Origin of the sequence: Streptomyces sp. NPDC059695 (genome assembly GCF_042733785.1) — a bacterium.
Classification (GTDB): Bacteria; Actinomycetota; Actinomycetes; order Streptomycetales; family Streptomycetaceae; genus Streptomyces.
The window spans coordinates 14,796-71,813 of the sequence record NZ_JBHWFF010000003.1; the positions used below are offsets into that span (position 1 = coordinate 14,796).

Below are 57,018 nucleotides of genomic sequence, written 5' to 3' on the forward strand. Positions count from 1 at the left end.
GGGCCCCCTCCCCCGCTCCGGCCGCGCCCGGGTGGGGGGGGCCGGGGCCCCCGGGCGGCCCCCCCGGGGCGGGGGGGGGGGGGGCCCCGGCGGGGGCGCCCGCGGCCCTCGTCCTCGCGTACGCGCTCGGCCGCCGGGCGGGACGTCGGTCGGCCCGGCGCGGACTCGGACCGATGGCCCTGTTTCTCGAACGCCACTTCTGAGCGTCCCGCTCATCCCTTTCCTTTCGTACCCGTCCCGTCCGGAGGTCGAGGCACATGCTTCCCCTGCTCGTCGTTCTTCTTCTGATCCTGCTGCTCTTCGGTGTGGGCTTCGCGGTCAAGGCGCTCTGGTGGATCGCCGTGATCCTGCTCGTCCTGTGGCTGCTGGGCTTCGTGGCCCGTCCGAAGGGCGGGTCGGGTCGCTGGTACCGCTGGTAGGCCGTCCCGCCCCGCCCCCCGTACTCCCCTCGCGGGGTGCGATGGAGCCCGGCACCCTCCGACCGGAGGGTGCCGGGCTCGTCCGTGTGCCCACACGGAGGTGCCGAGCGTCTCGTACCCCCTGAAACAAGGGCCGACGGCGGGTTCCGGCCGTATGACCTGGCACCGCCCTCCTCCTCTAGATCACGGAGCGGTAGTGTCGTCATCATTGCCGTACGGCAACGATCGCGGTCGGAGGCACCCTGGGGGAGGGTGCCGGCCCGGCTCGTGACCGCACGCGAACGGTCCGTAAGCGGATTGCTTTTTGGGAACGAGGATGGGGCATGTCTGAGACGACGACCGAGGAGTCCTCGACCCGGGTCCGGCCGGGTCCGGCCGCGGTGGGCGAGCCGGAGCTCCGGCAGCTCCTGGCCGGGCTCACGGCGGTGCGGGACGGTGACTTCGGCACCAGGCTGCCCGACGAGGCGGACGGCCTGATGGGCGAGATCTCCCAGGTGTTCAACGGGATGGTCGACCAGCTCTCCCTCTTCACCTCCGAGGTGACGCGGGTGGCCCGTGAGGTCGGCACGGAAGGCACCCTGGGCGGGCAGGCCGAGGTGCCCGGTGTCTCCGGGACGTGGGCCGACCTCACCGACTCGGTGAACGCGATGGCCGGCAACCTCACCACCCAGGTCCGTGACATCGCCCAGGTGGCCACCGCGGTCGCCAAGGGCGACCTGTCGCAGAAGATCGACGTGGACGCCCGCGGCGAGATCCTGGAGCTGAAGAACACCATCAACACGATGGTCGACCAGCTCTCCTCCTTCGCCGACGAGGTCACGCGCATGGCCCGTGACGTGGGCACGGAGGGCATCCTCGGCGGACAGGCCGACGTGAAGGGCGTCTCCGGCACCTGGCGCGACCTGACCGACTCGGTGAACTCCATGGCGGGGAACCTCACCGCCCAGGTGCGGGCGATCGCCCATGTCGCCACCGCGGTCGCCACCGGTGACCTGTCCAAGAAGGTCGACGTGGACGCCCGGGGCGAGATCCTGGAGCTGAAGACGACCATCAACACGATGGTGGACCAGCTCTCGGCGTTCGCCGCCGAGGTGACCCGCGTGGCCCGCGAGGTCGGTACGGAGGGCAACCTCGGCGGCCAGGCCACGGTCCGGGGCGCCTCGGGCACGTGGAAGGACCTGACGGACAACGTCAACGTGATGGCGTCCAACCTCACCGGGCAGGTGCGGTCGATCGCCCAGGTCGCCACCGCCGTGGCCCGGGGCGACCTCTCGCGCCGGATCACCGTGGAGGCGAAGGGCGAGGTCGCGGCCCTCGCCGACACCATCAACACCATGGTGGACACCCTGTCCGCCTTCGCCGACGAGGTGACCCGCGTCGCCCGTGAGGTCGGCACCGAGGGCCGGCTCGGCGGCCAGGCCCGGGTGCCGAACGTGGCCGGCACCTGGAAGGACCTCACCGACAACGTCAACTCCATGGCGAACAACCTGACCGGTCAGGTCCGGAACATCGCGCAGGTCACCACCGCCGTCGCCAACGGCGACCTCTCCAAGAAGATCGACGTGGACGCCCGGGGCGAGATCCTGGAGCTGAAGACGACCATCAACACGATGGTCGACCAGCTGTCCTCGTTCGCCGCCGAGGTGACCCGCGTGGCCCGCGAGGTCGGCAGCGCGGGCCGGCTCGGCGGACAGGCGGAGGTCGAGGGTGTCTCCGGGACCTGGAAGCGCCTGACCGAGAACGTCAACGAGCTGGCCGGGAACCTCACCCGCCAGGTTCGCGCCATCGCCGAGGTCGCGAGCGCGGTCGCCGAGGGCGACCTGACCCGCTCGATCACCGTCGAGGCCTCGGGCGAGGTGGCCGAACTCAAGGACAACATCAACGCGATGGTCGGCTCCCTGCGCGAGACGACGCGGGCCAACCAGGAGCAGGACTGGCTGAAGTCCAGCCTCGCCCGCATCTCCGCGCTGATGCAGGGCCACCGCGGGATGGACGTCGTCGCCGAGCTCGTCATGGACGAGCTGACGCCCCTCGTCGCCGCCCAGTACGGCGCGTTCTACCTGGCGGAGGACGGAGCGGACGGCGTCGAGCTCGGCCTCGTCGGCTCCTACGGCCGGCCGGCGGGGGAGGGCCGGGACCGCTTCCGGCTCGGCGAGTCGCTCGTGGGCCAGGCTGCCCGCAGCCGCCGCACCATCGCGGCCGAGAACGTCCCCGCCGACTACGTCACCATCTCCTCGGGGCTCGGCAGCACGGCCCGGGGCAGCATCGTGGTCCTGCCGATCGTCGTCGAGGACCAGGTGCTCGGCGTCATCGAGCTCATGTCCTTCAGCCCCTTCACCTCGGTGCACCGGGACTTCCTGGCGCAGCTCATGGAGACGGTCGGCGTCAACCTCAGCACCATCGTCGCCAACGCCCGCACCGACGAACTGCTCGACGAGTCCCAGCGCCTCGCCGGCGAACTGCGCTCGCGCACCGAGGAACTCCAGGTGCAGCAGGAGGAGCTGCAGCGCTCCAACGCGGAACTGGAGGAGAAGGCGGCCCTGCTCGTCACGCAGAACCGCGACATCGAGGCCAAGAACCTCCAGATCGAGCAGGCCCGGCAGGAGCTGGAGGACCGCGCCCAGCAGCTCGCGCTGGCCTCGACGTACAAGTCCGAGTTCCTGGCGAACATGAGCCACGAACTGCGCACCCCGCTCAACAGCCTCCTGATTCTGGCCCAGCTGCTGGCCCAGAACCCGACCCGCAACCTCACGGCCAAGCAGGTCGAGTACGCCGGCATCATCCACTCCGCCGGGTCCGACCTGCTGCAGCTGATCAACGACATCCTCGACCTGTCCAAGGTCGAGGCCGGGAAGATGGACCTCAACCCGGAGCGCGTGCTCCTGCGCAGGCTCCTCGACTACGTCGAGGCCACCTTCCGCCCGCTCACCTCCCAGAAGAGCCTCGCCTTCTCGGTCTCCACGGCCGCCGGCGTCCCCGTCGACCTCGTCACCGACGACACCCGGCTCCGGCAGGTGCTGCGCAACCTGCTGTCGAACGCCGTCAAGTTCACCGAGCACGGCGACGTCGAGCTCCGCATCGAACCGGCGTCCGACGACGAGCTCCCCGTGTCGGTCCACCGCGGCGGCCCCGTCGTCGCCTTCCGCGTGAAGGACACCGGCATCGGCATCGCCGCCGAGAACCTGGAGGCCATCTTCGGCGCCTTCCAGCAGGCCGACGGGACGACCAACCGGAAGTACGGCGGCACCGGACTCGGCCTGTCCATCAGCCGCGAGATCGCGTACCTGCTCGGCGGTGCCCTCACGGTCACCAGCATCCCCGGCGAGGGCAGCACCTTCACCCTCTACCTGCCCGTCACCCGCACCGACTTCAGGGAGAAGCCGTCCGCCGACCCGGAGGGTGAGGCCGTCGCGCTCCCGGCGCCGCCCCAGGGCGCCACGCCCGCCCTGCCCGCCGGCCCCACCGGACCCGGCGTGTCGACCGCCCGGTCGCCACGGCGCCTCCTCGTGATCGAGGACCGCCCCCGCGGACTCCTCACCGTCGTCGCGGAGAACGCCGTCACGCAGCTCGCCGCCGACGGCGGGCACGCCGAGCGGGCCGACATCGAACTGATCGCGGTCGTCGGCCCGCAGGAGGCGGCCACCGCGCTGGCCACCCAGCCGTTCCACTGCGTCGTGCTGGACGTCGACATGCCGGACGGCGACGCCCTGCGCTTCCTCGACGCCATGGACGGCGACGAGGCCCTGCGCACCGTCCCGGTCCTCGCCCACAACAACCGCCGCCTCCCCGTCGACGAGGAGGGGGCCCTGCAGGAGCTCGCCCACCGCCGCCCGCTGGAGCTCCTCTCCAGCCTCGACGAACTGCGCGAGCGGATCGCCCTGCACCTGTCCGCCGAGCAGCCCGGCGACGTCGTGCCCCTGGTCCGCGGGGACCACCGGGCCCCGGCGCCCCAGGCCATCGACACCACGCTGCACGGCCGGACCGTCCTCGTGGTCGACGACGACGCGCGCAACCTCTACGCCCTCAGCGGCATCCTGGAGCTGCACGGCATCACCGTGCTGCACGCGGAGAACGGCCGGAAGGGCATCGAGGCGCTCCAGGCGAACCCGTCCGTCTCCCTCGTCCTGATGGACGTGATGATGCCGGAGATGGACGGCTACACGGCGACGGCGCGGATCAGGGAGCTGCCCGAGTACGCGGAGCTGCCGGTGATCGCGGTCACTGCGAAGGCCATGCCGGGCGACCGCGAGAAGAGTCTCGCCTCGGGCGCCAGCGACTACGTGACCAAGCCCGTCGACGCCGACGAGCTGATCGCGTGCGTCGGCCGCTGGCTGAACGGCCGGTAGACCCGTGACCCCCACCCCCGGACCGGCGCGCGCCCCGCGCCGGACCCCGCGCCGATACGGTGACCCCCGTCCCCGTCCGTACGGCGGCCCCGAGGCCGTCCTGACCGAGGAGTCGCCGACGTGAGTGACCCCCGCCCCCAGGACGACGCCCCGTCCGCCGACATCGCCGGGGACGTCGGTACGACGCCCGTGCCGCCGACCGGTGTCCCGGTCCCGGCCTCCACCGCCGTGCGGATTCCGCCTCCCGCCGGTGTCCGGGACGCACCGTCCCCCGTCGTACCCGCCCCGCCCTCCGGCGAGGACGAGCCGCGGCTGCTCACGGCCGAACCGGGCCCGCCCTCCGCGGAGGACGCGCGCCAGGCGGCCCGCGACGACGCCGACGGCCGGCTGGCGGCCACGGTGGAACGGCTGCGGGGCGAGGTGCGCGCCGCACACGCCGCGGCCGAGGGACGCGCCCTGATCGAGCTCGCCAAGGGAGTGATCGTCGAGCGTCTCGGCTGCGGTCCGGCGCAGGCGGCCCGGCAGCTCGCCGAGCTCGCCGACCGGGCCGGGCTCTCCCGCCTCGAACTGGCCGCGGACATCATCAACCAGGCCGCCCGGGACCAGGTCGCCGAGGTGACCGGGGAGTTCGTGCGCACCGCCATAGGCGAGCCCGGAACGGCCGGGCCCGCCGCCTCGGTCGCCGTGCGGCTCCGCACGGCGGAGAGCGCGGCGCTCGGCGCGGGCGACACCCAGGCCGTCGCCGAGTCGCTGCTCGCGCACGCCCTCGAACCCCTGGGCGCCGTCGCCGTGGCCATCTGGACCACCGGCCCGGACGGCTCGCTGAGCCTGCGGGGTCACGCCGGGTTCGGCGCCGAGGAGGCCGACCGCTGGCACTACGTACCCCCCGGCGTGACCACGGCGGCCCGGCAGGCACTGTCCGGCCGCAACACCGTCCGGTATCCCTCCCTCGCGGCGGCGGGCATCCCGTCGATCGGCCGCACGCGGCACCCCGACGGCGGCCGCGTGGTCGTCCCCGCCGGGACCGGCGGACGCATCCACGGCGTCCTGGAGATCTGCTGGCCCCGCCCTCTGGAACCCCAGCCGCAGGCCGTGGACCGCCAGATCGAGGCCCTCGCGGAGCTCTGCGCACACACCCTGGAGGCCCTTCCCGACCAGGAGGGTCCGGCGGGACGCCTCGTCCCGGCCGTGGACGGGGCGCGGGAGCTGGCCGAGCTCTCCGACGGGCTCTACGACCCCGCGCTCGTCCTGACCCCTCATCTCGACGAGGCGGGCGGGCTCGTCGACTTCCGCATCCGGCACGCCAACGCACACTTCCAGGATCCGGCCGGCCGGCCCCGCGCCGCCGTCGACGGGGCGCTGCTCCTGGAGGCGTACCCCGCGACGGCCGGCGGGAGCGAGCTCTTCGAACGCATCGAGCGGGTCTACGCCACGGGCGAGCCGTTCCGCGCCCGCCGGGCCCGGCTCACCGCCCTGGTGGACCAGGTGCCGCTCACCTCGCTCGCGGACATCAGCATCAGCCGGTACGGAGCGGGCGTCCTCCTCATCTGGCGCGTCGAGGACGAGTCGGCGCGCCTCGCCAGCCTGCTCCAGCACGCCCAGCGCCTGGGCCGGGTCGGGGCGTTCGAGGAGGACGTCCTCACCGGCGAGATCACCTGGCACGGACAGCTCTTCGAGCTCTTCGGCCGCCGCCCGACGGAGCCGCCGGTCGCCCTGCGCGACCTGGCCGCCCACGCCCACCCCGACGACGCCGTGACCATCCGGCGCTTCCTCCAGTCGGTACTGCACCAGCGGCAGGTGGGCACCGCGGCCTTCCGCATGCTGCGGCACGACGGGGTCACGCGGCACATCCGGGTGACCGCCGAACCCGCCCTGGGCGTCGACGGCGGGCTCCAGGCGGTCCGGGGCGCCTACCAGGACATCTCGGCGCAGCACTGGACCGAGGTCGCCCTCTCCGCCACCCGCGACCGGCTCGCCGCCACGGAGGAGGCGGCCGAGGAGCGCAACCGGCTCACCCTCCAGCTCCAGCACGCCATCATGCCGCCGGCCAGGCCGCCGCTCGACGCGCCGACCTTGAGCATCGCCGTGCGCTACCGTCCCGCCGAGTCCGACTCGCTGGTCGGCGGTGACTGGTACGACACCGTCGTGCTGCCGTCCAAGAAGGTGCTCCTGTGCGTCGGGGACGTCGCGGGCCACGGGGTGGAGGCGGCCACCGGGATGGTGGTCCTGCGCAACGCCCTCCGCGGCCTCGCGGTCACGGGCGCGGGGCCGGGCCAGCTGCTGTCCTGGCTGAACAGCGTCGCCCACCACCTCACGGCGCACGTCACGGCCACGGCGGTCTGCGGCATCTACGACCCCGACACCCGGACGCTGCGCTGGGCCAGGGCGGGGCACCTGCCGCCCGTACTGGTACGCGGCGACGACGCGGCCGACCTGCCCCTGCTGCGCGGCATCCTGCTGGGGGCGCTCGCCGAGGCCGAGTACGAGGAGGCGGAGGTCCGGCTCGAACCCGACGACGTCGTCCTGATGTACACCGACGGGCTCGTCGAGCGGCGGGACACCGCCGTCCACGATTCCGTCGCCCAGCTGCTCACCGTCGCCCGGCAGCCGTCCGACAGCCTGGAACGACGGCTGGACGAGCTGCTGGCGCGCAGCAAGTCGGACACGGACGACGACACCTGTGTGGTCGGCGTCCAGGTGTCGTGATCGCCTGCGTCCTCCCCCCGACCTTCCCCCACACCGAAAGCAGGGAACATGCCCGACCAGGAACAGAATCTGGATGTCGACGTCGAGGTCCGCGACGCCCGCACGGCCGTCCTGGCCATCGGGGGTGAGCTGGACATGGAGACGGCGGGCCGGCTCGACCACCACCTGAGCGAGCAGTTCGGGCAGGGGCGGCACCATCTGGTCCTCGACCTGTCCGCCCTCGGCTTCATGGACTCGTCGGGCCTCAACGTCCTGATCAGGTCGGTCCACCGGGCGCGGGAGCACGGCGGGGACCTGTACCTCGCCGCGCCGACGTCGGCGGTGCGACGCATCCTGGAGATCACCGGAGTGACGATGACGATCCCGCCGCACGACGGCGTGGCGGAGGCGCTCGCCGCGGCGGGCGGCGAGAGATAACGGAAGGGCGGCGCGGTCCCCGGGCAGGGGGCCGGGCCCAGGAGAGAAGGAAGAGCACGACTGTGGACGAGATCGCCGACGTCGAGCATGCGCTCCGCCGGACGGCTCCCGACCGTCTCGTGAGCGTCGTCGAGGAAGCTCTGCGGAAGCGCTGCGGCGCTCTGCGGGTGCGGCTGCGCCTCGCCGACTACGGACTGCGGACGCTCCAGCTCGTCGAGCGCACCCCCGGAGAGGACCCTTCGGTCCCGATCGGGAACAGCCCGCAGGGGCGCGCCTTCGGCGCCCAGGAGCCGTACGTCGTCCGGGGGACCGCCTCCGACCTGGTCCATCTTCCCGTGACCGTCCGGGGCGACCGACTGGGCGTCCTGACCGTCGAACTGCCCCAGCACGCCGACCTGCGTCCGCTGCTCCCCGGCCTGGTCCAGCTCTGCGAGGCCCTGGGGCACGAGATCCTGGTGGCGGAGCGGGACACGGACCTCTACGTCCTGGCACGGCGGGCGACGCGGCTCACGCTCGCGGCGGAGATGCAGTGGCAGCTGCTGCCCGGCCGTTCGTGCGCTCGCCCCGAGTTCGCCCTGGCCGCCCATCTGGAGCCCGCCTACGCCATATTCGGCGACAACTACGACTGGTCGGTGTCCGACGGCCGTCTGACCCTCACCGTCACCAACGGCATGGGCGAGGGCATCGAGGCCGCCCTGCTGACGAACCTCGCGATCAACGCGCTCCGCAACGCCCGTCGGGCCGGTCTGGGACTCGCGGACCAGGCCGCCCTCGCCGACCAGGCCGTGTACGCGCAGTACCGGGGCGAGGCCTTCATCGCGGTCCTCCTGCTCTCCTTCGACCTGGCCACGGGCGAGGTCGAGGCCGTGGACGCCGGCTCACCCCGTCTCTGGCGGCTGCGCGGCCAGTCCGTCGAGTCGATCGGATTCGAGGCGCAGTTGCCCCTCGGCATGTTCGAGGAGACCGCCTACGTGCCCGAGCGGTTCAGCGTGCTGCCGGGGGACCGTCTGCTGTTCGGCAGCGACGGCGTGTACTCCGCGGTGTCGCCCGCGGGGGAGAGCTACGGGGACAGGGCACTGGCCCGCGCGCTCAGGGGGACGCGTCTGCTGCCGCCCACGCAGGTGCCGCAGGCGATGCTCCGGGAGCTGTCCCTCCACCACGGCGGCAGCCCGCTGGACGACGACGCCCTCGTGGTCTGTCTCGACTGGAACGGCGCCGTGTAAACAATTGCCGTGTGGCAACTGTATCCTTGGGGCAACATTCGGCGTGCGTCGACGGACCGCATCAAGGACGACCAGAGGTGGCGATGGGGACATGGGGGGTTCGCCGGGCCTGTTCCGGTGCCGGTGCCGGATGCGGAGCCCGAGCCGGCACCGGAGCCGGCTGTGGAGCCCGAGCCCGGGCCGGCACCGGAGCTGACTGCCGAGCCCGAGCCCGAGCCGGAGCTGACTGCCGAGCCCCAGCCGGCACCGGAGCCGTATCGGGCCCCGACGCCGTGACGGACGCCGGCGTCGCTCCGGCATCAGGCCGAGCTGACGTCCTTCAGCGGCGTGCGAGGGCGTGACGAGGCGGTCGGACCGCTGTCCCCCAGGGCCTCCTGGAAGCCGGTCAGCCCCCGCAGCAGGGCCTTGCGGCTCGTCGCCGACATGTCGGCGATCACCCCGAGCAGAGCCTCCTCGCGCTGGACCCGCAGATCCCGCAGGTACGCCTTGCCGTGGGCCGTCAGGTGCAGCTCCACCTGCCTCCGGCTGACGGGGCTGGGCAGCCGCCGGACGAACCCCAGCGCCTCCAGCCGGTCGCACATGCGGCTCACCGAGGGCGGCGCGGACCCGAGCAGGTCGCCGAGGGTGCGCAGGCTGATGCCCTCCTCGCGGTCCAGGCTGTACAGCACGCGCAGCTGACTCGCCGAGACCGGTGTCGCCGACACCATGTCCCGGCCGCGCTCCCACAGCACCTCCAGCAGCTCGATGAGCTCCCTGGCGGCCTCGGCCGTCTGCTGCGGTTCCCCCGGCGGCGGGGCGGGCTCGGTGCTCATGACTGCCGACACTCCTCGGGCGTCCGGGACCGAGGACGTCGGCCTTGCGACGGACCGGTCATCTCCACAACTCTCCAGAAGGCGGTACTCATCCGGTGGATCGACACGTGACAGTGGAAAGCGCACTGCGCGGGGCGGCACCACACCTCCTCCTGGACTCCCTCCGTACCAGTCTCGCGCGGTCGTACGACGCGACCTCCGCCGACCTGTTGCTCATCGACTACGGATTCACGTCCCTCAGCCCCGTGGAGCCCGTACAGGCCCCTACCGGAGTGCGGCAGGTGCCCGTGGACGCCGGCCCCGCGGGTCGGGTCCTCCGCACCCAGCAACCATATCTTTTCCGTGATGGCGGGCCCACGGCGACCGTTTACCTGCCCGTCACGGTCCGCGGTGACCGCTTCGGCGTCCTCGTGGTCGGCCTGCCCGCGGACCGCTGCGCCCCGGACACGACCGCGCGCCTCGGCCGGGTCGCCGAGACGCTCGGACACGCCCTGCGCGTCGCCGACCGCCACACCGACCGCTACCACAGCGCCCGGAGGACCCACGCCCTCACCGTCGGCGGCGAGATGCAGTGGGACACCCTGCCGGGCCGGGCCTGCGCGGGGCCCGCGTTCGACCTCCACGCCCACTGGGAACCCGCCTACACCTCGGGAGGACACCTCCTGGACTGGAGCGTGACCGAGGACCAACTCCTGCTGGTCGTCGCGGACGGAACCGGCCCCGGCACCCCGGCCGCCCTGGTGAGCGCACTCGCCCTGACGGCCGTGCGCAACGCTCGCCGGGCCGGACTCGACCTGGTGGGACAGGCCAGCCTCACCGACCAGGCGCTCTACGGGCAGTACAGGGGACGGAGTCCGCTCGCCGCCCTGTTGCTCCGTCTCGATCTGGGCACCGGCGCGGTCGAGGTGGTCGACGCCGGGTCGCCGACGCTCTGGCGGATCCGCGATGCCGCGGGGGAACGCATCGAACTCGACCGGCAGCTGCCCCTCGGCATGTTCGAGGACACCGTCTACGCCACCCAGAGACTGCGCCTCCTGCCCGGCGACCGGCTGGTCTTCGTCGCCCACGGCACCGGCGGAACCGGCACGGAGGAGGAGTGCGAGACGCCGGACGGCCCGGTCGCCCGGGCCCTGGACCATGTCCGGGGGGCGAACGGCGCGGACGCTCCACGGGCCGTCGTGAAGGCCCTCCGCGCGTCATCCCGTGGCGCGCAGGACGCCGTCCTCGTAGTGTGTCTCGACTGGCACGGCCACGGAACCGGATCACCGGGCGCGGCGTCGGGCCGGCAACCCGCTCCGCCCGTGCCGGACGCGCCTGAGGTGTGATGTCCGTTGTGGGCGGTGTGGGAACCATGAACGGGGGAAAGGCGGTGTACGGAGGTGCCCCGCAGCACCCGCCCGACCGGAAGAAGGGATAACCAGCGCCATGACCGACGCGATCACCGCGGAGCGTGCGGCATCGGAGACCCTGCTGTCCGCGAGCGTCGTCTACGACAACGCCGCCGACGGCGGCGCGATCGCCTCCGCCCGCGCCTTCACGGCCGACTTCCTCGCCGCCGCCCCGCCCGTACGCGACGCCCCCGTCGCCCGTGAGCGCGTCGAGCTGGCGCAGCTGGTGGTCAGTGAGCTGGTGACCAACGCGGTGCGGCACGCCTCCGGGCCCTGCCGGGTGCTGCTCGAACTGCGCCGCGACGTTCTGGAGATCTCGGTCTTCGACCGCGAGACGGCCGCCCCCGTGCCGCGCGGACACGACCCCCGCCGCATCGGGCAGCACGGCGTGGAGATCGTCGTCGCCGTCTGCGAGAGCCTCAGCGTGGAGCCGGACCCGGACGGGAAGCGGGTCCGGGCCTGCCTCTCTCTGGTGCCGGAGCACGCCGACCGGACGGGCCGGCGCGACCGCTGACACCGGGGGCCGCCGGCCGACGGCGCGGCACGGGTCCGGGCGCGCCGTCACGGCCGCTGGGCCGCCGCGCGGCGCGACCGGCGCCGCAGCGCGGTCCGCTCGGTCTCGGTGAGGCCGCCCCACACGCCCGACGGAGGCTGGGACTCCTCCATGGCCCAGCGCAGGCACTCCTCCCGCACCGGGCAGATCCCGCAGACCTCCTTGGCCTCCTCGGCCTGGGCGAGCGCGGCGGGACCGATGCCCACCGGGAAGAACAGGTCGGGGTCGAACTCCTGACAAGCCGCGGCCGTCCGCCAGCCGTCCATGTGAGCCTCCTGGTACGTGTGTCGGGATTCGTCTCCTGTCCGCCTGACCGCTCGTCCGGCCCCGAAACCCGGGGGAATGGTCCGGCGCGGACGGGGCATCCGGAGGGTCGACCGAGAGGAGCGAGTCGACGTGACCACCACACGGGCCCACGTGGCCGGAACGAGGAGTGCGGCCCCCGGCGAGGCCGTCCGGGCGGGCGCCCGGGCCGGTTTCGCGGCGCGGGGCCTGCTGTACCTGCTCATCGGAGCCCTGGCCGTACGCATCGGCCTGACCGGATCGGGCGACCAGGCCGACCGGGGAGGGGCCCTCGCCCAGATCGCCGCCACGCCGTTCGGCGCCGTCCTGCTCTGGACGCTCGGTGTCGGCCTGGCGGGGATGGCGCTGTGGAGGCTGTCGGAGGCCGTCTTCGGCGCGGCCGGACCCAAGGGGGACAAGGCGCACAAGCGGGCGCTGTCCGCCGTCCGCTGCGTCTTCTACGCCGGCTCCGCCTTCCTCGTCCTCTCCTTCGCGGCGGGGGAGCGGGGCAGCGGCGAGGGCTCGACCGACCGCCAGAGCCGGGACGTCACCAGCCGCCTCCTGGACCTGCCCGGCGGGCGCTGGTGGGTCGGCGCGGTGGCCGTGGGCGTTGTGGCGGCCGGGCTCTGGATCGCCGGCCGCGCGGTGCTGCGGAAGTACCGCGACCGTCTCACGTGGGGGCGCATGAACGCCCACCAGCGCCGCTTCATGGACGTGACGGGCGTCGCCGGCGGCGTCGGACGCGGCCTCGTCCTCGGCGCGGTCGGGGTCTCCGGGGTCAGGGCCGCGGCGGCGTTCGATCCGAGCGAGGCCAAGGGCATGGACGACGCGATCCGCTCCTTCGCGCAGACTCCGGCCGGCCCCTGGCTCCTGCTGGCGGTGGCCGTCGCCCTGGTGCTCTTCGGACTCTTCTCGTTCGGCCAGGCGAAGTGGCGGGAGGTCTGACCGCACCGGGACGACCGCAGGAAGCCCGGCCCCCGGACACCGGGGGCCGGGCTCATCGGTTCGGACGGGCGCCGGGGCTCAGCTCACCTGGAGCGAGACGTCGTCCAGGACGAACGAGGTCTGCAGGGACTGGTCCTCCACCGAGGTGAAGTCGAGGGTCACGGTCTGGCCGGCGAAGGACGAGAGGTCGTACGACTTCTCGACGTAGCCCGCGGCCGCGTCCAGGTTGGAGTAGGACGCCAGCTGCCGGCCGCCCACGCTGACCTTGGCCACGTCATAGGCGACGCTCTCGGTCTCGTCCGTGTCGATGTGGACGAAGAACGAGAGCCGGTACGAGGCGCAGCCCGAGGGGATGGACACGGACTGCGCGGCGTTCTCGGTGTAGCTGGAACCCCTTCCGCCCAGCCACGCCTTGTAGCTGCCTCCGTGCGCGGCCTGCCGCGAGTCGTTGGTGATCACGCCCGCGCTCGCGCTCCACGGGCTGCTGCCGGACTCGAAGCCGCCGTTGACCACGAGTTGCCGCGGCGTGCAGGAGCCGCCGCCGCCCGTGACGGTCAGCGTGTAGGTGGTGGAGTGGCTGACGGTGCCCGAGCCGGTGACCGTCAGGGTGTAGGTGCCGGGCGTGGTGCTCGCGCCGACCTGGACGGACAGCGCCGAGGAGCTGCCGGACTGGACGGACGTCGGGCTGAGCGTGGCGGTCACGCCGGCCGGCGCGCCGGAGACGGAGAGGCCCACGGTCTGGGCGGCGCCGCTCACGGTGGCGGTGTTCACCGTCGCCGAGACGGACCCGCCGGGGGCCGTGCTGCCCGCGGACGGGCTCACGCCGACGGAGAAGTCCTGCGCCGGGGTGGTGCCGCCGACGGCCTGCTTCCAGAGGGTGTAGGCGATCCCGTCGGAGCTGCGGTTCAGCACCGTCGCGTTGATGTTGCTCGTGGTGTCACAGGCGCTGTGGTAGCAGGAGTCGTAGGCGGTGTTGGCGGAGCCGCCCCACTTCTGCGCCTGCGCCGCGGTCTTGCGGGCGCTCGCGCCGGCCGCGTATCCGGAGGTCGGTATGCCGCCCTGCTGGAAGGAGTAGTCGTCGCTGCGGCCCTGGCCCTCGGTGTTCTCCTCGGGCGCCAGGTTCAGGGAGGTCCAGTACGCCTTGAGGGGCGCGGCGGCGGCCGAGTTGAGGTTGTTGATGAAGTAGCCGCCGTTGGTGGAGCCGACCATGTCGAAGTTGTAGTAGGCCTTGACGGTCGCGCGCTGTGCCGCGGTGAGCCGGTTGACGTAGAACGCGGAGCCGTTGAGGCCCTGCTCCTCGTCGGTCCACCAGGCGAAGCGCACGTGCTTGGTCATCGTCGGGTTCTTCTGGGCGAGGGCGAGGGCGTTCTCCAGCAGGGCCGCCGAGCCCGAGCCGTTGTCGTTGATGCCGGGGCCCGCCGAGACGCCGTCCAGGTGAGCGCCGAACATGACGACCTGGTCGGCGGGGCCGCCCGGCCAGTCGGCGATCAGGTTGTTCGACGGGTACGTGCAGGAGGTGCAGTTCTGCTCGGTCACCGTGTATCCGGCGGCCTGCAGCTTGCCCTTCACGTAGGCCAGCGACTGGGTGTGGCCGGCGCTGCCCGCACGGCGGTTGCCGCCGTTCTGGCCGGCGATGGTGCTGAACTGGGCCAGGTGTGCCTGCACGTTGGCGACGTCGATGTCCGGCGGGTCGTTGCCGGGCTGGGCTCCGCCGACGTTGAGCGTGTAGTCGGTGGTGTGCGACAGCGTGGTGCCCTGGCCCTTGACGACGACCGTGGACGTGCCGGGTGCCGCGTTGGAGGTGGCGGTCAGGGTCAGCACCGAGGACTGGCCGGACTGCACCGTCGCGGGGTTGAAGGAGGCGGTCACCCCGGCGGGCAGGCCGGTGGCGGTCAGCGTCACCGACTGCGCGGTGCCGGTCGTGGTGGCGGTGCCGACCGTGGTGGTCACCGAGCCGCCCTGCTGGACCGTGCCGGACGAGGGATTGAGCGACATCGAGAAGTCGTTGTTCTGACCGCTCGGGGTGCAGGTCGGGTCCGCCGCCTGGGCGGGCACGGTGATCGCGTCCCACGCCGCCTTCGTCGCGGTGAAGAGGCCGCAGGTCGCGTCGAGCGACTTGGCGGAACTGAGCGTCGCCGTACGGTACTTCTTGTAGCCCATGCTGCTGGTCTTGAGCAGCATGCCACCGTAGAAGATCTTGCCGGCCGTCTGTATCCCCACGCCCGTCAGGGTGCTCTGGTTACAGGTGGTGCTGCTGGGCTTGCCACCGCCGGGGTTGGTGCCCTCGGCCAGCAGGTAGAACCAGTGGTTCAGCGGGCCCGCGGCGGCGTGCACCTCGGTGCCGGGGATCGCCGAGCTGTAGCAGGCCGGGTCGTTGTTGACGGCGGGCGGGTTGTACATGTTGCGGATCGGACCGCGCCCCTGGAGGTTGATGACCTCGCCCACCGTGTAGTCGGGGACGTCGTAGGGGGCCGGCTGGTTGATGTACGCCTCGGTCAGCGCGCCGAAGATGTCACCGGTGCCCTCGCCGAGCCCGGCCTCCTGACCGCTGGTGCCGCCGGGGGTGTTGGAGTCGATGGCGTGCCCGTACTCGTGGGCCACCACGTCCACGCCCGCGATCCACTCGTTGGCGCTGTTGCGCCCGATGGTCACCGAGCTGCCGTCCCAGTAGGCGTTGAGGTCGCTGAGCCCGACCTTGGCGGGGAAGCTGCGGCCGTTGCCGTTGACGCCGTTGCGGCCCAGCCACTGGCCGAGCATGTCCCACTGCTTCTGCGCGGCGAACATCAGGTCGACGCAGCCGGTCTCCTTGCTCGTGGGGTTGCCCGTGCCCCAGGAGTCGGAGGACTTCGAGAAGACCGCGTTGGTGGTGTAGTCGGCGCAGCTCAGGCCGGTCCGGTTCGGGTCGCGGAGGGAGTAGGTGGAGCCCGAGGCGGTGGTGTCGATGGTGACCGGTCCGGGCCCGTTCCACTTGCTGTTGCCGGTGCCCGCCACCACGTCGTCGTAGCTGTCGACGACGGCGCCGGTCCGGGCGTCGACGAAGACGTGCAACCTGCTGGGAGCGCTCTGGGTACGGCCGCGCAGCACGGTCTCCCAGGCCAGCACCGGCTTGTCGTCCTTGAGGCGGACGACCAGCCGGCTGCTCTCGACCTGATCGACGGAGGCCAGCTTCTTCCGCGAGGCCGCCTCGGCCCGCTTCGCGGTGACCGACGGCCGGGTCGCCACGTCGATGCGTACGGAGGAGGCGGACTGGACGGCGCGGATCTTGCCGGACCCGTCGGCGAGGACCACGGCGTCACCACCGACGACCGGCAGGCCGCGGTAGCTGCGCTCGTACGACACCGAATAGAGCTCCTTCACCCAGGGGGTGACGAGGCGTCTCTCGTACTGTTCCTGGGCCGAGTTGACGAGGGTGTCGAGACCGCTGTCGACCGCGAGGTCGGCGGCCGCGACCGCGCGGGTGACGGGACTGTCCTTCCGGGCCGGCGCCGGCTGCGCCGCCGACGCCGTTCCGGCGACGGCACCGACGAGGCTCGCGGACAGCGCCACCGCTGTCACGGCCGCCGTCCATCTGGTGGGTTTCAACGTCCACTCCGATCGTGGGGGGTCGGGTTTCATCGCCGCCGAGTATGGATGTGTGCATGGCAAGCAGGAGGCATCCCTGCGGGCATAAGACCCGCGTTATGACCCGTCGACAGCGCCCCTCACGCCGCGGGAGATGGCCGGATCCGGCCTGCCGGCACACCGACAGCGACGACGACGCCCCGGCTCCGCGGGCGGCACGGTCGGAACCACCACAGGTGCGGGCCGGGCGGCGGCCGATGATCGAGCGCGTGCGGGCCCTGGCCCGTCACTGACCTGGGAGCTCGGGCTGACCGGTGTCGGACCGGGACGAGCCGGCTGAGGCCCGGGGCTCGGGGCTGCCCCCTGCGGCGGCGACGACTACCTCGCCAAGCCCTTCCACCTCGCCGAGCTCGCGGCCCGCCTGCGCGCCGCGCTCAGACGGGCGGGCCCTCGCCACCCGCCGAGGCCGGGGATCTGCTCCTCGACCCGGTCCGCCACACCTGCAACGTCCCGGGAACACCGGTGGCCCTCACCCCGACCGAGTTCCGGCTCGTGGCGGTCCTCATCGCCGCCGCGGGCGGCCTGGGGTCACCCGGCGGGCGCTGGTCCGGTCCGGCTGGCCGGAGGGTGCACACGTCAGCGACAACACCCTGGACCAGTACCTCAGCCGGCTGCGTCGCAAGCTCCGCGAGGCGGGCTGCGCGCAGACCCTCGCCACAAGCCGAGGAATGGGGCACCGCCTGTCACGACCGGTTCGCCACGGAGCCCGGTTCCCCGCACCCTGCGCGGCCGTCTGTCCCTGGTCGCACTCGTGGCCGCGGTGCTGCTCGTCGCCGTGCTCACCGTCGCCTTCAACTCCGTCGTGAGGCATCGGCTCCAGCAGCAGGCGGACGACCTTTTGAGAACGCGGGCCGCCGTCGCCGCGACCGTGGACACCACCGGTCCCGTGGCACGCGCCGTCGAGGTTCCCGACGACGCCGCGCTCGACACCGACGTCTGGATCTACGCCGGACGGGTCCGGATCGAAGTACCGAACGGTGCTGCCGGCCCCCTGGCCCACGCGGCTGACGCCCTCGCGGCAGCCGGAGGCCGACAATGCGCCACGGTCCTGGCCGGCGAACCCGTCCGGATGTGCGCCCTGCCGGTCGGCGCCCCCGGCAGGGCGCCGGCCACCGTGGTCGTGGCCCTCGGCCTCGCCCCGTACCGCAGCTCCGCCGACACGATCGTGTACGCCTCGCTCGCCCTGGACGCGGCCATGCTCGCCTGCACCTACGTCCTGACCCGGCTCGCGGTGGGCCGCGCGCTGCGGCCCGTCGGCGCCATGACGGACCGGGCCGCCGCCTGGAGCGCGCTCGCCTCCGACGACTGCTTCGGCCATGCCCCGCGGCCCGAGGAACTCGCGCGGCTCGGTCGCTCGCTCGACACCCTGCTGGACCGCATCCGGGCCGGCCTGCGCAACGAACGCCAGCTCACCCGCGAGTTGTCCCACGAGCTGCGCAATCCGCTCGCCCGGATCACCACCGAGGTCGACTGGTGGCAGAGCCGGCCACGCTCGACGTGCACCGCACGCTCACGGAGATCGTGCGCCCTCGAGGGCAGGCAAGCCCCCCGTCCTCGGCCTCTGGGACAAGGTCCGGTGCGACCCGCGTACCTATCCGGCTTGCAGCGCGGCCAGGAGCCTGGTGCGCAGGAGCTGCGCGGCGGGGGAGTGCTGGCCTCGGCGGGTGATGAGTCCGAGCCGGGCGTGCGTGGCGGCGTCGGTGAGCGAGACCGTCCGCAGGCCGGCGCCTTGTGCGGAGGAAGCGCTGAGGACGGCGACGCCCGCGCCGCGCTCGGCAAGGCGGAGCAGGGCGGCCGGAGAACTCGCGTCGATGTCCACGCGCGGCTCGAGGCCGATCCTGTGGCAGGAGTCCTCGTAGGCGGCGCGGATGCCGGTGCCTGGGGAGAGGCAGAGAATCCTCTCGTCCCGCAGGTCGGCGAGGTGCAGGTCAGGCCGGTCGAGGGGGTGGCCGGCGGGGACGGCTGCGGTGATCGGTTCGTCGACGACGACGTCGGCCTCCAGGCCCGTGGCGATGCCGCCCGCGTAGCCGATCAGGGCGAGGTCGAGAGAGCCGGCGAGGACCTGGATCTGGAGGTGGTCGGAGTAGCCCTCGTGGAGGCTGACGTCGATGCCCGGGTGGGTGTGGCCGAGATCGGCGATGGTGTCGAGGAAGGCCGGGATCGAGCAGCCCATGATCATGCCGAGGCGGACCCGGCCGCGGACCGCGTCGGCGAACTCGGCGGCGGTGTGCTTGATGGCCTCGAGCGTGGCGAGGGCGTTCTTCACGAGGGGCAGAACGGCCTCACCGGCCGGGGTGAGGCGGATCTGACGGCCGGAGCGGTCGATCAGCTGCTGCCCCAGTTCCAGTTCCAGCTTGGCCACCTGGGTGCTGATGCCGGACTGACTGACGTGCAGGCGGTGGGCGGCAGCGGTGAAGGTGCCCTCGTCCACGATCGAGGCGAAGTAGCGCAGCTGGTGCATCTCCATATCCGAGGATGATAGATCCCATCTGATCCATCTGTTGGACGGATGGGCCAGATGCTTGAAGGATGGAGTCATGACAACGAGGACCGCGCGAGAACTTGCCGAGACCTACTTCACCGCCTGGGAGGCGGGCGACATGGATGCCCTGCGGGAGGTACTGGCCGAGAACGTCGACTTCGTCGGAGCGCTGGGCACGGCATCAGGGGTGGACGAGGCGCTCGCTGGGCTGAAGGGGCTCGGCCGCGTTCTGGAGAAGATCGACGTGAAGGTGCGGGTGGCGGAAGGCGGTGACGTCATCACCTGGTTCGACCTGTGCACGAGCGTCGCGCCGCCCACCCCGACAGTGAACTGGATGCACGTGGAGGACGGAAAGGTGACCCGGATCCGGGTCACCTTCGACCCCCGGGCACTCCTGGCGGGATTCGAGGCGCAGAACTGAACCGGGACGACCCGGACGCCCTCTCGATCAAGACTCGATACGCGCCCCGGCAGCGGGGCGGCGGGTCCGCGGAGGCGGCCGGGGTCAGGTGAGGAGCCCCCAGCCGCCGAGGAGAACCATGCCGACGGAGCAGACCACCATGAGGACGAAGCCGAGGGCGCCGGGATGCTCGCAGAACTCTTCCGGACGGCGCGGGTCGTAGACCACGGTGATCGTGTCCGGGGGCGTGTACGCGTTGATACGGGCGTACGACTCGCCTTGCACCTCGGCGCCGCCGGGCGGGGTGAAGGTGACGATCGGGTAGAAGTGCATGTCCCCGTCGCCGTCCTCGTGCTCCCGCACGCCGACGACTTTCGCGTCGACGCGTAGACCCCGGCGCATCAGGCCGATCTGGTCCCGTATCCCCACGATGCCGAACGCGCACCCGCCGATGCCTGCCACGACGACCAGCCACTTCGCGATCAGATCCCCCATGGCCTCAGCCTAGGCGGCTCGGTGCGGCGAGTCGGGCAACGGTCCGACGGACCAACTCGCGGCTGCGGACGGCCCGGTGAGCGACGGTGACCTGGGGCATCAGTGTGCGGCGGCGCCGGTGACGGCGGGTCAAGTCGTTCCTCGACCTGGTCGATGGCGATGCGACCACCGACGGCTCCGCCTCGTGCCTCTGCCTCTGCTCTGCCGAGGAGGCGAACGGTGACGCTGGGCGTCGTGGCTGTCCTGTGGCCCCACGGTGCTTGAAAACACGTTGGCCGGACTGCCACAGAGCTGCGACGATGCCCCCTGATTCCCGAGCGGAGGACGTTTGTTCGTTTTCGTGTGCGTGCGGTGCGGCGCCGAGCTGACCGCCCCGTTGTCCCAGGTCGTCCTGCCGGCCCACGCTCATCAGCAGTACGGGAACGGGCTGCAGCTCCCCGTGCTCATGGCATCGGGGACGTTCGCCGTGGAACATGAGCCCTGGGGCCCGCCGTGGCGAAGGTGGGAGGAGATCGACGCGGACGAGGCGGCTGCCCGCGGCATCTACGCACCGGTCCACGCCCTGTCCGAAGGCGCGCCCGGCGCGGTCGTCATCGCACCGGGAGACACCCGGGGCACAGTGCTGATCCCGGAGAGGCGCGGCCGTGCCTGCTGTGGCTTCGCCCACGGAGACGGCCCCAACATGGCCTGCGCCGCATGCGGTCTTCCCGTGGCGACCAGGATCGACGACTGCTCGCTCTGGCAGGCCGTGTGGCTCGCCCCCGGCTCCGTGCGCCGCCTTCCCGTCGAAGGCGCCGACGCCGGCCTGTCGTCCTGGGCTGACCTGCTCGCCGAGGGGGCGGGCGTGCCCCCGTCCGAGCCGATCGCCCCGTGGGGAGAGCCGTTCCGGGCGAACGACCGGTGGCACTGGAGCCCCCAGTGGGTGGCGGCAGCCGGGCAGGCGCTCGCCCACCTCCTGGTGGCCTCGCAGGGGCAGGCGGTAGCCGTTCAGGAGGGTTTGACCGCCACGATGTTCCAACGCGCCCTCGACACCTGGCTGCCGGCCGGCCGGCCGACGCGGCGCGCCGTCCTGGCCGGACCCGGACAGCCGGCCCGCAACGCTGACGCAGACATCCTCCTCGTACCGTCCCACCCGCAGACCGGAAAGGCATGGACCCCGGCCGCTCCGGCGTCCTTGGTCCCGTTGCCGTTCGGGGTGTGGCTCCGGCTGGTCTTCCCCGAGCCTGAGGTGCCCGTCCCCGCATCGGGACCGCTACCCGACGGCGTCCTTCGCGACGAACCGCCCACGCCGAGCGTCCATGACGTGTTCCTGTTCGACACGGACGTCTTCCGCCGAACCCTGATCAGGCTGCCGGCCGTCCGCACGCCGTGGCTACGCGAGATCGCCGAGAGGCTGACGTAGAAGATGCGCACCGGCCTTCTCTGGCGGGCGGACAGGGAGATCAGCACCGATCGAACAGCGGAGGACAGCGGTGCCTCTCCAAGCGGTGAACGTCTGCAGTCCGTTCTCACGTTCTGGCCCAGGTGCTGTGGCGCGGCCACGCCGAGTGGGAGGATCAGCCAGCGGTTGACCGATCCCGATGGCGAGAACGCGCCCTGGATCAGCCCCCCGCCTCGGCTGCAGACCTCGTGCTGAGGAACTGCTTCGCTGCCGCAACCGCTTCCCCGTTGAGTTCCTCGACGGAGACTCCCCAGCTCTCTTCCCAGCTGTCCAGGTGGTGCGCGCACTGCACAAGGGGTTCCAGCGCTTCGGGACAGCCGAGGTCATAGGCGATGTCTGCCCAGATGAGGTGAGTGCCGGCGGCGGGATCCAGGGTTCCGTCGGCGATCTGGCCGGCGATCCAGTAGGCCATGGCCCACTTGGCGGCCCGGGGGTCCGCGGGCGGGTGGAAGAGCAGTCCGAGTTCCTCGAGTACGTGGTCGAAGAGCTCTGGCGCTTCGGGCTCTTCGCTCCGGAGGAGTCCGGCCAGCATGGCGAGGGACGGGCTCTCGACCCCCGCCATCAGTGCGTCCAGGCCTGCCTGAATGAGCCGGTCCGACCCGACATGCCTGCCGAATGCCCTCTCACGCGCGATGTGTCTGAGCTGATCGAGGGCGTCGTCGCTGGTCATCGAAGTCTTCTCCGTCGGCATCCGGGAGGGGAAGGTTGACACATCCGCCGACGCCGCTGCCATCGAGTTCCTCCCGTCGGTGATCAGGACATGAGGACGCGCTTCCCCAGGCGGACGAGACCTGCCCGGCCGAACATCTGGCGTTTGAACATCTTGATCCGGTTGACGTGTTCTTCCATGACGCCTGAACTCCCGGGCAGAGTAGGGCTGGCGGTGAAGGCGTCGCGGTCCCGGTCGACGCCCGCGGCGAGGCTGTGGAGGCGGGGCAGTGCGCCCTGCCGGACGGCGTCGAGCTGGAGTTGCTCGGTCTCGGTGATGCCTCCGCACGGCGGAGAATCCACCCGGTGACGGTCCGGAGCCCGTGCAATCAGCCACGACAGACCGGGCGCCGCTGGCAGGATGGTCGAGAGCGCAAGGAGGCTGTCGTGACCGATCCGCCGGCCATGGACGACAAGGGCCCCAAGGTGCCGCCGACCTACCCGCCCCGCACCCCGCCGCCCCAGAAGAAGCCCGCCGAGGCGCCCAGGCCGAAGCCGTCCACCACCCTCGTCACCAGCTCGCTGCCGCTCCCGGGCCCCCAACAGGCCTGCCTGGAGGTCCGTCGGCCGCGGATGGCCATCAAGGACCGGCGTGCCGCCAACTGGGCCCTCACCACCTACCCGTGGACTGCGGCCCACGCCGTCCGGAGAGTCACTGAGACCGTCCGCTCGTGGGGATACGCCCACCCGGAGGGTGACGTACTCGCGCAGACCGTGTGTCTCCTCGTCGACGCGGCCACCGTCGACGAAGGGCGGCGGATCAGCGTCCACCTCGCCGACCAGGACGGCATGCTCCTCGTCGTCGTCCTCAGCCACACCCGCACCGGAGCCGACGACACGGTCCTGTCCGACCTGGCTGCCGTGCCGGGCACGGCAGCCTGCGGCACCGACACGTCTGACGAAGGGCGACGGGTGTGGGCCGTGTTGTCCACCGAACGCCCCCGCACCTACACCGCAGCGCCCGCGCGGTGACGAAGGAGCACAGCATGTCCCAGGGATTCGACTACGCGATGTTCTACGCCCGAGGCGGGAGAGAGGCCGTCGAGAAGGCGCTGGCCCTGCTCGCCCGCCGCCTCACGTGGGCGGAGCTCATCCACGAAGAGAACATCGCCATCCTGGCCATGGAGTGCGCGAGGAGCACACTGCTGGCCCGCCTCGACCAGACCGAAACCGAGGCAGCGAAGCGTCGCGTGTACTTCGAGGGTCTCGCGGCAACCGACTCCGTGCCGTCCGCCGCGCTGAGGTCTCTGGCGGCGCGGCTCGACGAGCTTGAGGCCGAGGTGGCGGAGCTACAGGCGGAGGTGGAGGTCCGGGACGCCGAGATCGAGTCTGTCGCTTCGGCGTCCCTCAGCAGGTTCCACGAAGACCCGGCGTCAGGGAACGTGCCCCTGCGCTAGCCTCGGGTACATACCCGACCAGCGAGGGGGACCGCCGTGGCGCACCTGATCTTTGACGAGGACGAGGTGCAGCAGCTGCGCGACTCGGCCCGTGACCACGCGGCGGCCGGCGAGGGCATGATCGCGTACGTTCTCGAGCGGCTCGCCGCAGAAGGCATCGACCTGTCGAAGGCCACTCCGTACGAGGACATCCAGGCCCGCCACGGTCTCGGCGACACCGACGCCGCCCATGCGGCCGGCGCCGCCTGAGATGGCACCGAAGCACGGCCCCTGGCGCGCCCACGTCGTCCTGCACGACGTCGCCGAACGGCAGATCGAGGCGATGAACGACGAGGACCGTGAGGTCCTCGACAAGGCGATCGTCCGCCTTTCCCTCGATCACCGGATTGGCACCCGAGCGGAAGGCAGGCTCGAATGGGAGTACCGGGCGGACCGCCTCCGGATCCTGTACATCCCCACGGTGGTCGGCACGATCATCCTCGTCGCGTACGTAGAGGTGGACTGACCAGCCTGTCGACGAACATTCCTGCGGCTCCACGTGTTCAACGGGTGGCTGGCGGGAGCGCTGCTGGTCACATGTGTGTGGAGGGTCGTGTACCTGACGGCACCGGCAGTGCTGAGGCGCGTGGCGGCGGCCAGGGTGGTGAAGGACGTCGGTCGGGCCCGTGACCGGCGGGTTGGCGACGCTCTCCCACGTGAGGGACAAGATGCTGTCGGCGTTGTGGCAGAACCCGAGTGCGTCCCCGATCTGATGCGCGGCGACGGACTGCTGGAAGCCGAGCTTGCTCTCGCCGAGGGCCGGATCTCGCTGTCGTCGGCCGCCGACTAGCTGCGGCCTTCCGCTTCTCCGCGTACGCACGACGCGGCCCGCCCGGCTGCCGGGCTGGTACACGAGGCGGCGAAGGAAGCGGTCACAGGGGTGAGACCGGTCGGCGTCGCGCAGGCGAGCGCGGACAGGCAGCGCTGTGGGGTCATGGGCGGCGAGGTCCCCATGCGGCAGGCGCGTGGAAGGGCAGACGGGCCGGTCCCGGCGATGAACGCGGGACCGGCAGGGTGTCACTCCGAGCGGAGAGCGGTCAGCGGCGGCGTCAACGGCGCCCGCGGGGAGCTCGTGTGGAGGGCGTCAGCGCAGGCGCAGGGTCACTTCGGCGACGTTCTGGTCGTCGAAGGTGACACTGAACGTCTCCCGTGTACCGGATCCGCAGGCCTCGAACTCCCGGGTCCGGCCCGCGGCCGGGTCGATACGGACCACGGCGCACTTGCCGTCCATGCTGGTGTCGTCGACCCAGCCGTAGACCTTCACGTCGCCCATGTCGCAGGCGAGCGTCCATTGGGCGTGGGCGCCGTTGATCCGGGGAGAGCGGCTGGAGGGACAACGGTCCGCATTCGCTGTCGCGCCGGTGGCGACGACGAGACCGGCGGCGAGGACGCAACTGAAGGCTGCGGCTGCCAGGGCCTTGGGAAACTTGAGCATGGGACTCTCCTTGCAGAGGCTGCGGTTTAGGCGAGCGAGAAGGCCGGTGGCAGCACCGCGCAGCTCGTTCTCGATCACGGGCATAGGCATATCGGCCCCGGCGCGGAGTTCCCCCGGGATCAGACGCGTCGTCAGTCGTCCGGGGGAGCGGATTCACCGGACGAATCGATCCATCACCCGCCGCGCGCTCGCGGCTGTACGGGTACACGATGAGAGAAGGGCCCGCCCGGGAAGCCGTCGCACGTTGCACCGGGCGGGCGCAGTGCCGTCCTGAGTTCGGATCTGGCGGCGCCCGATTACGGGAGCCATGAGGGATCAGGTCGCGGGACTGACCGAAGAAGTCCCAGCGGCGCCGCTCAGTGACCTTCCGCCACATCATCGCCCAGTGGAGGCGAACCCGTGACGGGGCCAGTGCTCCCGGGGACCTTCGACTACCTTGACCTTCCTACAGCTGGTCCCTCATGTCCGCTGTTTGCGGATGATGCGTCTCGCTGCCGTCCTTCATGTTCGTCGCGCGGGATCGGGGGTCCTGGGTCGTGTGTCGAAAGTGGATCTTGGGTTGTGGATGATCACGGTCCATGGGCAGGGAGAGTTCACGGACGAGCAACGGACGAGCAGTGGGCGATGCTGGAACCACTGCTGCCGAATGGTGCGAGGGCAGGTCGGTCACCGGTCTGGCCCCGGCGGCGGTTGTTCGCCGCCATACGGTTGAGGGTCCGGGCCGGTGCGCCGTGGCGGGACGTGCCTGTCGCGTACGGACCGTGGGGCCGGATCTACGACCTGTTCCGCCGAGGGCAGCGGAACGGCACCTGGCACCGGACACTCACCCGGCTGCAGTCCCTGGCCGACGCGGAAGGTGCCATCACGTGGGACCTGAGCGTCGACCCTACGGTCTGCCGTGCCCATCAGCACGCGGCCGGGCCCGCGAGCAGGCCAGAAGCCGATGCCTCTGTCGATCGTCATCACGGCCGGGCAACGCGGCGACTCGCCGCAGTTCGAACCCGTACGGGAGAAAGTGCGTGTGCCCCGCATCGGGCCGGGCCGGCTATGGGTCCGCCCGGACCGGGCCCGTGCGGACAAGGCGTACGCCTCCCGCAGGAACCGCGCATACCTGTGTCGGCCGCGGGATTCGCTACACCATCCCTAACAAGGCCGACCAGGCGCGCAAACCGCCGAAGGCTCGGATCCCGCGGTGGCCGATCCGGCCGACTACTGCGAGCGCCATGCGGTCGAGTGCGGGGTCAACCGCCTCAAGAGGAACCACGCCGTCGCCACGCCCTACGACAAGTACGCCGTCCGCTAGGAGGTGAGTGTCCTGGTCGCGGCGATCAGCGAGTGGCTGTAGTCCTTCACTGCAAAGACATTGGGGTCCATGGCAACGCCTCCCGCCACCCCTGTCGATCGTGAGCCCAGTCCATCATCACCTTGGCGGTCGACTCTTCCGGGCCGAACACTTCATGGAGCCTTGGAACGTGGGCCTGGTAGTGCTTGTCCGCACTGCCTTCGCGGTACTCGACCTGGTAGCTGAGGTCGTCGTTCAGGTACACCTGAATGTAGTGCTGATCCACGGGCTCCAGATCGCGTCTATGCAGGATCACAAACCGGTGCGACAGGTTCATCTCGGAGAGCAGGTCGTGCAGAGCCTCCTGGGTCGGATCGTCCACGGTACGACCGCCCGCTTCAACTACACGCAGCACTGGCTTCAGCATGCACGCGACTGTACCGACTCACAGGACTCCACTGCCCAGCAGTGCACTTCCACAACAGACCCTGCCGGCAAGAAGCCGGGCCGTCCGCGCACCTGGTCCCGTCGGCAGTTGATCGACGGCGTACGGTGGCGGACCCGGACCGGTGCGCCGTGGCGAGACCTCCCGGAGCGCTATGGCCCGTGGGATCGAGCCTACGACCTGTTTCGACGCTGGCAGCGCGATGGCGCCTGGAAGCGGATCCTGGAACAGTTGCAGGTCCAGGCCGACGCAGAGGGCCTGACCACATGGGATGTGAGCGTGGACTCGACGATTGCTCACGCGCACCAGCACGCCGCTGGCGCGCGTAAAAGGGGGGACCTCCAGAGGAAGCCTCCCGGAGGCGTCGACACCGAGCCCGGCGACCACGGCGTCGGGCGTTCGCGTGGCGGACTGACCACCAAACTGGACCTGGCGGTCGAGCAGGGACAGGAGCCGCTGTCCCTGCTCGTCGCAGCCGGCCAGCGGCACGACAGCCCGGAGTTCCAACCCGTCCTCGAACGCATACGCGTCCCGCGCACCGGGCCGGGACGGCCACGGACCAAACCGGACAAAGTCCGGGCCGACACGGCCTACGGCTCCCGCGCCAACCGCTCCTACCTGCGCAGACGCAGGATCGAGTGCACCAGCCCGGAGAAGGCCGGCCAGGTCCGCAACGGCAAGAAGCTCGGCTCTCGGGGCGGCCGTCCACCAGCCTTCGACAAAGAGGACTACAAGGAGCGCCACACAGTGGAGTGCGGGAGCAACCGCCTGAAACGGCGCCGGGCGGTGGCCACGAGATACGACAAGCTGGCCGTGTGCTACGAGGCCACCGTGCTGGTCGCAGCCATCAACGAGTGGTTCTGACCGACGCAGTGCCTGCCAGTCCCGCTCACCAGTTCCGGCCGGCGATGAGCGCCTCTCCGTCTACGTTCGTGAACCCGTATACCGACGCGACGAACCAGAACTCATCGCCGATCCACTCACGCGCGACCGTCTCGATCTCACTTCCAGCAGCCTCGAACTCGGCTTCCAGCAGGTTGAACTCCTCCGTTGCGGCCCGGGTGAGCGCATACAGGGCCTGCAGATCCGACGGCTGCTCGGCCTCGATCTGCTCGCACAGTCGCAGCAGAATCGCCTTGCCCTGATCTACAACGTGATCGGGGAAGTACGAGTCCTCGTACATCTCGCGCAGAAACGCGTGCTCTGCCACCTGCAGGTTCGTGATCGGCACGGCCCCTACCCCCATCCCTTCAGATGAACTGACGCGCCGATCATGTATGACGCCACTGACACGATGGCGCCCATGACTGCTAGGCGATCTGTGACCAGAACTCCCACAACAGGCCCTAGTCGCCGCAGCCCTGATGATTGGCACTGATCACAGCCATCCTCCGATCGTGGCGACGAGGGCGGTGGATTCGAAGCGGACGGCGGGTTTGTCGAATCGGGTGGCGACCGACCTGTGCCTCTTGAGCCGGTGATCCCGCACTCGACCGTACGGCGCTCACCGTAGTCGACCGTGTCGACATACGGCGGCGACTGCCGCGGGTGCCGAGTCTTCGGCGGTTCCGCGCTGGGTCGGCCTTGTCCGGGATGGTGCAGGGGATCGTGCGGCGGCGCAGGTAGGAGCGGTTCTTGCAGGAGGCGTACGCTATGTCGGCCCGCACCCGATAGGGGCGGGCGCGTCACCGGCCCGGCCCGAGGCGGGGCACGTGGACCGCTGCCCGCACAGGTTCGAACTGCGGCGACTACCCGCGCTGCCCGGCCGTGACCACGATCGACATAGCCTTCTGACCCTGCCCCACTGCCAGGTGGAGCCTGGTGGTGAGGCCGCCTCGCGACCGTCCCAGCCCGTGATCACGGGGCTCGCTGAAGATGCCGCGGTGAGTTTCCGGTGCCAGGTGCCGTTTCGCTGCGATCGGCGGAACAGTTCTTTCGAGACCCGTTCCCACGGTCCGGTGTTACTCCGCGGGAACGTCCCGTCATGTAACACCGGTCCGGACCCGGAACCGTATGCCGTCGATCAACCGCCGCCGGCCCAGCGGCACGGACCACCGTTCATCGTCGGGCGACTTCACCTACCGTCCGGAGGCACTCAACCTTCACTCGCCTTGGCCAAGGCCCTTCTCGTCAGACCGTCTTGATGCCGCCGCCTTCGACGAAGTAGTCGGCGCCGGTCACGCTTGCCGCACGGTCTGAGGCGAGAAATGCGACGATGGCGGCGACCTCGTCGGCTTCGACCATGCGGCCGGTGGTCATGCCCATCGACGCGGGCACAGCGGCCACGAAGTCGCGGTGCCCGACGCCGTTCGCCTGCGCCAGGCGCGCGCCGAAGCCGTCCGCGTCCTCCCACATACCCGTCCGCGTCGGCCCGGGAGAGACGGTGTTCACGCGCACGCCCTGAGGGCCGAACTCCTCGGACAGCGCCTTGGAGAACGCGTTGAGACCAGCCTTCGCGACGCCGTACTCGATCGGGCCCGTGCCGGGCAGGCGGGCGCTCATCGACGAGATGTTCACCACGGAACCGCGTCGCTCCAGGAGGCTGGGCAGCAGCCGGCGAGTGACCCGGACCGTGCCGAACAGGTTGACCTCGAAGCTCTGCGCCCACAGTGCATCGTCGGTCGCGAGGAATCCGTTGAGGTTGAACGCGTCACCGCCGCCCAGATTGTTGACCAGGATGTCCACTCCGCCCAGTTCCGCGAGCGCCCGCGTCCCCAGTTCCTCGGCGCCTTCCGCCGTGCTCAGATCGACCGAGACCGGGTGGGCGCCGGCCTCCGTCAACTCAGCCGTGATCGTACGGGCCGCGCCGACCACGCGCACTCCCTCGGCGACCAGCTGCCGTGTGATCGCGAGGCCCACGCCTCGGCTGGCTCCGGTGACGACTGCGGTCTTCCCGGCGATGCCGAGCTCCATGGCAGACTCCTTGAAGGTATTGGAATTACAGGTACAAAATTAGGCCGCGAAAAGGCGCGGCACCCATTCGTGATGCCGAACTACAACGACACCATCGCCGCGTCCACGATCCGCCTCAACTGCGACGCATCCTCCGCGGTCTTCGCCAGTACGCGCATGCCGATCACCGTCGCGAGCAACCAGGAGGCCACGGCAGCCGCGTCACGCTCACCGGAGATCTCGCCGGTACGCTGCCCGTCCTCGATGGCCGCCCGGAACGCGCCCTCGGTGCGCGCGAACATCTTGCGAACCGTGTCGGCCGTTCCGGGGTCCGAGGTGGCCAATTCGGCAGCGGTGTTGACCGCCATGCAGCCGCGCCGGTCGGGGTCGTTCAAGTCAAGCTCGACCAACGCCTCCAGTGCCCCCCGCAGTCGATCCTTTGCCGAGCCGGGATGGTCGAGAAGCGCCTCCAGCCAAGCGGCCTGCGAGTCGCGATAGCGCGCAAGCGCCCGTTCGAACAATGCGTGCTTGCTTCCGAAGGCGTTGTACAGGCTCCCTTTGCCGATGCCGATCTCGTCCACGAGATCCTGCGGTGTCGTCGCCGCGTACCCCTTGCGCCAGAACACGCCCATCGCGCGCTCCACCGCCACGTCCGGATCGAACTGCTTCGGTCTGCCCATCGCGCCACCGTAGCACCATTTTTGACCTTGAGGTCAAGTAAAAGGTGCGGCCAAGGGCTGGGGGAGCCGCAGCGGTTCGCCCGTGCGTCACCCGGGCCGCCATCGGTCACCTCGTTCGCGCGGGCCCGCTGACCCACCTCGGCGGCGAGCCCGCCTGCCCCGACGTCCACCCCGGCCTCTGGCGAAGGCCGTGTCAGACCGCGCTCCTCCTGCGAGGTCGGCCGCCCCTGCCGACCGCTGCGCCGTCGCCGACCGTCCGGAAGTGCTGTTCACCGAGGTGCCCGCCTCGGTGTCCGGCTCGCGGCCGACCCCGGAGCCCGTTATGAAGGACGCGACCTCGCCGTCCGGGCCTACCGCCGCACCTGACCGCCCGCGAGGGGAGGACGCTCCTCACCCTGGACCGGACTCCGAATCCCGCGACCCGCCACCCGCTGTTACGCCGCACCGACTCGACTGCCCACCTCCCAGCATGCCTGCGTGCTCTGACCGGCGGGCCTCCACGCCCCCGGACCCAACTCGGGCGTCAGGGAATTCCACCGGGCCGCGCCGGGCCTGTTCAGCCCCGCCGGCCCAGATCTGCACCGAACCGCGAGAACACTCCGGAGGAGCGTCTACCTCTCCCCGCCCGTGGTGTGTCCGGGCACGGGGCAGGCTTCGAGTGGATCGCCTGCACGTTTCCGTGCGGGCCGGCCGAACCGCGCCAACCGGTTATGTGCCCGCGGTCCTGACCGCCGTCGGCGCCGAGTCGTCCGCCGGACCTCTGCTTCCGCAGCTCGCTGAAGTCTCTCCCCGGCTTCCCGCCCACGGACCCAATGTCACGGAGGAGAGGTCAGAACCGAGCGTGCTGCTCAGGCACAGTCGCGGAGGAAAGGCGCTCGCCAGGAGCAGCACGCATGAGGCCCGGATCCACAGGATCCGGGCCTCATGCCATTTCAGTAGCGGGGACAGGATTTGAACCTGCGACCTCTGGGTTATGAGCCCAGCGAGCTACCGAGCTGCTCCACCCCGCGTCGGTAGGTACAACCATACGCCACCTACGACGCCTGCAAGACCATGCCGCCGATCGGCTATCAGGGCAGATACCAGCGGGTTCGCGCCTATTTCCGGGAGAAGCGGCTCTCGTCAGGCTCCGTCACGGCTCGGCCACCGTCACCCCGGGTCATCGCCGGATGGATCCTCCACGGCCGGAGACCCTCGCCGAGGCGGAGCACCTTCGGCGCAAGGCCGTCCTGGTCCACTGCCCTGAACTGGACGCCCTCACCGGCCACGTCCGCTCCTTCGGGCTGGTGCTCACCGAGCGCCAGGACGAACGGCTGCCGCAGCGGCTCGATGCCGTCAGGCCAGACAACCTCCCCGACCGCCGTACTCGCGCCGCAGGCATCGACCCTGGCCGCGATGCAGTCGTCGCCGGCCTGACCCTGGCCTGGAACCCCGGGGTCGTCGAAGGCCGCGTCAACCGGATCAAGATGCGCAAGCGCCAAATGTTCGGCCGGGCAGGTCTCCCGCCGCTGCGGAAGCGGGTGCTGCTGGCCTGAGCCGATTGGCAGACTGCGGCTGCTCTAGGAGCCCGAAGCCGCGGCCTGGCTCCGTTCAAGGTAGCTGTCGCTGGGGCACCCGACATCGGGGTCTCCAGTCGGACACAGCACAGGATCCTCTTCGTCGCCGAAGAGGTAGACGTCCACCTCGCAGTCGCCGGCGGAGAAGATCAGCGACACCACGGTGCCGCGTGTGGCGCTTTCGTCAGCGGCATTGAACTGGCTCGATTCAGTGGGGGCAAAGAACGCCCATCGGCCAGACGACAACACCGAAGGCTCCTTGCAGTCTGATGCGACAGGCAACCAGTCGAAGTGCTCGGCGGCGAACGTGTGGTCCTCCTGAAATACCAGGGAGGTGCCCTCCTCGCTGGTCCATCGCCCCTCCACCTGATCCGCTGAGATCTTTGCGGCATGGACCGCTGCAGCCCCGCCGCAGGACACCGTCAGCGCTACCACAGCTGCAACCAAGGCGTTCGAGCGCCACAACTGTTGCCCCACGCCAACACCTTTCCGCATGCCCGGGCAGCTGTCCCCATCATACGAATCTCAGCCCTATTTGAACGCGCTCAAAATCGTACAGCGGTCCGCCGCCCGGGCGCAGCTGGTGAAGCCAGAGAACCGCAGTGCTCGGCTGTCAGAGCGAGCCCTCCGACCCAACACCCACGTGGCCCGTCACGGAAAGTGAGCCAGAACCCGAGATCCGGCGGCACTTTCAGCACACCGTTCGGAATGATTTAGATGACAGGATGGTGCGACCGCTGGATGTTCGCCAACAGGGACGGGATGCACATCAGAAGTGACTGCCTGGCCCGCGAGAACGAGCCCGTGGCCCGAAACGGACGACGCCTGCGGCGCGAGCGAGTCATGTTGCTCGGTGACCTCGCCCGTCGCTCCGGACTGTCGATGTTTGGCGTTCCGGCCCGCCGCCTCCGGACGCGACGTGCGACTCCAGGTACATGCGCACGCTCCCGCTGTGCTTGGAGCCGGGAGGGAGCGCACCGTCGCAGCCCATCGGTGCGCACACCGCCGGCACGGGCAAGCTGCGGACCGGACCGCTCCCGGACCCGTGGGTCCCTCCGGAGGCGACTTCGTCCGTTCTTTGAGTGACTTCCCACATCAGCACGTGTGCCTGAGCGACCGCGTGGTGGTGCACAGGGTCACCACCACGCCACAGGTGTGACAGTTCGGGCCCACCGTGGCCAAGGGCGGCCCCTCAGCCACGAGTAGGCGCCGCCGTAGAAGAAGAGACAGACAGAGGAAGGGCGAATGCGCCGAGAGAACCCCGTCACCGAAGACCGGCACGAGGTGCTGCGCGTCATCACCGAGCGCACGCGTGACGGCAGCCGTCCCGGCGAACGCAGCGACGCCCTGCGGGTGGCCCTGGTCATCGAAGGTGGCGGCATGCGCGGGACCATCTCCGCTGGTATGGCCCTCGCCCTGCACGAGGCGGGCGTCGCTGACGCGTTCGACGCCGTGTACGGTGCCTCGGCGGGAGCGATCACAGGAGCCTGGCTGCTCAGCGGCACCCCGGAGAAGCTGACCGGCTGGGCTGAACCCGCCTATGCGAAGGCGATGATCCGCCCCGCCAACTTCTGGCGCGGACGCCCTGTTGTGGACGTCCGCAACCTGGTCGAGCACCTCTACTGCGAGGTGGCCCCCATGGACTTCGACGCCGTTCTGGCCCACCCCGTCGAGTACCACCCGCTCGCCACCGACGCCCACACCGGCACCTCCACCGATCTGCGCCCTCTGCTGACGGGTCCGGTCGAACTGCGCCTCGCCCTGCGTGCGAGCGCGGCGCTGCCCTTCCTCGCGGGCCCGCCGGTCGAACTGGGCGGAAGACGCTTCTACGACGCAGGCCTCGCCGAGTCCATTCCCTACCGCACGGCGCTCGCCCAGGGGGCGACCCATGTCCTGGTCCTGCGCTCCCGCACGGCGCCGAGTGCCGGTGCGCCCGCCGGTGATGGTGTGGTGCGTCCGTCGTACGGTGCGCGCCTCGTAGCGGCGACCGCCCTGCGCGGCTACCCCAAGGCCCTGCACGAGACCTACTTCGCCCGTCCCCGCCGTCTACTGGAGGACGACGCCTTTCTCGCGCGCCAGGACGCTTCCGTGCTCTCGGTACGTCCTGCGCTCGACTCGCCTCAGGTCGGACGACTCACGAGGGATGGCAAGAGCCTCCGTGCGGCCCTGGAAGCGGGCCGCGACGCGGTCGGACGCCTGCTTGAGTGATGCCGCGGTGGCGGGTGCGAGCGGAGGCCTCTCCGCGGCCGAGGGGTGGTGGCCGGCGGCGTGATGCGGTCCGCCGCCGACTGTGCGGCATCCAGAGGGTGCCGTCCACGACTCTTCTCCCGCGCATGACGCCACGGCCGGCCCTTCCGTGCGGGGCGGCGGCCACCGGGTGCTGTGCCTGCAGGCACGGTCAGTCCAGCATGCTGCCGTGACTGAAGACGAGCACAGCGGCAAGGAACCGTGTTCATTCCTGACATGTGTGATGGAAGCGGCTCGGCTGCTGGGAGTCGGAGGGGTCGCCATGCTGCCGTACGGCCAGGCCCGCCAACTCGTCCATGCGGTACGCAAGCCTCTGCACGAACGCTCGTGTCTGCCTGATGAGTTCTTCGCCGCGTTCAGCCATTCGAGTGACGCACGATCTTCCTCCTGGTGGTGCGTCGTCCCGATCTCCTGACGTCCCATCAGAAGAAGGGGACGCCATGGGGAAGCGGGACCGGCGCCGGAAGCGGCAGCAGGGCAAGCAGGCGCCAGCCCTGAATCGGCAGGCGCCTGCAGGCGAGCCGCCGGCTCCCGAGCGGGTCCTGCTCCCTACCCCAGACGCACCGCTCCTCGAGTTGCACTTCCACGACGGCATCACCGACGACGCGAAGGACCTGTGCCGGGCCTACTGGGAGTTCACCCAGCCCGGGGCGTGGGCCCGGAACGTGGCGCAGATCGGGCAGTCGACGTTCGTCTCCCAGACCGTGCGTACGTCCTGCACGGCGTCCCTGCTGACGGTGCTCTGTCCCGGTTGCACCATGCCCATCACGGTGACCAGCCGCTCCGAGATGACCGCCACCCGGCTCTGGAACGACGACTTCCCGCTCGAACCCGTTGCCGCCCGCGCGCCATGCCAGGACTGCCGGGCGGCAGCGCAGGCCCAGGTCGCCGCCGAGAAGGCTCTTGATGAGGAGCGCGCCGCCGCCGCGAATGAGCGGAGGGTGGAGAGCGCCTCCGCCTGGCTCGGGCGCAGTCTGCACGCGGACGAGCCGACGGCCTGTCCCACCCCTCGCCAGGCGGTCGGGCTGCTCGCCCTCGCCGAGATCCTTCTCAGCAGTGGCGCGGAGTCGTTCGGGCCCCTCGACGGCATCGGCTACACGGTCACCGCCTCTGCGGCCAGCGACACGGCGCTGTTCCGCGAGATGTTCCTGGCCCGCTGGATCGCCGCCACCACGCCCGCCACGGTCGACTGTTTCACGTACGACGAGGACGACCAGGCCACCGGCATGTACGTGGATGCCGTCTCGTGGACGTTCCCTCGCTGGCTCGGCTCCACGGCCCGTGGGGCCGCCTCTGCGGCTGTCGACCACCTGCGCAGGGACCTTGCCGACCACACCGACGCCGTCACCGAGATCGTTCAGGAGCTGGAGGCCGGCATGGCTGTCGACTACCTCGACGGCCTCCTCACCAGCCGGTACAACGAGCTCCCCATCCCCGATCACCGTCTGCCCGACGCATACGACCTCGCCCTCGAGGCCCTCCAGAACGGCTACGCCCTCGAGCAGGTGCTTTCCCTGGCCTGGAGCGCTGCCGCCGCCTCCGTCGCCTGGGGACAGCGCACCCCCGGCCTGAAGCCAGGTGCCGTCTCATCCGCCTCCGTCACCAACCTCGGGCGCGGCATCGGGTTCGCCAAGGACCGTCCCGTGCGCCACTACGACCTGCCCAACTCTGTGCCCCGCCCCGCCATGCACGGCACCGCAGTCCGCTTCCTCGCCGGTCAGGAGGCCGCTCAGGCCGCTCTCGCGCGCTTCGCCGCCGTCCAGCAGCGCATCAACAGCAGAGCAGACCTGGAACAACTGGACCGCGACGTCGAAGACACGCTCGACGACGGATGGAAGACGTTCGACACCCATGAGTGGCTGCAGAACCTCGCCGAGGGCACGCCGGAACCGGACGACACTCCCGTCGTGACGTATGCCTCCGTCGCGCCCTCGGGCGACCTCACCATCCAGACGGCCACTGAGCGTCAGATGCACGACGACACCGGCGGCATGACGGAAGGCCTCCCTCTGGACGGAACCGCCACCCTCGACGCTCTGGTCCCCACCTTCGTCGACCACGAGACTCATCAGCCGAACCCCGTGGCGACCCGCATGATCGAGCTCGTTGGCGGCGGCTACGGCATCGTGAACGGTCCCGTCGTCTTCTTCCAGACCCTCAAGGCTGGACGCGCACCCCGAAGCCTCGACGACGACCACCAGGAACTCATCCGTGCCGCACACGAAGCAGCCAAGCCCGCCGGTGGGGCCGAGGCGTAGAACACCACGAGGAGGAAACGCGTTCGGTCCGCACGATCTTCAGTACTGCAGCGGCCGTGGTGTCGGCGGAGCGCTCCTGGCGGGCGCGGCGGCGCCCGCGCTCGCCGCCGCAGCCCGGATGACTGCACCACTCAACCCTGGCGCGTACGACGTCGCCGGCGCATCGGTGAACCTTCGGTCGGGTCCCTCGACGTCGGTTGCGTCGTTCGGGCCCCTGACGCGGTGACCCGGTCGACGTCGACCGGAAGCAGGACGGGTGGTTCCGGTCGACGCTCTCCGAGCGCTTGTTCTCCGGCGTCCGTGCTGGGACCGCCGGGTGGGTCGCTGAGCTCTACATGAGCCTCTCCGCTCGGCGTCAGTCCCGGATCGGACCCGGGGCCTGGGACATGCGCAGGCAGCGGTAGATGCCCTGGTCCCAGATCTCCCAGTGGTGCTTGATGCGGTCACGGGTGTTCGGGCCGTACACGCCGTCCGCGACGAGGCCTTCGGCTGCCTGGACCTTCTTCAGGGCGGCCTCGGTGCCCGGTCCGAAGATGCCGTCCTTGGCCAGGTTGATCTGGCCGTAGCAGAAGTGCATGGTCCACTGCAGAGCCTCGACGCCGTTGCCTGTGGCTCCGCGTCCCATCACGCAGAAGTTTGAGCCGTCTTCGTAGTCGGTGGGCATCCGCATGGTGTAACCGACGCCGTCCACATAGGTGTTGGCGCCGGTACAGGTAGGCATGGCGGCCGACGCGGATGTCGTGCCGGTGGCCAGCAGGCCGACGGCGAGGACGACGGCGGCTCCGAGCGAGGTCAGGGTGTGCTTCATCGATGTCTCCGGGAAGGGTTCCGACGGTGGATGGAGGGGGATCGGATGATGCTGGGGATGTGAGGTTCGCGGGGGACGGCGCTGGCAGCGTTGTCGCCATTGCCGTGGTTCGGGGCGCCTTCCCACCGGGGCGCGTCAGCGGTCTCCGGGCCGACGACACTGTCGACTTCGTTGGAGACGAACGACTTCTGGAAGAAGCGGAAAGCCTCGTCCACTCGATGACGGAGAGGCCGAGTTGTTCGTCCGGCCGGCCCCTGGCCGATCTACGGGGCGGCTACCGCGACGAGGACGGCGTGACGGGGAACGACCGCCCTGGGCATGACACACCTGCCTTCCTTGGTCTACGAAGGTGGAGCCGGTACCGGTCGGGTTCGGTCGAAGGCCCCGTAACAGCCGTGACACTAGGGCGGGTTGAGGTGCCTTGCGGTGTCCCGGGCGTCCCGGAGAAGTCCCAGCCGACCGGCGGGCCGTTCGCGACGCTTCGAGTTCCCTGCTCGGCACGAGTAGGCGGGGAACCGTCCCGTGCAGCGTCCCGGGACGGTGTTCCCGTCCATTGCGGCGCCGCTCCGGGGGATGTCGAGGGGTAGGGGGCGGAGCCGGGCTTCCCTGCGTCGGACTGGCCTGGGCCCGGATCGCCTCCACCTGCGCGAGAATGGTCCCCTGTTCCGCACCGTGGAGGCCTTGATGGCTCTCTTCGCGAGGCCCGGCGCTGGCGCAACTCCGCGGTGACCTCCTTCCGTCGTATGCAGAGTTCGGCTTCGGACGACGGGCCAGGTAGTTGGTCGGTGGTGGCCAACCTGACGTTCCTCCGGAGCGTTTCGGTGGCCTCGCCGCAACGGGGACGCCCGCTCCGGTGAAGCGGCCGTGCCGCGTCGGCTACGACGCTCTGCATGGGGCCAGTGCGGTTCGCGCCAGGTCGCGCAGCCAGGTGTGGGCGTGGTCCGTGTCGTAGCGCTGGTGCCATGACAAGTACACCTGTGCCGTGAGGAGTTCGAGCGGCAGGGGGAGTACGGCCAGACCCAGATCGGCGGCAGCGGTACGTGTGGTGATCTCGGGGACGCTGATCACCAGGTCGGTGCCGCGCGCGAACTCGAGCGCGGCCGCCTCCGTGGGGACGGCCGCCACCACCCGGCGGGTGAGGCCGAGCCGGGCGAGGGCGTCGTCGATGGCATTGGTGAGGCTTCCGCGTCGCGAGACGGTGGCGTGTTCGGCGGCGGCGTACTCCTGCGCGGTGACGGTTCGGAGCCGGGTGAGGGGGTGTCCCTGCCTCACGACGGCGACGAGACGGGTCTCGCCCACCTGCTCGGCGCGGATGTCCGGTGCGCTCGGGCGATTGGCGTTCGCCTCCAGGTCGACCTCACCGCGCCGTAGTTCAGGGGTGTCGGTGCTCGACTCCGCGACGAAGCGCAGTCGTACGCCCGGGGCCTGTTCGCGTACCGCCGCGAGCAGCGCGGGGCCGTAGAGGGTGACCAGGGAGTCGTGCCAGCGGAGTGTGAAGGTGCGTTCCAGGCTCGCCGGATCGAGTTCGCGGCTCGGTGCCAGTACGCCCCGCACCTGGTGCAACAGCTCGTGCACCTGTTCCCGGACGGCGATCGCGTAGGGCGTCGGGGTCATGGTGCGGCCGGTGCGCACCAGGATCTGGTCCCCGGTCGTGCGCCGGATCCGGCCCAGACTCCGGCTCATCGCCGGGGCGGTGACGTGCAGGCGTGCGGCCGCCCCCGCCACGCTGCCTTCCTCCAGCAGCGCGTCGAGCGCGGTGAGCAGGTTCAAGTCCAATTGCATGGGAGTCATCCCAGCCGTGTTTGACATGCACTTGATGCTAATGGAGGGGGTGCGTAGCGTCGTCACCACGGCGCAGGACGGAACGCGCGGACTGGCCCGAAGCCTTCTTCAACAACCCTTGCTCAGACGGGAGCACCACCATGTCCGAAATCCTGCAGACCGCTGACACCACCGGCTCCGTCTCCGACGCCGACCTGCTCGCCCGGACCGCGGCCGCCGTGCGCGAGGCGGGTGCGGCACTGCGCGAGCGGTTCGGCGAGGTGGTCCCGTACCAGACCCGCGAAGAGCTGATGGGCGCGCTCGCCGCCAACGACGACACCGCCCTCCGCATCCTGCGTCCCCGCCTGACGCGCCTGCGCCCGGACGCCGGCTGGGTGGAGGACGAGCTGGACGGCGGCGCGCTGCCGTCCGGCGAGTGGTGGGTCGTGGATCCGGCCGAAGGCAACATCAACCACCTGCACGCCCTGCCCGAGTGGGCGGTGACCGCCACCCTCGTGCGCGACAACCAGCCGGTGCTCACCGTGGTCCACCTGCCGCTGACCGACCAGACCTACACCGCGCTCACCGGTGCGGGCGCCCACCTCGACGGCCGCCCCCTGCACGTCTCCCGGACCGCGGACCTCGGTCTGAGCGTCGTGGCCACCAGTCAGGCCCGGCCCGACGAGGACGATGACGTCGTCCGGCGCGTCGGCTCCTCGATCACCGCGATGCTCTTCGACGCACTCGTCGTCCGAGTCGCCGTGCCCGCGACCCTGCACCTGCTGAACGTGGCCGTCGGCCGGATCGATGCCTTTTGGCAGTTCGCCGGCGCCCGTGCGGACCTGCTGCCCGGGGCGCTCCTCGTCACCGAGGCCGGAGGAACGATCTCCGATGCCGAGGGCCGTCCCTGGACCCCGCAGAGCGCCGGCTTCCTGGCCGCCGCGCCCGGCATCCACGCCGAGGCCGTCAGCGCCCTCTCACGCTGACCGAGCTCCACCCCACCCGAACACACGACCAAGGACCACACCCTCATGACCACGATCGCAGTACTCGGAAACGGCCGCGTCGGCGGCAATCTGGCCGCCGCCCTGACCCGCGCGGGGCACGAGGTGATCGTCGCGGACAGCATGCCGGGCGCCGCGGCCGAAGCCGCCCGTCGCGCCCGGATCGTCATCAACGCCACCCCGGGTGCCGGCTCCCTGGAACGGCTCGCCGCCCTGCGCGACGAACTGAGCGGCACCCTCCTCGTCGACGTCTCCAACGCCACCACCGACGGACCGGACGGCCTGCCCGCCGACCTGCTCTACCCCGGTTCGAGCCTCGCCGAGCAACTTCAGGAGGCACTCCCCGAAACACACGTCGTCAAGACCCTCAACACCATGCTCTTCCCGGTGATGACCGCCCCGGCCATGCTCACCCAGACGCCCACGGTGTTCCTCTCCGGCGAGGACCCCCGGGCCAAGCAGACCGTGCGCGAACTCCTCGGCGACCTCGGCTGGCACCACGAGTGGATCACCGACCTCGGGGGGATCAGGACGGCCCGCGCAACGGAGGGCGCGATCCTGTTCGTACCCCACGTGATCCGCTCCAGCGGATTCGCACCTTTCGCCCTCTCGATCACGCGCTGACTCCCGTACGCAGCACCCCGGAGCCCACGGGCCGACGAGCCCCAGCAGGCCCGCTCGTAGGTGTCCAGCGGCGGGGACTTCCCCGCGCGGGCGTAGTGGTCAGCGGGATTGCCGCAGTCCCGCGAGCAGAAGTGCGACCAGGCGGCGTGCGTCGTAACGGGGGTCGGTGTCGGTGCCGATGCAGAGGTTCCCGATGCCGCGCATGAGGTCGTACGCCTCGAGGCCGGGGCGGGTCTCGCCGGCGGCGACCGTGGCTTCGAGGAGCTGGGTGCACACGGGGAGCAGGCGCTCCAGGAAGTAGGCGTGCAGCGTCTCGAAGCCGGTGCTGTCGGCCTGCATCGCCGCGGCCAGGCCGTGTTTCGTGACCAGGAAGTCGACGAAGAGGTCGACCCAGGCTTCGAGAGCGGCGAACGGCGTCGGACCGGACGCCAGCAGGGCCGGTCCGGCTTCGGCGCAGGTGTCGACCTGGTGGCGGTAGACGGCGATGACGAGGTCGGCCCGGCTGGGGAAGTGGCGGTAGAACGTGCCGAGTCCGACGCCGGCCTCGGCGGCGATCTCGCGTACCGGCGCGTCCACGCCTGACGTGGCGAAGACCGCGGCGGCGGCGTCCAGCAGTGTCTGCTGGTTGCGGCGGGCGTCCTTGCGTGTGGAGGCGGCCGAACTTCCCTGGCGCGGGCTGTTCTCGTTCACCGCGGCGCTCCTTCTCGTGACGGTCTTGCAAACCGGAACAGCGTTCCGTATCGTAAGTGGAACAAGGTTCCGTTTCATTGAATGATGTCAGACCACGGGGCCGGTGGCCAGCTCGTCGTGTCCGCGCGCCCTCGGGGAGCCGGAAGCACGCGAGCGCCGCCCGCTCCCGCCACGGCAGGTCCCACGGCGCCGCCCCTCGTCCGCCGCCGGGCCGCCGACGGGCGAAGACCCTGATCGGAAGGCACTCTCATGTCCCACTCGAACGCCCTGATCGCCCGGAATCCCGCGGACGCAACCGCCGCGGTGGTGTCCGTGAAGCCGGTCGTCCTGAACGCCCCTCGCGGCCGGGGCGCGGACCTCCAGGTGCGCGTGTCCGCGCCTGCGGCCGGCGGAGACCTGCCCGTCGTGATCTTCTCGCACGGCTTCGGCTGGTCGATGAACGGCTACGCCCCCCTGGCCGACCACTGGGCCGCGCACGGCTTCGTGGTCGTCCAGCCGACCCACCTGGACTCCCGGACGCTCGGCATCCCTGCCGAGGACCCTCGCACCCCGCTGATCTGGCGCCACCGCATCGAGGACATCACGTCCGTACTGAACGGACTCGACGTCCTGGAGGCGTCCGTCCCCCGCCTCGCCGGGCGAGTCGACCCGACCCGCGTCGCCGTCGCGGGTCACTCCTGGGGAGCGCAGACCGTCAGCACCCTGCTGGGCGCCCGGGTCCTCAACCCCGACGGTGCGCCCGGCGAGGACATGTCCGACCCTCGCGTCAAGGCGGGAGTGCTGCTGGCCCTGACCGGCCTGGGTGACGATCTGACCCCGTTCGCCGCCGAGCACTTCCCCTTCATGAGGCCGTCGTTCGACACGATGACCGCGCCGGCCCTCATCGTCGCCGGCGACCAGGACCAGTCCCACCTGTCCACCCGCGGACCGGACTGGTTCACCGACCCGTACACCCACAGCCCCGCCGACAAGAGCCTGCTCACCCTCTTCGGTGCGGAGCACTCGCTCGGCGGCATCGCCGGGCACGAGGTCGCCGAGACCACCGACGAGAACCCGGCGCGCGTCGCCCTGATCCAGCACCTCACCACGGCATTCCTGTCCAAGACCCTGCTGGGCGACGAGGCCGGCTGGAAGGCGGCGGGCACCGCCCTGGAGGAAGACCCCGACCCGCTGGGGGAGCTGAGGAGCAAGTGAGCAACCACCCCACCGCCGACGCCCGACAACGATACGCATAGGGACACCCCATGATCCTCGTCACCGGAGGCCTCGGCTTCATCGGATCCCATACCGTGCGCGCCCTGCTCGACCTGGGCGAAGACTGCGTCGTGGTCCAGCGCCGCGCCCGCGCGCTCCCGCCCGTACTCGCCGGAGAACCGGTGCGGGTCGAGCAGGCGGACATCACCGACCGCGAGGCCCTCCTGGCCGTCGGCCGACGCCACGACATCACCGGCATCGTCCATCTGGCCGGCTCCTACCCCTGGCCGCCCACCCCCGACGCGCCCGTCGACGCGACCCGAAAGGCCATCGGCGGGCTCCTGAACATCGCCGAGGCCGCCCAGGAGTGGGGCGTGAGGCGCCTCGGCATCGCCAGCACGATCGGCGTCTACTTCGGCGCCGCGAACCACGGACCGCTGCGCGAGGACGCCCCGCTGTCGATGAACGCGGCCGTCTCCATCCCCACCTTCAAGAAGGTCGGAGAAATGCTCGGCGGCTTCCTCGCCGACACCACCGGCCTCGACATCGTCAACTACCGCATCTCCGGCACCTGGGGCCCGCTCGGGCACCTGGACCCCTTCTTCGCCGCCCCCGCCCTGGTCCACGCCGCCGCCCGCGGCACCGCAGCGGACCTCAGTCACCTCCTCCACCCTGCCTCCGCCGAAGACGGGCTCGACCTCACCTACGTCAAGGACACCGGACGCGCGATCGCCCTCCTCCAACTCGCGCACACGCTGAACCACCGGACCTACAACGTCGGATCCGGCCGCTCCACCACCAACGCCCAGATCAGCCGCGCCATCAAGAAGGCGGTCCCCGACGCCCGGGTCGATCTCGCCACGGGCGACGGCGCACCCCACCTGGTGCTCGACATCAGCCGTCTCACCGGAGACACCGGCTACCGACCCGAGTACGACACCGACCGGGCGGCCGCCGACTACATCGCCTGGCTGCGCGCAGGCCACGACAACTGAACCCGACAGGCCGAGTTCGGTGGGGCCGGAGCGGTGGGACTGCCCGTCGCTGACCAGCGGGCAGGCCCCCTGCGCTCGGTCTCTCGGTACACCTCCGTGCGGAGTTCGGTCTTCCCGACGAGGGGCGACGATCCGCTGGCTTGACGACGCGCGCTGTCACTCCGGCACATCGAAGTGAGCCATCCGCTCTCACCAGGCAGCATGGATGCCGTAGCTCGCCTCTCCCCGCCTGTATTGGCCAGCCGAGAACGGCGCCGCAGGCATCATTGATGCAGAAGGCGGTTGGTGTGGGTCGCGACCGTGTCCCGAATCCGACGCTGGGGCGGAGGTTTGCGTCGGGATTCCCAGTGCGGCGCCAGCCAGTCGAAAATCAGGTGATTGTGCCAGCGGCCCTCCTTGAAGTCGACCTCACGGAAGAGACCTTGCTGCTGTATCCCGAGGCTCAGGTAGAGACGCCTGGCTCTGGTGTTGTCCTCCCGGCACATGCACCAGAACCGGTGCAGCCCGAGTTCCTGGAAGCAGAACGCCGCCGTCAGCTGAGCCGCTTCGGCACCGGCGAGGGACAGATTGCGTGCGCGCGGATGAAGGATGAAGGAGTGCACGTACGCGCTGCTCCTCCCCTCCAGATTGACCGCCACGCTGCCGATGAGCGCATTGTCGTCGTGTTGGGCGACACCCAGGTGGTAGGTCCGGCGCTGGGGCGACGCGGCACACCGGACGGCGGACTCGATGGTGTCCTTGGCCATCTGCCTGCTCATCGGATCCGCGGTCAGATATCGCGTGGCACCGGAGTCGCCCCACATCTCAGCTGCCCGGTCCAGGTCGGCCGGAGCGAGTTCCCGAAGAAGGACGAACCGGCCGGAGCGATGTGCAAGGGCCTCATTCACGGGCGGTACGCCTGTAGAGCGGGGTGATGTGATTCATGTGCTTTCGGCCAGCCGTTCCGATGCTTCGAGCACGCGAGCGTGAGGGATGGCACCGAAACCGCCGCTCAAGCACGACGCCACCATCTTCCCGTACTCGTCCGGCTGCTCGACGTGGATCATGTGTCCTGCGTTCTCGACGACAGCGAACCTCCCGCGCGGGTAGCTCATGGCCAGCCGGTGCGCATCGCTGGGCGGCGTCAGGATGTCGTTCACGCCGGTGAACACAGATACCGGTACGTCGGGCAAGGGCGAAGTGGCGTGCCCCGACGGGAACCAGTCGCGGTACAGATGGTTCCGAAGGTCTTCGAGGACCCCCGGTTCCAGCGCACTGATCCGGTCCCTGAACAGGGGTACGGAGGACTGCTCCGCTCGTTCCTCGGACTCTGCCGCGGAACCGAAGAACAATTGGGTGGCCACGTCGAGCAGGGTGATCCGGTCCCCACAGTCACTGGCGACTTCGGCGCTCTGCAGCTGGGCTCGCAGCTGCGGACTGGGCCATGGACCCGCGGACACGCCCGAGAGAACGACACTGCGAAGCCCGGGCCGAGGCTGGTGCAGCATCTGCTGCACCACGAACCCGCCCAGACACTGCCCGACGAGGTCGTACTGGCTGAAGCGCAGGCATTCGACAGCGCGCCACGCCGCTTCCGCGAGGAACGAAGCGTCGCAGGACGGAGGCGCGGGATCGGCCGCCCCGAACCCCGGCAGGTCGACGGTGACGACAGCACTCTGCGAAGCGAGTACCTTCTCCAGCCTTCTGGCCCACCCGTGATTGCGGTGCAGTGCGCCTCCGAAGAGGAAGACCGGCGGGTCGGATCCGTCGGGTCGGCGATTGACCCGACACGAGTAGCGGAAGCCCTCGTGACTCAGCGGAACAACCTCTTCACTCACATGTCCTCCTCGTCAGCGAGGCGGAGAGGCCGACGGGCACGCGGAGGTGGTCCGTCAGTTGTTCGGATGCCGTCGCCGCAGGGGCAGGACCGCATGGTCGCGGTGGCAGGCAGCTCACGCCGTGGACATTCATGCATGGCCAACGAATGTGTCCCGCGGACGGATACGGGCACTGTCTTGTCCTCGCCACAACGGACAGATGCGTGGGTGTCTCGCCCGAGGTGCCTGACGCCACCAGGGCACCCGTCAGTTCACCCGTCAGTTCACCCATGGAATCGGCAGAGAGCGCCCGGTCCGGCTGCCTTCGCTCGCCTGCACTCTCCGGCGACAGGCCCCCGACACCCCTGCCGTACGCTCCTGTCACACGTCAAGACAACAAGGGGGGGCGCATGGAACGTCGTGCGTTGATGCTGGCCATGGGCGGATTCGTAGGAGCTTGGGGTGGCGCGTCGGTGCTGGGCGCGCCGTCCGCCGCGGCCGCCGGCGGGGTCGTCGTGGACGTCACCGCCCACGGCGCGAAGGGCGACGGCGTCACCGACGACACCGCGGCCTTCCAGGGCGCCCTCGCGGCGGTGAAGGCCGTACCGGGCGCGGCCACCCTGCTGGTGCCGCCCGGCACGTACCCCGTCGGCGTGAGCCTCGTCCTCGCCGCCGACACCGTCGTGTCCGCCTACGGCGCCCGCATCGTCCGTACCAAGGACAGCGGCGCGTTGATCAAGAACTTCGACTCCCTCACCCCCGTGTACGGCTACGCGGGCGCGGGGAACATCGCCGTCCTCGGCGGCACCTGGGACATGCGCGGCGCCCAGTTCAGCAAGCAGAGCGACGCCGTCGGCTTCGCCCACTGCGAAGGCATCCTGGTCAAGGACTGCACCTTCGTCGACACCCCCTCGGCACATGCCGTCGAGCTGAACGCGGTCCGGAACGCGGCCGTCGTGAACTGTGTCTTCGACGGCCACCACCCCGGCGACGGCGCCGGCCTCACCACCAAGGAAGCCGTTCAGATCACCTGCGCCACCGAGGGGAACCTGCCCGCCCCCGCCTACGACGCCACTGGCTGCGAGGACATCCTCATCACCGGCTGCACCCTGCGCGCCGGCACCACGACCGGGCCGTTCGGGGCCCTGTGCGGGGACCACTGGGGCGCCAAGGGCGTCTTCCACCGGCGGATCAGGGTCATCGGCAACACGGTCCAGAAGAGCGGCGCGTTCGGCATCCGTGCCGCCGACTGGCAGGACTCCGTCATCGCCGACAACACGGTCACCGACGTCGCGCTGCACGGCATCTACCTCAACTCGCCCCAGGGCAACGGCCTCAGCGGCATCACCGTCAGCGGCAACACGGTCCGCGGAGTCGACGGCAGCGGCGGCATCTCCGCCACCGTCGCCGCCGGCGGAGCCCGTCACCGCGACATCACCGTCTCCGGCAACACCGTCGAGTCGGTGAAGGGCGAGGCCGGCATCTACGTCGCGCAGACCGACGGTCTCACTCTCACCCGCAACACCATCAGAACCACCGTGCGCCTGACCCCCACCGGTAACTGCCAGGGCATTCACGTCCAGAGCTCCCCTGGTGCCCTCGTCGCCCGGAACACCCTCACGGACATCCAGGGCGACGGCATCGGCGTCGACAGCGGCTCCACCGCCGCCCTCGTCGCCGACAACACCGTCCTCACCACGACCGGCCCCGGCATCAACACGGGCGTGAACGGCGCCACCCTGCGGGGCAACCAGATCACCGGAGCCACTGGCTACGCCGTCCGCGTCGGCGGCAACGCGGTGGGCACGTTCGTCCAGGCCACCACCGTAGGTGTGGTCACCGGAGGCACCTCGGGGGGCGCGATCGGCGTGATGGCGGGCTCCAGCGGCACCTGGCTCGTCGGCAACGACCTCACCGCCCGCGGTTCCGGCACGCCCGCGATCACGGACAACGGCACGGGCACCACGTCCGTACTGAACACGATCTGACCGTCCCCTGGCCTACGGGTGCGGCCGAGCGGGTCGTACCAGTGGCAGGTCGCGGCCGCAGCAGCCGTCGACGCCGCCAGCAGGCAGCCCGTACGACTCCGGGGACCGCGGCGTTCGTGGCCGGACCGAAGGCGCCGTACGGCGATGAGCTGGCCGTGCGGCGCCTGTCCGGCCACGCGGAGGTGCAGCCGCGTCACGTCGGATCCGGTACTGCATCTGCTCCTACATCTGCTTCAGCTCCCCGCGTACGGCTTCCGCGACGGCTGCCGTCGCATGCTCCGCGAACAGGATCGTGTAGTGGTTGGTGTCGTCGACCCGCCGGGTGGTGATCCGGTCCGGGGACAGGTCGGCCGCGGCGAGCCGCCCCTCGTCGTAGAGCCCCTGAGGCTCGTTCATCACTCCTCGCTCCGCCCACAGCAGGGTGCCGCGTACCTCCCGCTGGTGGATGGCGCCAAGAGTCTCCAGGTCGCCTATGGGACCCGCGCCGTCGGCACGGACCGCGTCCAGGGCACAGCTGCTGCGCATCTCCGGGGGCTCGCCGACCAGGTCGCGGTCCACGTACGCCTGGACGTGCGGACCCCAGTGGGCCGTGAACGCCGGGTGCTCACGGAAGACCGCGCGATATGCGTCGCCGTCCGGGAAGGTCGTCCTGAGCCGCCGCATCGCCGGGCCGATGACCGACTCGATCACCGCGTCGAGGTCCGCGCCGCCCGGAACGGGGAATCCGAGGCCTCCGTCGACGAGGACCACGCGCGGGAACCGTTCCGGGTGTCGCGCGGCCGCCAACGCGGCGATGAAGGCCCCCAGCGAGTGGCCGAGGAGCAGAACCTGACGCAGGCCCAGGTGTTCGAGGAGGACAAGGATGTCCTCGGCGTGGGCGGGAATCCCGTAGGGAGCGGGCAGGCCGGCGCTGTGAGCCCGGCCGCGCAGGTCCGGGGCGTACAGATCGACGTCGCCGAGCCGCTCGGCCACGGCACCGAAGGACAGACTGTTGCCCGTGATGCCGTGAACGGCGATGACTGCGGGCCCATCGCCGGGCCAGCGCGTCACGGCGAGGTCGCCTCCTTGAACGGGGACGGCGAGTTCCTGTGGAGTGCGCGTGGTCATGCGGACCTCTCCCATCTGATCGGTCTCCGTCTGCCCGGCGTGACGACGGCGCCGCAGCGAAGGAGACGCCCTTGCACGAATAGTGTCAACAGGGCTGTCGGGACGGGGTACTTCGCCGGAGATCGTCTTCATTGCGACCGGCATTAAAGTGCTCTGAGAGGGCCTGCGGGCTCCGGGGCGGGTCGTCCTCCCTGACCCGAGGGGTCCGCCCAAAAAAGGGGAAGCATGGATTCCTGAGGCTGGGGCACAAGAGCCCTGAGCGAAGGGACACGCTCACGCCGCGTGATCCACGGCCCCCTGCCGTGAACGCGCCGGTATCCGTGCGGGGCCCGCACCAGGCAAGGGTGCGGGCCCCCACGCACGCCGCCACGCACCGCAGGGAGATGCGCGTACGCCGCAGCTCCCCGCCCACCGTCCCCTTTCCCCAGTACACCGTCGCCTCTGCGGAGCGCGCGCACGGGCGCGCCGCCGGTCCGGGCCCGGGTCCCGTACCGGCGGCGCGTCCGTCGCCCTCCTCGCTCTACGGCAGGTTCTCCTTGATCTTGGCGATGGCGAAGCCCCAGCCCTGCGACACCGTCGGTCTGCCCGGTACCGCCACCTCGTCGGGGTTCGTCACGACGTCCAGGAGCACCGGGCCGGGGAGGGCCAGCGCCCGGCGCACGGCCTCGTCCAGCTCGCCGGGTTCGGTGACGCGGATCCCCGTCAGCCCGAGGGCTTCGGCGACCGCGGCGAAGTCGGGGTTGTCGAGGACCGTTCCGAATTCGGGCAGCCCTGCCTGCTCCTGCTCCAGCTTGACCATGCCGAGACGGCCGTTGTCGAAGACGACGAGCTTGACCGGCAGCTGTTCGGAGCGGATGGTCATCAGGTCGCCCAGCAGCATGCCGAGGCCGCCGTCGCCGCAGAAGGCGACCACCTGGCGGTCGGGAGCCCACAGCTGGGCCCCGATGGCCTGGGGCATCGCGTTGGCCATCGACCCCAGGTTGTAGGAGCCGATCAGCCGACGGGTGCCGCGCATCCGTACGAGACGCGAGAGCCAGACCGTGGCCATGCCGGTGTCCGAGGTGAAGATCGCGTCGTCCGCCGCGTGCCGGTCGACCGCGGCCGCCAGCGCCTCGGGGCGGATCTGTTCCACGCGGTTGTCGAACATCGCCCGTACGCGTCCGAGCAGACGGGTGTCGTGGGCGGGGTCGGCCAGGTTCGCCTGGCCCTTCTCCCAGCGTGCGAACCGTTCGAGTGCCTCGTCGAGGTGGTCCCGCGACGAGAGGGGGGTGAGCAGGGGCAGCAGCGCCCGCAGCGTCGCGGCCACGTCCCCGGTGAGACCCACGTCCACCGGGACGCGGCGGCCGAGGTGCTCCTCGCGCACGTCGATCTGCACGACACGGCAGTCCTTCGGGTACCAGTCGCGGTAGGGGAAGTCCGTCCCCAGCATGATCAGCGTGTCGCAGGTGTCCATGGCGTGGGCGGCGCCGGGGTTGCCGATCAGGCCGGTCTGGCCGACCTCGTACGGATTGTCCTCCTCGAAGCCCTCCTTGCCCTTCAGGGTCAGCACCATGGGGGCCGCGAGGAGCTCGGCCGTGCGCAGCACCTCCGCGCGGGCGCCCTGCGCGCCCCGCCCCACGAGGAGCGTGACCCGGGAGCCCGCGGCGATCGCGTCGGCCGCCTCGGCCAGCGCCGGGTCGTCGGGACGGGTCACGGCGGGCCGGGGGAGCGCGAACCGCGCGGGCCTGTCGTCGTCGACCTTCTGGTCGCCGAGGTCCCCGGGCACGGTCAGTACGGCAACACCCCGCCGCGTCACCGCCGCCCGTACCGCCGACTCCAGCAGCCGCGGCATCTGGGAGGGGGAGGTCACGGTGGCCCGGTACACGGCCACGTCCCGGAAGAGGAGGTCGTTGTCCACCTCCTGGAAGTAGTCTCCGCCCAGCTCCGACAGCGGCACCTGGCCGCAGATCGCCAGGACCGGCGCACCGCTCTTGGCCGCGTCGTACAGCCCGTTGAGCAGGTGCACCGACCCCGGGCCCACGGTGCCCATGCAGACCGCGAGGTCGCCCGAGAGCTGGGCCCGGGCGCCGGCGGCGAAGGCCGCGGCCTCCTCGTGGCGGAAGCCGGTCCAGTCGATTCCCTCGGTGGTCCGGATGGCATCGGTGACGGGATTGAGGGCGTCGCCGACCACGCCGAAGACGTGGCCGACGCCGAGGTCCGCGAGACCGTCGACGATCACCTGCGCGACGGTACGGGTCATGGGGTCTCCCTTCAGGAAGGACGTCGGGCGGTTCACAGGAGCGTGAACCGGTCAGGATGTGCCGCGTTCCAGTCGCCTGCCCACGCGGCCGGCATCGATGCGGCGGAGAGGAGCTGCCCCGGTTCGAGGGGTGCGTACAGCTCGGCATGGGACCGGACGGCGTTCGGCCCCACCCGGTGCAGGAGCATGCCGGGCCCGAGTCCGCTCGGATCGTCGACGCCCATGGCCGCCATGATCTGCAGGGCGCTCTTGACCGTCGCCTCCTGGAAGCGCTGGACGCGCAGTGCCTTGTCCTCGACGTCGAGGGCCCGGGCGCGCCTGCGGTCCTGGGTGGCGACCCCGACGGGACAGGTGTTGGTGTGGCAGCGCTGTGCCTGGATGCACCCGAGCGCGAACATCATGGCCCGGGCCGAGTTCGTGTAATCGGCGCCCTGGATCAGCCGCTTGACGATGTCGCTGCCGGTGGCGACCTTGCCGGAGGCGCCGATCCGTATCCGGTCGCGCAGGCCCGCGCCGACGAGCGCGCGGTGGACGGTCGTCAGGCCTTCCGTGAGGGGAAGGCCGACGGTGTCCGCGAACTCCAGCGGCGCGGCCCCGGTGCCGCCCTCCGCCCCGTCGACGACGATGAAGTCGGGCGTGATGTCCTCCTCCAGCATCGCCTTGCAGACGGCGAGGAATTCGCGGCGCGATCCCACGCACAGCTTGAAGCCCACGGGTTTGCCCCCGGAGAGCTCCCGCATGTGGTCGAGGAACCGCACCAGCTCCCGGGGAGTCCGGTAGACGCGGTGGTACGGCGGGGAGATCACGGTGCGGCCCTGGGGGACGCCCCGGACGGCGGCGATCTCGCGGTCGACCTTGGAGCCGGGCAGTACGCCTCCGATGCCGGGCTTGGCGCCCTGGCTGATCTTCAGCAGGACGCAGGCGACCTGGTCGAGTGCGGCCTTCTCCGCGAACTGGCGCGGGTCGAAGCCGCCGTCCTCGCCGCGGCAGCCGAAGTATCCGGTGCCGATCTCCCAGACGAGGTCCCCGCCGGGGGCGAGGTGGTGCTCGGACATCCCGCCCTCGCCGGTGTCGTGCGCGAAGCCGCCGCGCCGGGCCCCCTCGTTCAGGGCGCGTATCGCCCGGTGGGACAGGGCGCCGAAGCTCATCGCCGACACGTTGAGCAGGGCCATGTCGTAGGGCCGGGCGCAGCCGGGGCCGCCGATCCGGACCTTGGGCGGCGCGGTCGGCACCGGGCGCGGGGCCATGGACGGGACGAGGTACTCGGTGCCGGGACGCTCCAGCTCCAGCTCCGTACCGAAGGGGTCCTCGCCGTCCGTCCCCTTGGAGCGCTCGTACACGATGGAGCGGGTGTCGCGGTCGAAGGGCACGCCGTCGACGTTCCGTTCGACGAAGTACTGCTGCACCTCGGGCCGGATCGCCTCCATCGCGAACCGCAGGTGTCCCAGGACCGGGTAGTTGCGCAGGATCGAGTGGCGCCGCTGCGCGAGGTCGTACGCGGCGACCGCCGCGAGCAGCAGGGCGGGCCCGGCCGCGCACCACCACCAGGGGGACACGGCGAAAGCCAGAAGGCCGGAGGCGAGCGCGGCGAGTGCCACGGGAAGAATCTTCACCATGGACGGCCGTCTGTCCCGGATGGGCGGAGCCAAGCATGGAGGGCTCCGGTCACGCTGATCGGCCGGAAATCCCACTCCCGCAGGCCACGCCGCGCCCTAGACTGCGACCGCTCCAAGACCTGGAGATCATCGGGAGGGCGTGCAAGATGAGACGAGCACTGATCAGTGCATTCGCGGCCGCGACGCTAGTGGTGACCGGCGGGAGTGTCGCCACCGCTTCCGACAGCGCTCCGCCGCGCACCACGCACGGTCCTTGCCAGTACAGCCAGACCCCGGACGAGCCTCCGGCGCGCCGTGTTCCGCTGCCGCCCGACCCACGGCACACCCCTGCTCGTGGCACGGTCGACTTGGCTGTTCCGACGAGTCAGGGCCCGCTTCCGCTGCGCCTGGACCGGGCCAAGGCGCCGTGCACGGTCCAGAGTTTCCTGCACCTGACACGGCACGGTTTCTACGACCGTACGGTGTGTCACCGCCTGACGGCGTACCCGACGCTGAAGGTCCTGCAGTGCGGCGACCCGACCGGCACCGGTGAGGGCGGGCCCGGGTACAAGTACAAGGACGAACTGCCGGTGGACCTGCCGCCCGCGGCCACCGATCCCACGGGCGCGCGCCGGCTCTACGGACGCGGCCTGCTGGCGATGGCCAACGCCGGCCCGAACACGAACGGCTCACAGTTCTTCGTCGTCTACGGGGACTCCGCGCTGCGACCGAACTACACGGTGTTCGGCACGGTCGGCCCCGCCGGTCTGGCGACGCTCGACAAGGTCGCCGCCGGAGGCATCGAGCCGACCGCGGAGAACCCGGCACCTGTCGACGGCACCCCCGCACTGCGGACCGAGCTGCTTCACGTCCGGCTGTCCTGCCGGCACTGACGCACCGCGTTGTCGCCGCGTCCACGACGAACATGCCTGGCGGCGTGCGGGGTCGGCTCGCGGCGACACTCGAAGGCTCAGCGGCTCAGGGGATCACGGATCGAGGAGCCCGCCGGGTGGGGCAGCCCGGCTCTCGACGGCGCCGGGCGGACCCGGTGAGGGCTCGCCCGCCGCGAGGTGCTCCAGGACCTCCGCCAGTTCCTGGCAGGCGCGGCGCACCGACCGGCGGGTCGCACGCTGCTCGGTGATGACGGAGGCGAGAAGCAGGGCGGTCAGGGCGGCGGAACCGTTGAACGCCTGGAGCTTGGCCATGATCTCGACGTCCGTCAGATGGAGGAACGCGCCCCGTCCGGAGGTCGCCTCGAAGGTGGCGAGCACGGAGGCGAAGAGCGCGCACAGCATGCTTCCGGCGAGCTGGAAGCGGAGCGCCGCCCAGATCAGCAGGGGGAAGACGAGGAACAGCATGCTCGTCGAGCTGAACACGGCCAAGGGCATGAGGACCAGGGCCGTCAGCCCCAGAAAGGCCGCCTCCTTCCAGCGCCGCACCCGGAACCGTCCGGCCGGCCCCGCGAGGACGAGCAGGAGCGGGGCGACGAGCAGCACCCCCATCGTGTCGCCCACCCACCAGGCCAGCCAGACGGGCCAGAACTCGCTCGTGTCCAGGGAGCTCTTCGCCACCTGCAGTCCGACCCCCGCGGTCGCGCTGATCAGCATGGCGCCGAACCCGCCGAGGAAGACCAGGGAGAGTCCGTCCCGCAACCGCGCCATGTCGAGCCGGAAGCCGACCCGTCGCAGCAGCAGGTAGGCGCAGAGCGGCGCGACGGTGTTGCTGACCACGGTGACCACTGTGGTGGGCCCCGGAGTGGTGAGGGAGGCGATGACGAGGAAGGAGCCGAGGGCGATCCCAGGCCAGACCCGCGCGCCGAGCAGCAGCAGGGCGGCGACGGCGACGCCGGTGGGCGGCCAGATGGGGGTGACCACCACGCCTTCGACGACGAAGCGGCCCAGTAGGCCGAGTCGTCCGGCCGCGTAGTAGCAAACCGCCACGGCCAGCGACATCAGAGCCGTCTCCGTAGGGGACCGGAACTGCCGAATATCCAACACGTCAGCCATCAGACACCGGCCGGGCCGCCACGGCCGGGCAAGGCCCCTGCGTGTCGGGCGCCGCCGTCCGACACGGGTCCGACCCGACACGGGGCCGGACCCGGCCCGAGGCCTGACCCGGCCCGAGTCCCGACCCGGCCCGAGTCCCGACCCGGCCCGATTCCCGACCTGGCCCGAGGCGGCCCCCTCCCTCACTCCTTTGCCGGCCGGGCCGGGCCGCCGTCATGGCCGACGACCAGGACGGCCGCGTCGTCCTCGTGCCCCACCGTGGCCGCCAGCTTCATGACGGCGGTGGCGAGCGCGTCGACGTCCAGTCCGGCGACGGCGGTGATCCCGGCGAGCCGCGTCACCCGGTCCAGACCCTCGTCGACGTGGAGCGAGGGCCCCTCCACCACCCCGTCGGTCAGGAGGACGAAGACACCGTCGGCGGTGAGCCGGTGGCACGTGGCCGGGTAGTCGACGCCGCGCAGCACACCGAGCGGAGGCCCGCCCTCGCTGTCGTCGATGCCGGAGCGGCCGTCGGAGGTGGCCCAGATGTGGGGGATGTGACCGGCCCGGGCGCACTCCAGGGTGCCGGCAGCGGGGTCGAGCCGCAGGAAGGTGCAGGTGGCGAAGAGGTCGGCGCCCAGAGAGATGAGCAGGTCGTTGGTGCGACTGAGCAGCTCTCCCGGGTCCGCGGTGACGGAGGCCAGCGCGCGCAGTGCCACGCGGACCTGTCCCATGAAGGCGGCGGCCTCGATGTTGTGTCCCTGCACGTCACCGATGGACATGCCGATCTGCCCGCCGGGCAGGGAGAAGGCGTCGTACCAGTCACCGCCGACGTTGAGCCCGTGGTTGGCGGGCTCGTAGCGCACGGCCAGCCGGGCGCCCGGAAGACTGGGCAGGTCCGAAGGCAGCATCTCGCGCTGCAGGGCCACGGCGAGCTCGACACGGGAACGTTGCGTCTCGGCCAGTTCCCGCGCCCTGGCGGTCAGCGACCCGAGCCGGACCAGAAGGTCCTCGCTGCTGTCGGCCGGCCGTCTGCGGAACATCGATCACTCCGACGTCACGACAATCCTCACATCATTCCGTCCCGGTCTCCAGCACGCGGGACCGCACGGGACCACCTCGGTACGAACAGGTCCTTCCCACTCTGCCCGGAGGGGACAGCGTCCGCATCTCATGGCTACCGCGGACCCGGGCGCGCCCTGCTCCACGCCCCGGCACACCGTGGCCACGCCGGGTGGAACGACCTCGCCCGCCGAGTCGGTCCCGGAGGCGCAGGAACCGGGCGTCCGCGTCGATCCGGTAGCGGGTGTTGCCGAGCCTTCCGCTCCCCGCGGGGGCGCCGAGCGATCCAGGGCCGGCCGCGAGGATGGAGGGGATGCCGTCGATCCGGTAGGCGCGCAGTCGGCGTGCGTCACTGCGGGCCGGGGGCTGGGCCGGTCGGCGGAGCGTCCGACGCCTACGACCTTGCGGCGATCCTTGCCGCGCTGGACACGAAAGCAAGCGGAGGACCAGCACGAGGCAGCGGCCCAGCCGCACAAGACGAAGACTCGGTACGCCCAGACTGGGCCTTGTGGGGCGAGTCCCACGCTTGGCCGGCCGAGCGGACCGGCACGCTCGGGCAGCTCAGCGCCAACACGGTCGGCACGTCCCTCCCCGCTGCGCGGGGTCCCCTTCTCGTTCGTCCGCGTCGACCGGGCGGGCAACATGTCCAAGCGGCAGTCCGCCACCGGCTTCCACTTCTCCCGGGCCGGCGGCACCTGCCCGCTGTGGAACGTGTACGAGGCCTTCGCCGCACCCGGCCGCATCCACGTCCAGATCGCCGCCATGCCCGACGGGCAGCGCTACCTGTGGACCGCCCGTGCCCTCACCCGCCACCGGGGCGGCTGGGGCGAACCCGGCAAGACCTTCGCCATCGGCCTCGGCTGCGAGCTGCGCCACGCCCACCGGCTGGTGTACTCGGACGGCCTGGATCTGGACAACGCGGCGGCGGCGACCCCGATCGGCATGGGCTGCCGCGTCTGCGAGCGCCTCGACTGCCCCCCCCAGCGCGCGGCCCCGCCGCTCGGGCGTCCGCTCCGGATCGACCAGAACGCCAGCACGTTCGTCCCGTACCCGGTCGCCGACCCGTCGGCCTGAGCCGTGGATCAGGGCAGGAGGAAGGCCTCGGTCGTCGTCACGGGGTCTCCCGCCCGGACCCCGTGGAGGACGTGCGCCAGAACCTCCGCGCCGCGTACGACCCGGGGGCCCGGCCGGTTGAAGTAGGCGGGCCCGTCCAGCACCCATACCGCGCCGGACCGTACCGCGGGCAGATCGTCCCACCCGGGGAGGGAGGTCAGCAGGTCGCGCTCGCGCACGGTCCGTTCGGGCGGGAAGCCGCAGGGCAGGACCAGGAGGACGTCGGGTCGGGCGGCCCGGACGGCCTCCCAGGTCATCGGCTTCGTGTGCTCTCCGGGAGCGGCGAGAAGCGGTTCGCCGCCGGCGCAGGTGATCTGCTCGGGCACCCAGTGCCCCGCGGGCCACAGCGGATCGAGCCACTCGACGGCCACCACCCTGGGCCGGGCCCGACCCGCCGTGAGTCCGCGTACCGCGGCCAGCCGATCGCGCAGTTCCTCGCGCCGCCGCTCGGCCCGCTCCCGTACGCCCAGCAGGTCGCCGACCGTGACCAGGCAGTCCAGGACGTCGTCCAGGGTGCGGGGCTCCAGACTGAGGACGCGAGGACCGCCGTCGAGGACGCGCACCGCGCGTGAGACGGCCTCGTAGGAC

General features: G+C 70.9%; 49 protein-coding genes, 1 tRNA gene and 3 pseudogenes (1 of these 53 cut by a window edge). 28 read left to right on the forward strand and 25 right to left on the reverse strand.

Features of this window, described 5'->3' with window-relative positions; translation table 11 throughout:
* Positions 1-257 precede the first annotated feature (257 nt).
* The 5 genes from ACFV2S_RS05280 to ACFV2S_RS05300 all read left to right on the forward strand — a co-directional run bounded on the left by ACFV2S_RS05280 (position 258) and on the right by ACFV2S_RS05300 (position 9,111).
* Entirely contained in the window at positions 258-419 is a 162-nt protein-coding gene (locus ACFV2S_RS05280; protein ID WP_383802540.1) for a DUF5670 family protein, read from the forward strand.
* Positions 420-742: 323 nt separating this feature from the next.
* The gene (locus tag ACFV2S_RS05285; protein ID WP_385554423.1) at positions 743-4,765 is read left to right on the forward strand and encodes a HAMP domain-containing protein; all 4,023 of its coding nucleotides are present in this window, start codon (positions 743-745) and stop codon (positions 4,763-4,765) included.
* A gap of 312 nt (positions 4,766-5,077) precedes the next feature.
* A complete protein-coding gene (locus ACFV2S_RS05290) occupies positions 5,078-7,471 on the forward strand; it encodes a SpoIIE family protein phosphatase (RefSeq protein WP_385554853.1) in 2,394 nt (797 codons plus the stop codon).
* Between the two features lie 48 nt (positions 7,472-7,519).
* Positions 7,520-7,888, forward strand: coding sequence for an STAS domain-containing protein (locus ACFV2S_RS05295; RefSeq protein ID WP_383791568.1), 369 nt, complete (start codon positions 7,520-7,522; stop codon positions 7,886-7,888).
* Positions 7,889-7,950: 62 nt separating this feature from the next.
* Positions 7,951-9,111 carry a PP2C family protein-serine/threonine phosphatase gene (locus tag ACFV2S_RS05300; RefSeq protein ID WP_385554425.1) on the forward strand — a complete coding sequence of 387 codons (1,161 nt, stop codon included), beginning with the start codon at positions 7,951-7,953 and terminating at the stop codon, positions 9,109-9,111.
* Positions 9,112-9,410: 299 nt separating this feature from the next.
* Here the strand turns inward: ACFV2S_RS05300 and ACFV2S_RS05305 are convergent, their stop codons facing one another.
* A complete protein-coding gene (locus ACFV2S_RS05305) occupies positions 9,411-9,923 on the reverse strand; it encodes a MarR family winged helix-turn-helix transcriptional regulator (protein WP_385554427.1) in 513 nt (170 codons plus the stop codon).
* A 107-nt stretch (positions 9,924-10,030) separates the two neighbouring features.
* Here ACFV2S_RS05305 and ACFV2S_RS05310 point away from each other — a divergent pair, with 107 nt between their 5' ends.
* Together ACFV2S_RS05310 and ACFV2S_RS05315 are read left to right on the forward strand one after the other, a co-directional pair.
* Positions 10,031-11,248 carry a PP2C family protein-serine/threonine phosphatase gene (locus ACFV2S_RS05310; protein ID WP_385554429.1) on the forward strand — a complete coding sequence of 406 codons (1,218 nt, stop codon included), beginning with the start codon at positions 10,031-10,033 and terminating at the stop codon, positions 11,246-11,248.
* Between the two features lie 100 nt (positions 11,249-11,348).
* Positions 11,349-11,825, forward strand: coding sequence for an ATP-binding protein (locus ACFV2S_RS05315; protein WP_385554431.1), 477 nt, complete (start codon positions 11,349-11,351; stop codon positions 11,823-11,825).
* Positions 11,826-11,872: 47 nt separating this feature from the next.
* Here the strand turns inward: ACFV2S_RS05315 and ACFV2S_RS05320 are convergent, their stop codons facing one another.
* Complete coding sequence (locus ACFV2S_RS05320) at positions 11,873-12,130, reverse strand: WhiB family transcriptional regulator (protein ID WP_385554433.1); 258 nt, start codon at positions 12,128-12,130, stop codon at positions 11,873-11,875.
* A gap of 130 nt (positions 12,131-12,260) precedes the next feature.
* On the opposite strand from ACFV2S_RS05320, the gene ACFV2S_RS05325 reads away from it, so the two are divergent.
* Positions 12,261-13,091 (forward strand): DUF1206 domain-containing protein, encoded by an 831-nt coding sequence (locus ACFV2S_RS05325; RefSeq protein ID WP_385554435.1) that lies wholly within the window; start codon positions 12,261-12,263, stop codon positions 13,089-13,091.
* A 78-nt stretch (positions 13,092-13,169) separates the two neighbouring features.
* On the opposite strand, the gene ACFV2S_RS05330 is transcribed toward ACFV2S_RS05325, so the two are convergent.
* A complete protein-coding gene (locus tag ACFV2S_RS05330; protein ID WP_385554437.1) occupies positions 13,170-16,706 on the reverse strand; it encodes a M28 family peptidase in 3,537 nt (1,178 codons plus the stop codon).
* A 310-nt stretch (positions 16,707-17,016) separates the two neighbouring features.
* Between ACFV2S_RS05330 and ACFV2S_RS05335 the strand changes: the two are divergent.
* Positions 17,017-17,398: pseudogene (locus tag ACFV2S_RS05335) on the forward strand (winged helix-turn-helix domain-containing protein); the annotation flags it as partial.
* 905 nt (positions 17,399-18,303) lie between these two features.
* On the opposite strand, the gene ACFV2S_RS05340 reads toward ACFV2S_RS05335, so the two are convergent.
* The gene (locus ACFV2S_RS05340) at positions 18,304-19,179 is read right to left on the reverse strand and encodes a LysR family transcriptional regulator (RefSeq protein WP_385554439.1); all 876 of its coding nucleotides are present in this window, start codon (positions 19,177-19,179) and stop codon (positions 18,304-18,306) included.
* Positions 19,180-19,249: 70 nt separating this feature from the next.
* Here ACFV2S_RS05340 and ACFV2S_RS05345 point away from each other — a divergent pair, with 70 nt between their 5' ends.
* The gene (locus ACFV2S_RS05345; protein WP_385554441.1) at positions 19,250-19,615 is read left to right on the forward strand and encodes a nuclear transport factor 2 family protein; all 366 of its coding nucleotides are present in this window, start codon (positions 19,250-19,252) and stop codon (positions 19,613-19,615) included.
* Between the two features lie 84 nt (positions 19,616-19,699).
* On the opposite strand, the gene ACFV2S_RS05350 is transcribed toward ACFV2S_RS05345, so the two are convergent.
* A complete protein-coding gene (locus ACFV2S_RS05350) occupies positions 19,700-20,089 on the reverse strand; it encodes a DUF3592 domain-containing protein (protein ID WP_385554443.1) in 390 nt (129 codons plus the stop codon).
* Positions 20,090-20,417: 328 nt separating this feature from the next.
* On the opposite strand from ACFV2S_RS05350, the gene ACFV2S_RS05355 reads away from it, so the two are divergent.
* Positions 20,418-21,491: a hypothetical protein gene (locus ACFV2S_RS05355; protein WP_385554445.1), complete on the forward strand. Its 1,074-nt coding sequence runs from the start codon at positions 20,418-20,420 to the stop codon at positions 21,489-21,491.
* A gap of 199 nt (positions 21,492-21,690) precedes the next feature.
* Here the strand turns inward: ACFV2S_RS05355 and ACFV2S_RS05360 are convergent, their stop codons facing one another.
* Together ACFV2S_RS05360 and ACFV2S_RS05365 are read right to left on the reverse strand one after the other, a co-directional pair.
* Positions 21,691-22,200, reverse strand: a complete 510-nt coding sequence (locus ACFV2S_RS05360; protein ID WP_385554447.1) for a hypothetical protein — start codon at positions 22,198-22,200, stop codon at positions 21,691-21,693.
* An 83-nt stretch (positions 22,201-22,283) separates the two neighbouring features.
* The gene (locus ACFV2S_RS05365) at positions 22,284-22,541 is read right to left on the reverse strand and encodes a hypothetical protein (protein ID WP_385554449.1); all 258 of its coding nucleotides are present in this window, start codon (positions 22,539-22,541) and stop codon (positions 22,284-22,286) included.
* A gap of 84 nt (positions 22,542-22,625) precedes the next feature.
* On the opposite strand from ACFV2S_RS05365, the gene ACFV2S_RS05370 reads away from it, so the two are divergent.
* The 4 genes from ACFV2S_RS05370 to ACFV2S_RS05385 are packed head-to-tail and all read left to right on the forward strand — an operon-like array spanning position 22,626 to position 24,140.
* Positions 22,626-23,210, forward strand: a complete 585-nt coding sequence (locus ACFV2S_RS05370) for a hypothetical protein (protein WP_385554450.1) — start codon at positions 22,626-22,628, stop codon at positions 23,208-23,210.
* 14 nt (positions 23,211-23,224) lie between these two features.
* A complete protein-coding gene (locus tag ACFV2S_RS05375) occupies positions 23,225-23,635 on the forward strand; it encodes a hypothetical protein (RefSeq protein WP_385554452.1) in 411 nt (136 codons plus the stop codon).
* A gap of 36 nt (positions 23,636-23,671) precedes the next feature.
* Entirely contained in the window at positions 23,672-23,884 is a 213-nt protein-coding gene (locus ACFV2S_RS05380; protein WP_383791612.1) for a hypothetical protein, read from the forward strand.
* A 1-nt stretch (position 23,885) separates the two neighbouring features.
* Positions 23,886-24,140, forward strand: a complete 255-nt coding sequence (locus tag ACFV2S_RS05385; protein ID WP_383791615.1) for a hypothetical protein — start codon at positions 23,886-23,888, stop codon at positions 24,138-24,140.
* 618 nt (positions 24,141-24,758) lie between these two features.
* On the opposite strand, the gene ACFV2S_RS05390 is transcribed toward ACFV2S_RS05385, so the two are convergent.
* Positions 24,759-25,109 carry a hypothetical protein gene (locus ACFV2S_RS05390; protein ID WP_385554454.1) on the reverse strand — a complete coding sequence of 117 codons (351 nt, stop codon included), beginning with the start codon at positions 25,107-25,109 and terminating at the stop codon, positions 24,759-24,761.
* Positions 25,110-25,733: 624 nt separating this feature from the next.
* Here ACFV2S_RS05390 and ACFV2S_RS05395 point away from each other — a divergent pair.
* Positions 25,734-26,412 (forward strand): annotated as a pseudogene (locus tag ACFV2S_RS05395) (IS5 family transposase).
* Between the two features lie 46 nt (positions 26,413-26,458).
* Here ACFV2S_RS05395 and ACFV2S_RS05400 read toward each other — a convergent pair.
* Positions 26,459-26,818 (reverse strand): hypothetical protein, encoded by a 360-nt coding sequence (locus ACFV2S_RS05400; protein WP_385554456.1) that lies wholly within the window; start codon positions 26,816-26,818, stop codon positions 26,459-26,461.
* Between ACFV2S_RS05400 and ACFV2S_RS05405 the strand changes: the two genes are divergently transcribed.
* On the forward strand, positions 26,765-27,700 hold the full coding sequence (locus ACFV2S_RS05405; protein ID WP_385554854.1) for an IS5 family transposase: 936 nt from the start codon (positions 26,765-26,767) through the stop codon (positions 27,698-27,700). The genes ACFV2S_RS05400 and ACFV2S_RS05405 overlap by 54 nt on opposite strands.
* Positions 27,701-27,725: 25 nt before the next feature.
* Here the strand turns inward: ACFV2S_RS05405 and ACFV2S_RS05410 are convergent, their stop codons facing one another.
* From ACFV2S_RS05410 to ACFV2S_RS05425, 4 genes are all read right to left on the reverse strand, one after another.
* Entirely contained in the window at positions 27,726-28,067 is a 342-nt protein-coding gene (locus ACFV2S_RS05410; RefSeq protein ID WP_385554458.1) for a DUF5713 family protein, read from the reverse strand.
* Between the two features lie 899 nt (positions 28,068-28,966).
* Positions 28,967-29,749: an oxidoreductase gene (locus tag ACFV2S_RS05415; protein ID WP_385554460.1), complete on the reverse strand. Its 783-nt coding sequence runs from the start codon at positions 29,747-29,749 to the stop codon at positions 28,967-28,969.
* 80 nt (positions 29,750-29,829) lie between these two features.
* Positions 29,830-30,408, reverse strand: coding sequence for a TetR/AcrR family transcriptional regulator (locus tag ACFV2S_RS05420; RefSeq protein ID WP_385554462.1), 579 nt, complete (start codon positions 30,406-30,408; stop codon positions 29,830-29,832).
* Between the two features lie 936 nt (positions 30,409-31,344).
* Positions 31,345-31,418 (reverse strand) — tRNA-Met (locus tag ACFV2S_RS05425).
* Positions 31,419-31,577: 159 nt separating this feature from the next.
* Between ACFV2S_RS05425 and ACFV2S_RS05430 the strand changes: the two genes are divergently transcribed.
* The gene (locus ACFV2S_RS05430; protein WP_385554872.1) at positions 31,578-31,943 is read left to right on the forward strand and encodes a hypothetical protein; all 366 of its coding nucleotides are present in this window, start codon (positions 31,578-31,580) and stop codon (positions 31,941-31,943) included.
* A 24-nt stretch (positions 31,944-31,967) separates the two neighbouring features.
* On the opposite strand, the gene ACFV2S_RS05435 is transcribed toward ACFV2S_RS05430, so the two are convergent.
* Entirely contained in the window at positions 31,968-32,441 is a 474-nt protein-coding gene (locus ACFV2S_RS05435) for a hypothetical protein (protein ID WP_385554464.1), read from the reverse strand.
* A gap of 768 nt (positions 32,442-33,209) precedes the next feature.
* Between ACFV2S_RS05435 and ACFV2S_RS05440 the strand changes: the two genes are divergently transcribed.
* From ACFV2S_RS05440 to ACFV2S_RS05450, 3 genes are all read left to right on the forward strand, one after another.
* Positions 33,210-34,172, forward strand: a complete 963-nt coding sequence (locus ACFV2S_RS05440) for a patatin family protein (protein WP_385554465.1) — start codon at positions 33,210-33,212, stop codon at positions 34,170-34,172.
* A gap of 208 nt (positions 34,173-34,380) precedes the next feature.
* Positions 34,381-34,626, forward strand: coding sequence for a hypothetical protein (locus tag ACFV2S_RS05445; protein ID WP_385554466.1), 246 nt, complete (start codon positions 34,381-34,383; stop codon positions 34,624-34,626).
* Between the two features lie 160 nt (positions 34,627-34,786).
* Positions 34,787-36,469, forward strand: coding sequence for a hypothetical protein (locus tag ACFV2S_RS05450; RefSeq protein WP_385554467.1), 1,683 nt, complete (start codon positions 34,787-34,789; stop codon positions 36,467-36,469).
* A gap of 355 nt (positions 36,470-36,824) precedes the next feature.
* Here the strand turns inward: ACFV2S_RS05450 and ACFV2S_RS05455 are convergent, their stop codons facing one another.
* Positions 36,825-37,277 (reverse strand): peptidoglycan-binding protein, encoded by a 453-nt coding sequence (locus ACFV2S_RS05455; protein WP_383784672.1) that lies wholly within the window; start codon positions 37,275-37,277, stop codon positions 36,825-36,827.
* Between the two features lie 876 nt (positions 37,278-38,153).
* Positions 38,154-39,059: a LysR family transcriptional regulator gene (locus tag ACFV2S_RS05460; protein WP_385554468.1), complete on the reverse strand. Its 906-nt coding sequence runs from the start codon at positions 39,057-39,059 to the stop codon at positions 38,154-38,156.
* Positions 39,060-39,199: 140 nt separating this feature from the next.
* On the opposite strand from ACFV2S_RS05460, the gene ACFV2S_RS05465 reads away from it, so the two are divergent.
* On the forward strand, positions 39,200-40,024 hold the full coding sequence (locus ACFV2S_RS05465) for an inositol monophosphatase family protein (RefSeq protein ID WP_385554470.1): 825 nt from the start codon (positions 39,200-39,202) through the stop codon (positions 40,022-40,024).
* A gap of 45 nt (positions 40,025-40,069) precedes the next feature.
* A complete protein-coding gene (locus ACFV2S_RS05470) occupies positions 40,070-40,666 on the forward strand; it encodes an NADPH-dependent F420 reductase (protein WP_385554471.1) in 597 nt (198 codons plus the stop codon).
* Positions 40,667-40,765: 99 nt separating this feature from the next.
* Here the strand turns inward: ACFV2S_RS05470 and ACFV2S_RS05475 are convergent, their stop codons facing one another.
* Positions 40,766-41,356 (reverse strand): TetR/AcrR family transcriptional regulator, encoded by a 591-nt coding sequence (locus ACFV2S_RS05475; protein ID WP_383784662.1) that lies wholly within the window; start codon positions 41,354-41,356, stop codon positions 40,766-40,768.
* 249 nt (positions 41,357-41,605) lie between these two features.
* Here ACFV2S_RS05475 and ACFV2S_RS05480 point away from each other — a divergent pair, with 249 nt between their 5' ends.
* A complete protein-coding gene (locus tag ACFV2S_RS05480; protein WP_385554473.1) occupies positions 41,606-42,550 on the forward strand; it encodes an alpha/beta hydrolase family protein in 945 nt (314 codons plus the stop codon).
* 50 nt (positions 42,551-42,600) lie between these two features.
* The gene (locus ACFV2S_RS05485) at positions 42,601-43,545 is read left to right on the forward strand and encodes an NAD-dependent epimerase/dehydratase family protein (protein WP_385554475.1); all 945 of its coding nucleotides are present in this window, start codon (positions 42,601-42,603) and stop codon (positions 43,543-43,545) included.
* Between the two features lie 263 nt (positions 43,546-43,808).
* Here ACFV2S_RS05485 and ACFV2S_RS05490 read toward each other — a convergent pair whose 3' ends face one another.
* Both ACFV2S_RS05490 and ACFV2S_RS05495 read right to left on the reverse strand, forming a co-directional pair.
* Positions 43,809-44,432 (reverse strand): GNAT family N-acetyltransferase, encoded by a 624-nt coding sequence (locus ACFV2S_RS05490; protein ID WP_385554477.1) that lies wholly within the window; start codon positions 44,430-44,432, stop codon positions 43,809-43,811.
* Between the two features lie 33 nt (positions 44,433-44,465).
* Positions 44,466-45,362, reverse strand: coding sequence for an alpha/beta fold hydrolase (locus tag ACFV2S_RS05495; protein ID WP_385554479.1), 897 nt, complete (start codon positions 45,360-45,362; stop codon positions 44,466-44,468).
* Positions 45,363-45,751: 389 nt separating this feature from the next.
* On the opposite strand from ACFV2S_RS05495, the gene ACFV2S_RS05500 reads away from it, so the two are divergent.
* Positions 45,752-47,329 carry a right-handed parallel beta-helix repeat-containing protein gene (locus ACFV2S_RS05500; RefSeq protein ID WP_385554481.1) on the forward strand — a complete coding sequence of 526 codons (1,578 nt, stop codon included), beginning with the start codon at positions 45,752-45,754 and terminating at the stop codon, positions 47,327-47,329.
* Positions 47,330-47,551: 222 nt separating this feature from the next.
* Here the strand turns inward: ACFV2S_RS05500 and ACFV2S_RS05505 are convergent, their stop codons facing one another.
* The 3 genes from ACFV2S_RS05505 to ACFV2S_RS05515 all read right to left on the reverse strand — a co-directional run bounded on the left by ACFV2S_RS05505 (position 47,552) and on the right by ACFV2S_RS05515 (position 52,291).
* Positions 47,552-48,436 (reverse strand): alpha/beta fold hydrolase, encoded by an 885-nt coding sequence (locus ACFV2S_RS05505; protein WP_385554483.1) that lies wholly within the window; start codon positions 48,434-48,436, stop codon positions 47,552-47,554.
* A 520-nt stretch (positions 48,437-48,956) separates the two neighbouring features.
* Complete coding sequence (locus tag ACFV2S_RS05510; RefSeq protein WP_385554485.1) at positions 48,957-50,675, reverse strand: thiamine pyrophosphate-dependent enzyme; 1,719 nt, start codon at positions 50,673-50,675, stop codon at positions 48,957-48,959.
* A gap of 32 nt (positions 50,676-50,707) precedes the next feature.
* On the reverse strand, positions 50,708-52,291 hold the full coding sequence (locus ACFV2S_RS05515) for an FMN-binding glutamate synthase family protein (protein ID WP_385554487.1): 1,584 nt from the start codon (positions 52,289-52,291) through the stop codon (positions 50,708-50,710).
* 347 nt (positions 52,292-52,638) lie between these two features.
* Here ACFV2S_RS05515 and ACFV2S_RS05520 point away from each other — a divergent pair, with 347 nt between their 5' ends.
* Entirely contained in the window at positions 52,639-53,163 is a 525-nt protein-coding gene (locus ACFV2S_RS05520; protein WP_385554489.1) for a peptidylprolyl isomerase, read from the forward strand.
* Between the two features lie 93 nt (positions 53,164-53,256).
* On the opposite strand, the gene ACFV2S_RS05525 is transcribed toward ACFV2S_RS05520, so the two are convergent.
* Together ACFV2S_RS05525 and ACFV2S_RS05530 are read right to left on the reverse strand one after the other, a co-directional pair.
* Positions 53,257-54,222 (reverse strand): MASE1 domain-containing protein, encoded by a 966-nt coding sequence (locus ACFV2S_RS05525; RefSeq protein WP_385554491.1) that lies wholly within the window; start codon positions 54,220-54,222, stop codon positions 53,257-53,259.
* A gap of 236 nt (positions 54,223-54,458) precedes the next feature.
* Positions 54,459-55,298, reverse strand: a complete 840-nt coding sequence (locus tag ACFV2S_RS05530; RefSeq protein ID WP_385554493.1) for a PP2C family protein-serine/threonine phosphatase — start codon at positions 55,296-55,298, stop codon at positions 54,459-54,461.
* 613 nt (positions 55,299-55,911) lie between these two features.
* Here ACFV2S_RS05530 and ACFV2S_RS05535 point away from each other — a divergent pair.
* Positions 55,912-56,391 (forward strand): annotated as a pseudogene (locus ACFV2S_RS05535) (short-chain fatty acyl-CoA regulator family protein); the annotation flags it as partial.
* An 8-nt stretch (positions 56,392-56,399) separates the two neighbouring features.
* On the opposite strand, the gene ACFV2S_RS05540 reads toward ACFV2S_RS05535, so the two are convergent.
* On the reverse strand, positions 56,400-57,018 hold the 3' portion of the coding sequence (locus ACFV2S_RS05540) for a cobalamin-binding protein (RefSeq protein ID WP_385554495.1). The gene runs 296 nt beyond the window's last position; the window shows 619 of its 915 coding nt (coding positions 297-915); the start codon falls outside the window, past its right edge; its stop codon occupies positions 56,400-56,402.

Coding starts and splice junctions, on each gene's coding strand:
- ACFV2S_RS05280 (WP_383802540.1), top strand. CDS start 258: ATGCTTCCCCTGCTCGTCGTTCTTCTTCTGATCCTGCTGCTCTTCGGT.
- ACFV2S_RS05285 (WP_385554423.1), top strand. CDS start 743: ATGTCTGAGACGACGACCGAGGAGTCCTCGACCCGGGTCCGGCCGGGT.
- ACFV2S_RS05295 (WP_383791568.1), top strand. CDS start 7,520: ATGCCCGACCAGGAACAGAATCTGGATGTCGACGTCGAGGTCCGCGAC.
- ACFV2S_RS05305 (WP_385554427.1), bottom strand. CDS start 9,923: ATGAGCACCGAGCCCGCCCCGCCGCCGGGGGAACCGCAGCAGACGGCC.
- ACFV2S_RS05315 (WP_385554431.1), top strand. CDS start 11,349: ATGACCGACGCGATCACCGCGGAGCGTGCGGCATCGGAGACCCTGCTG.
- ACFV2S_RS05320 (WP_385554433.1), bottom strand. CDS start 12,130: ATGGACGGCTGGCGGACGGCCGCGGCTTGTCAGGAGTTCGACCCCGAC.
- ACFV2S_RS05330 (WP_385554437.1), bottom strand. CDS start 16,706: ATGAAACCCGACCCCCCACGATCGGAGTGGACGTTGAAACCCACCAGA.
- ACFV2S_RS05340 (WP_385554439.1), bottom strand. CDS start 19,179: ATGGAGATGCACCAGCTGCGCTACTTCGCCTCGATCGTGGACGAGGGC.
- ACFV2S_RS05345 (WP_385554441.1), top strand. CDS start 19,250: ATGACAACGAGGACCGCGCGAGAACTTGCCGAGACCTACTTCACCGCC.
- ACFV2S_RS05350 (WP_385554443.1), bottom strand. CDS start 20,089: ATGGGGGATCTGATCGCGAAGTGGCTGGTCGTCGTGGCAGGCATCGGC.
- ACFV2S_RS05360 (WP_385554447.1), bottom strand. CDS start 22,200: ATGACCAGCGACGACGCCCTCGATCAGCTCAGACACATCGCGCGTGAG.
- ACFV2S_RS05375 (WP_385554452.1), top strand. CDS start 23,225: ATGTCCCAGGGATTCGACTACGCGATGTTCTACGCCCGAGGCGGGAGA.
- ACFV2S_RS05385 (WP_383791615.1), top strand. CDS start 23,886: ATGGCACCGAAGCACGGCCCCTGGCGCGCCCACGTCGTCCTGCACGAC.
- ACFV2S_RS05390 (WP_385554454.1), bottom strand. CDS start 25,109: ATGCTCAAGTTTCCCAAGGCCCTGGCAGCCGCAGCCTTCAGTTGCGTC.
- ACFV2S_RS05400 (WP_385554456.1), bottom strand. CDS start 26,818: ATGCTGAAGCCAGTGCTGCGTGTAGTTGAAGCGGGCGGTCGTACCGTG.
- ACFV2S_RS05415 (WP_385554460.1), bottom strand. CDS start 29,749: ATGGAGCTCGGCATCGCCGGGAAGACCGCAGTCGTCACCGGAGCCAGC.
- ACFV2S_RS05420 (WP_385554462.1), bottom strand. CDS start 30,408: ATGGGCAGACCGAAGCAGTTCGATCCGGACGTGGCGGTGGAGCGCGCG.
- ACFV2S_RS05430 (WP_385554872.1), top strand. CDS start 31,578: ATGGATCCTCCACGGCCGGAGACCCTCGCCGAGGCGGAGCACCTTCGG.
- ACFV2S_RS05440 (WP_385554465.1), top strand. CDS start 33,210: ATGCGCCGAGAGAACCCCGTCACCGAAGACCGGCACGAGGTGCTGCGC.
- ACFV2S_RS05455 (WP_383784672.1), bottom strand. CDS start 37,277: ATGAAGCACACCCTGACCTCGCTCGGAGCCGCCGTCGTCCTCGCCGTC.
- ACFV2S_RS05460 (WP_385554468.1), bottom strand. CDS start 39,059: ATGCAATTGGACTTGAACCTGCTCACCGCGCTCGACGCGCTGCTGGAG.
- ACFV2S_RS05465 (WP_385554470.1), top strand. CDS start 39,200: ATGTCCGAAATCCTGCAGACCGCTGACACCACCGGCTCCGTCTCCGAC.
- ACFV2S_RS05470 (WP_385554471.1), top strand. CDS start 40,070: ATGACCACGATCGCAGTACTCGGAAACGGCCGCGTCGGCGGCAATCTG.
- ACFV2S_RS05480 (WP_385554473.1), top strand. CDS start 41,606: ATGTCCCACTCGAACGCCCTGATCGCCCGGAATCCCGCGGACGCAACC.
- ACFV2S_RS05485 (WP_385554475.1), top strand. CDS start 42,601: ATGATCCTCGTCACCGGAGGCCTCGGCTTCATCGGATCCCATACCGTG.
- ACFV2S_RS05500 (WP_385554481.1), top strand. CDS start 45,752: ATGGAACGTCGTGCGTTGATGCTGGCCATGGGCGGATTCGTAGGAGCT.
- ACFV2S_RS05505 (WP_385554483.1), bottom strand. CDS start 48,436: ATGACCACGCGCACTCCACAGGAACTCGCCGTCCCCGTTCAAGGAGGC.
- ACFV2S_RS05510 (WP_385554485.1), bottom strand. CDS start 50,675: ATGACCCGTACCGTCGCGCAGGTGATCGTCGACGGTCTCGCGGACCTC.
- ACFV2S_RS05515 (WP_385554487.1), bottom strand. CDS start 52,291: ATGGTGAAGATTCTTCCCGTGGCACTCGCCGCGCTCGCCTCCGGCCTT.
- ACFV2S_RS05525 (WP_385554491.1), bottom strand. CDS start 54,222: ATGTCGCTGGCCGTGGCGGTTTGCTACTACGCGGCCGGACGACTCGGC.
- ACFV2S_RS05530 (WP_385554493.1), bottom strand. CDS start 55,298: ATGTTCCGCAGACGGCCGGCCGACAGCAGCGAGGACCTTCTGGTCCGG.